53 protein-coding genes (1 of these 53 only partly in view) are annotated in these 57,671 nt (G+C 57.0%); 20 read left to right on the top strand and 33 right to left on the bottom strand.

The genetic code is table 11. The annotated features are described in order from the left end of the window. The 3 genes from ACR0CG_RS13165 to xylF form a co-directional block, all read right to left on the bottom strand. Positions 1-196: the start of an ATP-binding cassette domain-containing protein gene (locus tag ACR0CG_RS13165; RefSeq protein ID WP_480525431.1), read on the bottom strand. The gene continues 608 nt to the left of window position 1, outside the view; 196 of the gene's 804 nt are visible here — the first part of the coding sequence; it begins with the start codon at positions 194-196; its stop codon lies off the left edge, out of view. Then, positions 196-1,494, bottom strand: coding sequence for a sugar ABC transporter permease (locus ACR0CG_RS13160; protein ID WP_480525429.1), 1,299 nt, complete (start codon positions 1,492-1,494; stop codon positions 196-198). The genes ACR0CG_RS13165 and ACR0CG_RS13160 overlap by 1 nt, the downstream gene beginning before the upstream one ends. 62 nt (positions 1,495-1,556) lie before the next feature. Continuing rightward, positions 1,557-2,540, bottom strand: coding sequence for a D-xylose ABC transporter substrate-binding protein (xylF, locus tag ACR0CG_RS13155; protein ID WP_480525504.1), 984 nt, complete (start codon positions 2,538-2,540; stop codon positions 1,557-1,559). Between the two features lie 187 nt (positions 2,541-2,727). Here xylF and ACR0CG_RS13150 point away from each other — a divergent pair, with 187 nt between their 5' ends. Both ACR0CG_RS13150 and ACR0CG_RS13145 read left to right on the top strand, forming a co-directional pair. After that, entirely contained in the window at positions 2,728-3,945 is a 1,218-nt protein-coding gene (locus ACR0CG_RS13150) for an ROK family protein (protein WP_480525428.1), read from the top strand. Next, positions 3,935-5,446: a CRTAC1 family protein gene (locus tag ACR0CG_RS13145; protein WP_480525426.1), complete on the top strand. Its 1,512-nt coding sequence runs from the start codon at positions 3,935-3,937 to the stop codon at positions 5,444-5,446. Before ACR0CG_RS13150 ends, ACR0CG_RS13145 begins: the two co-directional genes overlap by 11 nt. On the opposite strand, the gene ACR0CG_RS13140 is transcribed toward ACR0CG_RS13145, so the two are convergent. The 14 genes from ACR0CG_RS13140 to ACR0CG_RS13075 form a co-directional block, all read right to left on the bottom strand. Further along, positions 5,447-6,748: a cytochrome-c peroxidase gene (locus ACR0CG_RS13140; protein WP_480525425.1), complete on the bottom strand. Its 1,302-nt coding sequence runs from the start codon at positions 6,746-6,748 to the stop codon at positions 5,447-5,449. After that, entirely contained in the window at positions 6,738-7,697 is a 960-nt protein-coding gene (locus tag ACR0CG_RS13135; RefSeq protein WP_480525423.1) for an aldose epimerase family protein, read from the bottom strand. Before ACR0CG_RS13135 ends, ACR0CG_RS13140 begins: the two co-directional genes overlap by 11 nt. Then, positions 7,694-9,151 (bottom strand): xylulokinase, encoded by a 1,458-nt coding sequence (xylB, locus tag ACR0CG_RS13130; protein ID WP_480525421.1) that lies wholly within the window; start codon positions 9,149-9,151, stop codon positions 7,694-7,696. Before xylB ends, ACR0CG_RS13135 begins: the two co-directional genes overlap by 4 nt. A 264-nt stretch (positions 9,152-9,415) precedes the next feature. Then, complete coding sequence (locus tag ACR0CG_RS13125; RefSeq protein WP_480525419.1) at positions 9,416-10,510, bottom strand: alpha-hydroxy acid oxidase; 1,095 nt, start codon at positions 10,508-10,510, stop codon at positions 9,416-9,418. Further along, complete coding sequence (comE, locus tag ACR0CG_RS13120; RefSeq protein ID WP_170680415.1) at positions 10,510-11,064, bottom strand: sulfopyruvate decarboxylase subunit beta; 555 nt, start codon at positions 11,062-11,064, stop codon at positions 10,510-10,512. Before comE ends, ACR0CG_RS13125 begins: the two co-directional genes overlap by 1 nt. Continuing rightward, positions 11,061-11,567 carry a sulfopyruvate decarboxylase subunit alpha gene (gene comD, locus ACR0CG_RS13115; RefSeq protein ID WP_170614597.1) on the bottom strand — a complete coding sequence of 169 codons (507 nt, stop codon included), beginning with the start codon at positions 11,565-11,567 and terminating at the stop codon, positions 11,061-11,063. Before comD ends, comE begins: the two co-directional genes overlap by 4 nt. A gap of 62 nt (positions 11,568-11,629) precedes the next feature. Beyond that, positions 11,630-12,040, bottom strand: coding sequence for a universal stress protein (locus tag ACR0CG_RS13110; RefSeq protein WP_170806438.1), 411 nt, complete (start codon positions 12,038-12,040; stop codon positions 11,630-11,632). 27 nt (positions 12,041-12,067) lie between these two features. Beyond that, positions 12,068-13,048: an alcohol dehydrogenase catalytic domain-containing protein gene (locus tag ACR0CG_RS13105; RefSeq protein ID WP_480525417.1), complete on the bottom strand. Its 981-nt coding sequence runs from the start codon at positions 13,046-13,048 to the stop codon at positions 12,068-12,070. Then, a complete protein-coding gene (locus ACR0CG_RS13100; protein ID WP_480525415.1) occupies positions 13,045-13,806 on the bottom strand; it encodes an SDR family NAD(P)-dependent oxidoreductase in 762 nt (253 codons plus the stop codon). The genes ACR0CG_RS13105 and ACR0CG_RS13100 overlap by 4 nt, the downstream gene beginning before the upstream one ends. Beyond that, positions 13,799-15,106: a histidinol dehydrogenase gene (hisD, locus tag ACR0CG_RS13095; protein ID WP_321253872.1), complete on the bottom strand. Its 1,308-nt coding sequence runs from the start codon at positions 15,104-15,106 to the stop codon at positions 13,799-13,801. Before hisD ends, ACR0CG_RS13100 begins: the two co-directional genes overlap by 8 nt. Positions 15,107-15,118: 12 nt before the next feature. Beyond that, positions 15,119-16,447 carry a TRAP transporter large permease gene (locus tag ACR0CG_RS13090; RefSeq protein ID WP_170680424.1) on the bottom strand — a complete coding sequence of 443 codons (1,329 nt, stop codon included), beginning with the start codon at positions 16,445-16,447 and terminating at the stop codon, positions 15,119-15,121. 11 nt (positions 16,448-16,458) lie between these two features. Beyond that, positions 16,459-16,971, bottom strand: coding sequence for a TRAP transporter small permease (locus tag ACR0CG_RS13085; protein ID WP_170614591.1), 513 nt, complete (start codon positions 16,969-16,971; stop codon positions 16,459-16,461). A 113-nt stretch (positions 16,972-17,084) separates the two neighbouring features. Next, entirely contained in the window at positions 17,085-18,230 is a 1,146-nt protein-coding gene (locus ACR0CG_RS13080; RefSeq protein ID WP_170614590.1) for a TRAP transporter substrate-binding protein, read from the bottom strand. Positions 18,231-18,252: 22 nt separating this feature from the next. Next, entirely contained in the window at positions 18,253-18,438 is a 186-nt protein-coding gene (locus tag ACR0CG_RS13075; RefSeq protein ID WP_170614589.1) for a hypothetical protein, read from the bottom strand. 130 nt (positions 18,439-18,568) lie between these two features. On the opposite strand from ACR0CG_RS13075, the gene ACR0CG_RS13070 reads away from it, so the two are divergent. Next, entirely contained in the window at positions 18,569-19,603 is a 1,035-nt protein-coding gene (locus ACR0CG_RS13070) for a LacI family DNA-binding transcriptional regulator (RefSeq protein WP_480525412.1), read from the top strand. 506 nt (positions 19,604-20,109) lie between these two features. Here the strand turns inward: ACR0CG_RS13070 and ACR0CG_RS13065 are convergent. The 4 genes from ACR0CG_RS13065 to ACR0CG_RS13050 all read right to left on the bottom strand — a co-directional run bounded on the left by ACR0CG_RS13065 (position 20,110) and on the right by ACR0CG_RS13050 (position 23,760). Then, complete coding sequence (locus tag ACR0CG_RS13065) at positions 20,110-21,177, bottom strand: hypothetical protein (RefSeq protein ID WP_480525410.1); 1,068 nt, start codon at positions 21,175-21,177, stop codon at positions 20,110-20,112. 4 nt (positions 21,178-21,181) lie between these two features. Further along, complete coding sequence (locus ACR0CG_RS13060) at positions 21,182-21,493, bottom strand: MocE family 2Fe-2S type ferredoxin (protein WP_480525409.1); 312 nt, start codon at positions 21,491-21,493, stop codon at positions 21,182-21,184. Beyond that, positions 21,493-22,653, bottom strand: a complete 1,161-nt coding sequence (locus ACR0CG_RS13055; RefSeq protein ID WP_480525408.1) for a fatty acid desaturase family protein — start codon at positions 22,651-22,653, stop codon at positions 21,493-21,495. The genes ACR0CG_RS13060 and ACR0CG_RS13055 overlap by 1 nt, the downstream gene beginning before the upstream one ends. Before the next feature lie 78 nt (positions 22,654-22,731). Further along, positions 22,732-23,760 carry a LacI family DNA-binding transcriptional regulator gene (locus ACR0CG_RS13050; protein ID WP_480525407.1) on the bottom strand — a complete coding sequence of 343 codons (1,029 nt, stop codon included), beginning with the start codon at positions 23,758-23,760 and terminating at the stop codon, positions 22,732-22,734. Positions 23,761-23,935: 175 nt separating this feature from the next. On the opposite strand from ACR0CG_RS13050, the gene ACR0CG_RS13045 reads away from it, so the two are divergent. The 13 genes from ACR0CG_RS13045 (at position 23,936) to ACR0CG_RS12985 (ending at position 39,232) form a co-directional block, all read left to right on the top strand. After that, positions 23,936-24,664, top strand: a complete 729-nt coding sequence (locus tag ACR0CG_RS13045; protein WP_480525405.1) for an SDR family NAD(P)-dependent oxidoreductase — start codon at positions 23,936-23,938, stop codon at positions 24,662-24,664. 12 nt (positions 24,665-24,676) lie between these two features. Then, positions 24,677-25,831 (top strand): Gfo/Idh/MocA family protein, encoded by a 1,155-nt coding sequence (locus ACR0CG_RS13040; RefSeq protein ID WP_480525404.1) that lies wholly within the window; start codon positions 24,677-24,679, stop codon positions 25,829-25,831. Between the two features lie 10 nt (positions 25,832-25,841). Next, positions 25,842-26,756 carry a sugar phosphate isomerase/epimerase family protein gene (locus tag ACR0CG_RS13035; RefSeq protein WP_480525402.1) on the top strand — a complete coding sequence of 305 codons (915 nt, stop codon included), beginning with the start codon at positions 25,842-25,844 and terminating at the stop codon, positions 26,754-26,756. 45 nt (positions 26,757-26,801) lie between these two features. Next, positions 26,802-27,839 (top strand): ABC transporter substrate-binding protein, encoded by a 1,038-nt coding sequence (locus ACR0CG_RS13030; RefSeq protein WP_170806450.1) that lies wholly within the window; start codon positions 26,802-26,804, stop codon positions 27,837-27,839. A 75-nt stretch (positions 27,840-27,914) separates the two neighbouring features. Next, on the top strand, positions 27,915-29,399 hold the full coding sequence (locus ACR0CG_RS13025; RefSeq protein WP_480525400.1) for a sugar ABC transporter ATP-binding protein: 1,485 nt from the start codon (positions 27,915-27,917) through the stop codon (positions 29,397-29,399). Then, complete coding sequence (locus ACR0CG_RS13020) at positions 29,396-30,337, top strand: ABC transporter permease (RefSeq protein WP_480525398.1); 942 nt, start codon at positions 29,396-29,398, stop codon at positions 30,335-30,337. The genes ACR0CG_RS13025 and ACR0CG_RS13020 overlap by 4 nt, the downstream gene beginning before the upstream one ends. Beyond that, positions 30,334-31,341: an ABC transporter permease gene (locus ACR0CG_RS13015; protein WP_480525397.1), complete on the top strand. Its 1,008-nt coding sequence runs from the start codon at positions 30,334-30,336 to the stop codon at positions 31,339-31,341. Before ACR0CG_RS13020 ends, ACR0CG_RS13015 begins: the two co-directional genes overlap by 4 nt. A 12-nt stretch (positions 31,342-31,353) precedes the next feature. Beyond that, complete coding sequence (locus tag ACR0CG_RS13010) at positions 31,354-32,430, top strand: Gfo/Idh/MocA family protein (protein ID WP_480525395.1); 1,077 nt, start codon at positions 31,354-31,356, stop codon at positions 32,428-32,430. Further along, on the top strand, positions 32,427-33,542 hold the full coding sequence (locus ACR0CG_RS13005; protein ID WP_480525394.1) for a Gfo/Idh/MocA family protein: 1,116 nt from the start codon (positions 32,427-32,429) through the stop codon (positions 33,540-33,542). The genes ACR0CG_RS13010 and ACR0CG_RS13005 overlap by 4 nt, the downstream gene beginning before the upstream one ends. A gap of 231 nt (positions 33,543-33,773) precedes the next feature. Next, positions 33,774-35,306, top strand: a complete 1,533-nt coding sequence (locus ACR0CG_RS13000) for a phospholipase D family protein (protein ID WP_480525392.1) — start codon at positions 33,774-33,776, stop codon at positions 35,304-35,306. A gap of 57 nt (positions 35,307-35,363) precedes the next feature. Further along, complete coding sequence (locus ACR0CG_RS12995; RefSeq protein ID WP_480525390.1) at positions 35,364-35,729, top strand: cupin domain-containing protein; 366 nt, start codon at positions 35,364-35,366, stop codon at positions 35,727-35,729. A gap of 142 nt (positions 35,730-35,871) precedes the next feature. Beyond that, positions 35,872-37,266, top strand: a complete 1,395-nt coding sequence (locus ACR0CG_RS12990) for an alpha/beta fold hydrolase (RefSeq protein ID WP_480525388.1) — start codon at positions 35,872-35,874, stop codon at positions 37,264-37,266. Positions 37,267-37,342: 76 nt separating this feature from the next. After that, positions 37,343-39,232 carry an amidohydrolase gene (locus ACR0CG_RS12985; RefSeq protein WP_480525387.1) on the top strand — a complete coding sequence of 630 codons (1,890 nt, stop codon included), beginning with the start codon at positions 37,343-37,345 and terminating at the stop codon, positions 39,230-39,232. A gap of 146 nt (positions 39,233-39,378) precedes the next feature. On the opposite strand, the gene ACR0CG_RS12980 is transcribed toward ACR0CG_RS12985, so the two are convergent. From ACR0CG_RS12980 to ACR0CG_RS12945, 8 genes are all read right to left on the bottom strand, one after another. Continuing rightward, positions 39,379-39,831 (bottom strand): SRPBCC family protein, encoded by a 453-nt coding sequence (locus ACR0CG_RS12980; RefSeq protein WP_170680458.1) that lies wholly within the window; start codon positions 39,829-39,831, stop codon positions 39,379-39,381. Positions 39,832-39,937: 106 nt separating this feature from the next. Then, the gene (locus ACR0CG_RS12975) at positions 39,938-40,750 is read right to left on the bottom strand and encodes an XdhC family protein (protein WP_480525385.1); all 813 of its coding nucleotides are present in this window, start codon (positions 40,748-40,750) and stop codon (positions 39,938-39,940) included. A gap of 12 nt (positions 40,751-40,762) precedes the next feature. Further along, entirely contained in the window at positions 40,763-41,950 is a 1,188-nt protein-coding gene (locus ACR0CG_RS12970; protein WP_480525502.1) for a vWA domain-containing protein, read from the bottom strand. Further along, positions 41,950-42,816, bottom strand: coding sequence for an AAA family ATPase (locus ACR0CG_RS12965; RefSeq protein WP_480525383.1), 867 nt, complete (start codon positions 42,814-42,816; stop codon positions 41,950-41,952). The genes ACR0CG_RS12970 and ACR0CG_RS12965 overlap by 1 nt, the downstream gene beginning before the upstream one ends. Positions 42,817-42,869: 53 nt before the next feature. Further along, a complete protein-coding gene (locus tag ACR0CG_RS12960) occupies positions 42,870-45,287 on the bottom strand; it encodes an aerobic carbon-monoxide dehydrogenase large subunit (RefSeq protein ID WP_480525382.1) in 2,418 nt (805 codons plus the stop codon). Continuing rightward, positions 45,284-45,778 carry a (2Fe-2S)-binding protein gene (locus ACR0CG_RS12955; RefSeq protein WP_093963851.1) on the bottom strand — a complete coding sequence of 165 codons (495 nt, stop codon included), beginning with the start codon at positions 45,776-45,778 and terminating at the stop codon, positions 45,284-45,286. Before ACR0CG_RS12955 ends, ACR0CG_RS12960 begins: the two co-directional genes overlap by 4 nt. 13 nt (positions 45,779-45,791) lie before the next feature. Next, on the bottom strand, positions 45,792-46,625 hold the full coding sequence (locus tag ACR0CG_RS12950) for an FAD binding domain-containing protein (RefSeq protein WP_480525380.1): 834 nt from the start codon (positions 46,623-46,625) through the stop codon (positions 45,792-45,794). 139 nt (positions 46,626-46,764) lie between these two features. Further along, positions 46,765-47,871 carry an MHYT domain-containing protein gene (locus ACR0CG_RS12945; RefSeq protein ID WP_480525378.1) on the bottom strand — a complete coding sequence of 369 codons (1,107 nt, stop codon included), beginning with the start codon at positions 47,869-47,871 and terminating at the stop codon, positions 46,765-46,767. A 607-nt stretch (positions 47,872-48,478) separates the two neighbouring features. Between ACR0CG_RS12945 and ACR0CG_RS12940 the strand changes: the two genes are divergently transcribed. Beyond that, positions 48,479-49,699: an APC family permease gene (locus ACR0CG_RS12940; RefSeq protein ID WP_480525376.1), complete on the top strand. Its 1,221-nt coding sequence runs from the start codon at positions 48,479-48,481 to the stop codon at positions 49,697-49,699. 45 nt (positions 49,700-49,744) lie between these two features. Then, positions 49,745-51,361, top strand: coding sequence for an MFS transporter (locus ACR0CG_RS12935; RefSeq protein ID WP_480525374.1), 1,617 nt, complete (start codon positions 49,745-49,747; stop codon positions 51,359-51,361). Here ACR0CG_RS12935 and ACR0CG_RS12930 read toward each other — a convergent pair whose 3' ends face one another. Beyond that, on the bottom strand, positions 51,362-52,897 hold the full coding sequence (locus ACR0CG_RS12930) for a trypsin-like peptidase domain-containing protein (protein WP_480525372.1): 1,536 nt from the start codon (positions 52,895-52,897) through the stop codon (positions 51,362-51,364). A gap of 276 nt (positions 52,898-53,173) precedes the next feature. Beyond that, positions 53,174-53,677 carry an Hsp20/alpha crystallin family protein gene (locus tag ACR0CG_RS12925; protein ID WP_480525370.1) on the bottom strand — a complete coding sequence of 168 codons (504 nt, stop codon included), beginning with the start codon at positions 53,675-53,677 and terminating at the stop codon, positions 53,174-53,176. A gap of 292 nt (positions 53,678-53,969) precedes the next feature. Between ACR0CG_RS12925 and ACR0CG_RS12920 the strand changes: the two genes are divergently transcribed. Together ACR0CG_RS12920 and ACR0CG_RS12915 are read left to right on the top strand one after the other, a co-directional pair. Further along, the gene (locus ACR0CG_RS12920) at positions 53,970-55,274 is read left to right on the top strand and encodes a ferredoxin reductase family protein (RefSeq protein WP_480525368.1); all 1,305 of its coding nucleotides are present in this window, start codon (positions 53,970-53,972) and stop codon (positions 55,272-55,274) included. A 310-nt stretch (positions 55,275-55,584) separates the two neighbouring features. Next, on the top strand, positions 55,585-56,136 hold the full coding sequence (locus tag ACR0CG_RS12915) for a flavodoxin domain-containing protein (RefSeq protein WP_480525366.1): 552 nt from the start codon (positions 55,585-55,587) through the stop codon (positions 56,134-56,136). A gap of 83 nt (positions 56,137-56,219) precedes the next feature. On the opposite strand, the gene ACR0CG_RS12910 is transcribed toward ACR0CG_RS12915, so the two are convergent. Together ACR0CG_RS12910 and ACR0CG_RS12905 are read right to left on the bottom strand one after the other, a co-directional pair. Beyond that, positions 56,220-57,065 carry a universal stress protein gene (locus ACR0CG_RS12910; RefSeq protein WP_480525364.1) on the bottom strand — a complete coding sequence of 282 codons (846 nt, stop codon included), beginning with the start codon at positions 57,063-57,065 and terminating at the stop codon, positions 56,220-56,222. 93 nt (positions 57,066-57,158) lie between these two features. Further along, on the bottom strand, positions 57,159-57,536 hold the full coding sequence (locus ACR0CG_RS12905; RefSeq protein ID WP_480525362.1) for a SnoaL-like domain-containing protein: 378 nt from the start codon (positions 57,534-57,536) through the stop codon (positions 57,159-57,161). Between the last annotated feature and the right edge of the window lie 135 nt (positions 57,537-57,671).

Raw genomic sequence — 57,671 nt, 5'->3', positions numbered from 1 at the left:
TGATCAAAGTGGATTTCCCGGCCCCGTTATGTCCGAGCAAACCAACCACCTCACCGGGGTAGAGATCGACTGACACATGGTCGACGGCCTTGATCCCGCCGAAGGAGATCGAGATATCGCGCATCTCGACCAATGGGGGCGCGCCAGATCCGCGGCCAGCATTGGTTGGTGTTTTCTGCGTGTCCTGAGCTTGCATCACTTTGCCCCCAGTCGCTTGCGGTAGACGATGTCGATATAGACGGCCAGTACAAGAACGCTGCCGACCACGATGTTCTGAAACGGTGCATCGACGCCAACCATGGCCATGCCAGATTGCAGCGCTTGCATGATCAATGCGCCAAGGATCGCGCCGTATATGGTGCCGATGCCACCGGACAACGCGGTCCCACCGATGACGGCAGCGGCGATGACCCTCAGTTCATCCAACGTGCCAATGTCGTTGGAATGGTTTGCAAGGCGGGCCGAGGCGACCACGGCCGAAACAGCGCACAAAAAGCCCATCAGTGCAAAAATCTTCACGGTCAGCAGGCGTGTATTGATGCCCGAAAGTTCTGCCGCATCCGGGTTGCCACCAGTGGCAAAAATATAGCGCCCGAACCGGGTTTTTCGCGCCACGACCGTAAGTGTCACCGCCACGATGATCAGGATGAGGACAGAAATCGGTATGCCGTATCCGACGACCAGCCCTTCGGGCATCGTCTCTCCGCGCGCTTCGAACATGCGCTGCAATCGGCGCGTCGGAATGGCGTAGCTGTTGACGATGTAGACGTAGCCAAGGATGGCAATTGCGATGATCCCGGCCAAGGTGGCCTCGGCCCAAACAGGCTTAACGGGGAAGCCATGCGCGGCTTTTGCGCGACGGCCGCTCCACAAGGCCCAGATGGCGATCCCGGTGGCAAACAAGCCAAACAGCCAGCTTGTCGTTGCCCCCAAGGTTCCGTTGGTTCCGCCAAACATCAGGAACGTACTGTCCAGAGGACCAATGGTCTGGCCGCTGGTCAAGTACCATGCCACGTTCCTCCAGACCAGAAACCCGCCTAGAGTGACGATGAAGGCCGGTATCGTCAGGTACCCGACCATCCAGCCGTGAAAAGCACCGATCAATGTGCCGACAAACAACCCGACGACAATGGTAATCGCCCAGGTTGCCGGGTTGTTCAAACCCATCCCGAGGACCTGTGGCAAAAGATCGGTTTGCGTCATTGCCATCACGGCCGAAGTCGTTGCCAGCAACGCGCCGACCGACAGATCAATGTGACGCGTGACGATGATGAACACCATCCCGCAGGCCATGATTGCCACCGAAACCGTCTGAATTGACAGGTTGAACAGGTTGCGAGGTGTCAGGAACCGCCCATCGGTGACGATGTTGAACCCGATGCACAGGATGACAAACGCGCCGATCATTCCCAAAAGCCGCATGTCCAGTTCCAATTGCTGAAACAGGCTGGGTTTCGCTTTTTCAGGTACCGGCTGAGACGAAGTTTCGGTCATTTCCGATCTTTCATAGTCAGCAATAGTCCCCGGCCCCCAAAAAGGGCCAGGGACTTTAGGTTTTAGTTACAGGGGGCCGGGCCGTTTTCGACGCCCTGGCACAAGTCTTCCAGCGGAATCCATCCGGCATCCACCACAACAGTCAGGTTGTCTTTGGTGATCGGTACCGGCGCCAGGAAGACCGAGTTCATCGCAGTGCCACCTGGCGAAGTCCAGCTGACCGCGCCTTCAACATCTGCAGGACTTGTGCCACCGCTCAGCGCCAATGCGATTTCACCAGCCGCTTTGCCCAATTCACGGGCATCTTTCCAAACCGAAACGGTTTGAGTGCCCAGTGCAACCCGGTTCAGCGCTGCGTGGTCGCCATCCTGACCCGACACCGGAATGCCTTCCATGCCCTGTGCCGTCAGGGCCGCAACAACACCGCCTGCAGTTCCGTCATTCGAAGCGACAACAGCGTCCACCTTGTTTTCATTTGCGGTCAGGATCTGCTCCATGTTCCGCTGTGCGTTCGCAGGAAGCCAGCCATCCGTATAGGCTTCGCCGACAATTACGATGTCACCACTGTCGACGGCCGCTCCGATGATTTCTTGTTGGCCGCCCCGCAGGAAGTCAGCGTTTGGATCGGTCGGCGAACCTTTGATCATGACGTAGTGGCCCTTGGGCATGGCCGCAAAAACGGCCCGGGCCTGCATTCTGCCAACCTCGACATTGTCAAAGGTCAGGTAAAACGCACGGTCGTCCTCGATAAGGCGGTCATAAGCAATGACCGGGATGCCTTCGTCAGCTGCCGCCTGAACCGCCGGTCCGATAGCCTGTGCGTCCTGCGCCAGAATGATAAGGGCGTCCACACCCTGGGCGATCAGGCTTTCGATGTCCGAAAGCTGCTTTGCGGAAGACGATTGCGCATCTGCCGAAATGTATTCGGCACCCCCTGCTTCCAGCGCCGATTTGATCGCCGCTTCGTCCGTCTTCCAGCGTTCTTCCTGAAAGTTGGACCAGCTTACACCGACCACCGGCTCTGCGAATGCAACCGTGGCCAGCATAGTGGCCGCAGCTGAAAAGCTGAGAATTCGTTTCATGATTTCCTCCCATATGCCGAGCCATCGCTTCTCGATTCGCGGCTCTCACGATTTTGAATAGCACATTTATTTCAGCCGGTAAAATATTTACTCTATTAGAGGAACTGAAATTCAAATAAGTTGAGCCAGCGGTGAGATTCGCGAGGACAAGATGCTGAAAAGCAAAGCCTCTCCGGTTTCTTTGGAACAAAGAAATGCAACCCGGCTACGGGTGTTGGAGCACATCAGAACAAAAGGATCCGTCTCGCGGATCGATATCGCTTCGGCCCTGCAAACCAGCCCTGCTACGGTAACGGCGGCGACGGCAGATCTCATCTCGGCCGGATTGATCAAAGAAACCCAAAGCGAAGCGCAGCTCAAATCCGGGAAAAGAGGCAGACCAAGAGTTTTGCTGCAATTGGACGGTCAGTCTTACCTTGTCGCAGGGCTCAAGGTCGCGCGTCAGGTAATCTCGGTCATTCTGGTCGACTTCCAAGGCAATGAGGTGGCTTCACACAAGTATGCGCTGGAATCCGCCAGAATGTCGTCGACGGATTTTGTGCTGGCGATCCGCGAGGCACTCGAGGAGACCTGCGGAAAGATTGATGCATCTGTTGACGACCTTGCTGGCGTCTCAATCGGGGTGGCTGGTCTCGTTGATGCCAGGGGAAACTTCGTGCACTGGTCATCTTCGATTGCCGAAAGAAACATCGATTTCAATCGCCTGCTGTCAAAAGAACTGTCCTGCCCTGCTTTCGTGGATAACGACGCGAACCTTGTTGCAAAGGCCGAACAGTTGTTTGGACTTGGCAAGGGGCTGAGCAACTTCCTTGTTGTCACGATCGAACATGGGGTCGGTCTGGGTATCGTTCTGGACGGAAAGCTATATCGAGGAGAGCGCGGCTGCGGAGCTGAGTTTGGGCACACCAAGGTACAGCTTGACGGCGCATTGTGCCAATGCGGTCAACGCGGATGTCTGGAAGCCTATATCGGAGATTATGCGCTGATCCGTGAAATGACGGTCACAGGTCATTCCAATGAAATGCAGGCTGTTTCCGACATTCATGATCTGGCCGACTCTGGAGATGAAAGAGCGTCTTCCGTGTTGGCCCGTGCTGGTCAAATGTTTGGACTTGGGGTTTCCAATCTGATCAACCTTTTTGACCCCGAGTGCATTATCGTCTCGGGCACGCAAAAAAGCTTTGAGCATCTATGTTCCAGCGAGGTTATGACCCGCATCCGAAGCGGTGTCGTGAACGTCGATGCGCCGTTGCCGGATATCAAAGTTCACCATTGGGGCGACTTGATGTGGGCCAAAGGCGCCGCAGCATACGGAATCGAACAGATTTCGATCCTAAAGGTCAAGGAACTCTCGGCGAATGCGTCCTAAGTTTGCTGCCCTTGTGGTTCTTGCCACCACTGCAAATGCCGGGCCGAACGCCCCCGAGTTCGTTGGCATCGAGGTGCCGGAACATATTTACGATGGCGGCTGGGAGCATTTTGTCGGCGGCGGTGTCGCCGTGTTCGATTGCAACGGAGATTCTTTGCCCGAACTGTTCGTGGCCGGCGGATCGAACCGGTCGCAACTGTTCCACAACACTTCGCAGGGCACGATTTCTTTTAAGGTCGAGACGCCCGATGAATTGTCTCTGACCGGCGTAACCGGCGCGTATCCGCTGGATATCGACAGCGACGGTCTGATGGATCTGGCGGTTTTGCGTGTTGGTCCGGACCTTCTTCTCAAAGGCCACCAAAATTGTCGGTTCGGCCCTTTTGATAGCCTTGGCTTCTTGTCAGAAGATCACTGGACCACAGGTTTTTCAGCCACTTGGGAAGATGGGCAGTCCTTACCGACGCTGGCATTCGGGACTTATGTTAATCGGTTCGATCCCGACGGCCCTTTTGAAACTTGCGGACCCACTCTCCTCTACCGCCCCCATGGCAGCGGCTACCAGCAGCCGCTGCACCTTGAACCCGGCCACTGTTCGCTTTCAATTATGTTTTCCGACTGGGCCCGGACCGGACGCGCGGACCTTCGCGTCAGCAATGACCGCCATTACTACGTCAGGGGTGGACAAGAGCAATTGTGGGCCATGGAAGCCGAACCGCGGTTGTATGATCTGGATGAAGGCTGGTTACCCTATTCGATCTGGGGAATGGGGATCGCATCAAGGGATCTGACCGGCGACGGCTTTCCCGAAGTTTATCTGACCTCCATGGGCGATCAGAAGCTTCAGGTTTTTGACCCAAGCGCCAACGGCCCGACTTGGCGCGATGCGACCTACGAAAAGGGAACAACAGCCCACAGACCGCATAGTGGCGGTGACGGAAGACCGTCGACCGGCTGGCACGCTCAATTTGGCGACGTCAACAACGATGGTAAGGACGACATCTTCGTTGCGAAAGGCAATGTCGAGCAAATGCCCGACGCCGCCCTGAACGATCCCAACAACCTGCTCATGCAAACCCCGGAAGGTCAGTTCGTCGAAGCCTCAGTCGATGCCGGAGTGGCGTCGATGGCAAAGTCTCGCGGTGCGGCCCTGGCAGATTTGAACAATGATGGAAGATTGGATCTGGTGGTCGTCAACCGTGGTTCGGCACTCGAAGTCAGCCAGAACATCTCGCAGGGTGGCAATTGGCTGTTGGTTGATCTTACTCAGGATCAATTAAATCGAGCAGCGATAGGAGGGTTTGTCGAACTCAGAACTTCGCAAGGTGTTCAGACCCGCGAAATAACAGTTGGCGGCGGTCATGCCGGGGGCATAGCCGGGTTCCATCATTTTGGCCTGGGGAATGAGGACCGCGTGCAGGTTCGTGTGATCTGGCCGGATGGAAAGACAAGCGAGTGGCTGGAAACCCACGCCAACCAGATCTTCCGAATTCGGCGTTAGTTACTTGTCAATGGGCAGGCCGCTGGGAACCTGATCGGGCACACCGAGCCGCTCCGCCGGATGTTCAAGGCTTGCCAGAAAGCTCAGCAGCGCCTTAATCTCTTGATCTGTCAGGGTGATTTTAGACAAGCCGTTACTTTCGGCAATCGCATCCACATTTTGCTGGTCCAGCATTGGATTTTGATCTTCGGAACCCGGGAAGTCTGGCAACCAGGCCATTTCAATCGAGTAGTTTTTCAATGACGTCACCGGATCCAGATGGTGGCGCACCATGTCCTCAAGACGGGCAAAAGCTCCGTTATGTCCATACGGAGCAGTCAGCGTCACGTTACGCAGTGAGGGTGTTCGAAAAGCAAATGTATCCTCTGCGCGACCAGTCACGCGGAGACGCCCGTCGTCCCGATTGTGGCTCTCAAACCGCGCCGCTTTTCCGGGGCCGATTTGGGGCATCGCGATTGAATGAAACTGGTGATCCGTCTGGAACCAGCCCGAATGGCAACTGCTGCACTCAGCCTTGCCGTAGAAAAGGCTCATGCCGAATGTGGCCTTTTCCGACAACTCACCTTCACCTCTCATCGCGCGGTCGAACGGGCTGTTATCCGCGCGCCACTCGAACGCGATGAAATCCGCGATTGCGTTGGCAATATCCGTGAATGTGATCTCTTTGCCCGGCGTGATCTCATCGAACCTTTGCCGGTACTCCGGAACAGCCGCGACACGGGCTGCAATCAGATCCCATGCGCCGCCTGGTTGTGTCAAAAACCCAAGTCGCACCGCTTTGCTGACGTCATTCTCGGAATAATGACCACCCATTTCGTCCGCCGACAAAACTGGAAACATGGCTTGTGCCGCCAGTGCCGACTGGAAGCCGGGCCTCATATGCGTTCCCAGCGGCGTCCTGATGCCATTGACTTGGCTCGGGTCCGTCTCAAGCCGCCCGTCATGAAAGAACGTCGTGAACTCAATGGCTCCGAGGTTCCAAAGACCTGGCGAGTTTCGCGGAATTCGTTGTTCGGGCGTGTTCAGGGGATCCAGCGTGCGATCCGTACCCAGCCCTATTCCCCCTTCCCCGATGCCAAGGGAAAGACCATCTGACGTACCCAGCCTGGGATGATGACAGGTCGCGCAACTGATGTTCTTGTTGCCCGACAAGATCGGGTCGTAGAACAGAAACCGCCCCAACTCGACGCTGTCGAAATCAGGATCAAGGAACTCCGGCCTCGGCCCAAGCTCTTGAGCACTTATGCCACCGGCGCCCCAAATGGACAGGCTGAAAACTGTGATTAACGACTTAGCCCTCATGCCAACCCTCAGAGATCTCTAAGGCAAGCACCTGACGGTACGGGTTCTCAGGTGTACAGATAATCGACGGAAACGACGGGATATTTGGGGCGTTGGGGTATCCCGATGGCTCAATACAGAGACCGGACGAACCACGAAACGGTTTTGCCATCTTCGCCCCTGAATACACCTGCGCTCCAGGCTGGTCAGAATAGACTGTCAAAGCAAGACCAGAAGGTGCCGAAAATACCGCTACCGGAGCCTTTGGATCACGGTTTTGGTCGAAGCAAAAGTAGTGATCGATCCCTGCAGAAATACTTCCAATCGATTTTGACTCTTCAAAGTCCAACTCGTTTTCCGTGGTTGAACAGACCCGACCGGAAGGAATTCCTTGATGGTCGATTTCCAGATACCGGTTTGAGGCAAGTTTCAACCTGTGCGCGTCGACCCCGTATGAGCTTCCCAAGGTGTAGTAGTTGTGTTGCGTCAGACTGATGGGCGTAGGCCGGTCCGGATTGGCTGTGAACGAATAAATCAATCGCGGAAGCTGTAGCGAGATCCGGACTTCGAACCTAACCTCCCCCGGAAAGCCGCTTTCCCCGTCGCGTGAAAGATAGCTCAGCAAGACCTCGTTTGGCGCCATCTTCTTGAGATCCCAGAATTGACTGGAAAGTCCCTTCTCTCCACCATGAAGGGTGTTTTCACTTTCATTGGCGCTCAGTTCGAAACCAGTGCCTTCCAGATCAAAGCGCGCACCGCCAATCCGGTTCGCGACGCGTCCGACAATTGCACCCGTATAACTTGTATCTTTGAAGTACGCGGACAGGTCATTGAACCCCAGAATGAGCGGCCTGTCCTTGTACAACCACTCTTGCGTGATTGCGCCGTAATTCAGGACCGAGGCCCGCATTTCCCCATCCGTCAACACAGCTGTTTCGACCCGAGAGAGCTTTTCCGTGTCCGGTGTCATCTTGCCGCCAACGGCGCGAGCGCCTTGTAGTATTGCCGGTATCGCCCGTATTCGCTTTCATAAAGGTCGATCAGGTCACTACGCGGCTCTATAGTTTCCTCGATCTCCGGCGGCGTCATGACATCTGCCGGATTTGTGTTGTTGGCAGCACAGATGGCAAGGCGCGCGGCGCCCATGGCCGCTCCGAATTCGCTGCCTTTGGGCACGTCCAGCGGCACCTGCAAAACGGTTGCGAGTGTTTCCAACCAAAACCTCGACCGCGCGCCCCCTCCTACGGCCATCAGGCTGTTTGGTTCTGTTCCCGTACTTTTCAGGGCTTCAAGGCAATCTCTCATCGCAAATGCAACACCCTCCATCACCGCTCGGGTCAGATCGACAGGTTCGGATGCCACGTCCACGCCCAGAAATGCGCCCCGGATCTTGCTGTCGTTGTGCGGGGTTCGTTCGCCGGACAGGAAGGGAAGGAACGTAACCGACGAAGGCCCAGTCACCCCGTCAGGCAACGCCGCAACCAGTTCTTCCACTGGTTTACCGAGGTTCCGTGACAGCCAGTTCATGCTGTTTGTGGCCGACAGGATAACCCCCATTTGTATCCACTTGTCCGGGATAGCATGGCAAAAGCAGTGCACAGCAGTTTCAGGTGCGGGCGCATAGGTATCCCTGGCAACAAGCAAAACGCCGGAGGTTCCCAGTGAGACAAAGCCTGCACCGTCCCGAATGCTGCCGATACCGCAGGCTGATGCGGCGTTGTCCCCTGCTCCTCCGGCTACGACAACACGCCCGGAAAGCCCCCACTCTTGCCGCAACTCGGCTTTCAACTCTCCACCAGGCTCACTGCCTTCAACCAAGCAAGGCATTTGGTCCGTGCGCATGTGGCAAGCGGCCAGCGCGGTTTCCGACCATTGCCGAGCGCCAACATCCAACCAGGAGGTCCCCGCACTGTCTGACACATCCGAGACATATTCGCCCGTCAGCCAGAATCGCAAATAGTCTTTTGGCAGCAGAACTTTAGCGGTCTTTGCGAATACCTCCGGCTCATGTGAGCGCACCCATTCCAATTTTGGCGCTGTGAACCCCGGGAACACGATATTCCCTGATATGGCGCGCATCTGCGGTGTCTGATCCAACATCCTCGCCTCATCAGCGGACCGTGTGTCGTTCCAAAGAATACATGGTCGCAAAACATTGCCGGCTTTATCCAGAAGGGTGGCACCGTGCATATGTCCGCTAAGACCGATACCCAGCAGTTTTGCGAAGGCACTTTCGTTGCTGACGCGGATTTGCCTGACAACTTCTTGGCACGCATCAATCCAATCTGATGGGTTCTGTTCGGACCATCCAGACTTTGGCGTCGAAGTTGAAACGCTGACCTCGGCGCTGCTTACGACCAAACCGTTTTCATCTACCAAAATCCCTCTGAGACCAGATGTTCCCAAATCCAACCCAAGGTACATTCGACGCAAATCCCCATTTTTATTTTAGTTGATAAAATTAATTGAACCCGAGATCTTGTCAAGGCGCTGATCAAACCACTCCGTGTGGGGCGCGACATGAAGTCCCTTCTATCCCGCAGTTCCGCAAAAGAGGTGGTGCAGTACTGGCCCGAGCTGAACTCAACGGCCTACCCCAAGCGTCGCAGTTCCGCAAAATAGGTCAAGCCGTAAGCGACCGCTATTTCAGCCGGATTGTCGGGTGTTTTACGCGCGCAGTGCTCGCAGTCAGGGGCCGGTCAGAGAGGTCTTCCCGGTCTGCGCCATGGCAATGCTCAGTTCTTCGCTAAGCGCGTCCCACAATTGCTCCAAACCGGATTCACCCGCGGCCGCAATGGCATACTGCAGGATCCTTCCGACAAATACGTAGTCCGCCCCGACCGACAATGCCTTGAGAACATCTTCGCCTGACCGGATGCCGCTGTCGTAGAACACGGGAAAGTCTGGCCCAAGATCGGCACGGATCTTTGCCAGCATGTCAATCGGCGCAGGCGCAGAATCCAACTGCCGCGCGCCATGGCTTGAAACCTGGATGGCATCCACGCCTGCCGACATCAGGTTGCGGGCATCTTCGACGTCCAGCACGCCCTTGACGACCAGTTTTCCAGGCCAAAGGTCGCGCAATTGCACCAAAGTGTCCCATGTGGCACGCGCCCGGCTTTCGGTACGATCGAAGTCATAGCCTTCCATCTCGAAATTGGCCATCACAGGCTTGCCCTTCAGAAGGGTGTTCAATGACCAGTACGGGTGCAGTGCGAAGTCGATGAACTGGCGCGGGCCGATGCGGAACGGCATCTTGAACCCATGGCGCAATTCGCGCGGGCGACGGCCGACCTCGGGGACATCGACGGTCAGGACAAGGATGTCATACCCGGCCTGTTTCGCACGCTCGGCCAGTTTGAAAGATCCCGTCCCGTCTCCGCTGAAATACAACTGAAACCAGGCATTACCTTCGGCCTCGGTAATGATCTCTTCCATCGGCGTCGAGGCCACGGTCGATACGACATGTGGCACGCTGTAGCGCGCCGCAAGCCTCGCAAGCATCAAATCAGCGCCCGGGGCGGCAAGGTTGCACATCCCCATGGGGGCGATACCGAAGGGCCTGTCTGCCTCGACATCAAAGACCCGAGACGCCATCGACCGTTGACTGACATCGCGCAGGATACGGGGTCGCAAGGTTATGGCGTCCAATGCGGCACGGTTGCGCGCCGCGCCGGTTTCGGCCCCGGCGGAGCCGTCGATATAATCGAACACCATCCACGGCAGACGCCGCCTAGCCAGACGGCGGGCGTCTTCGGCGCTATGGATGGTGCCTGCGGCCATCAGGCCTGTACGGCCTTCATGAAGCGGTCGCGGATGACGACCGGGTCCATCGTGATCGGCGGCATCTTGGCATTTCCGCTTTCGCATTTGCTGACGATGATGGTCATCTGTTTGGCATCCAGTGCCTCTTGCAGCACACGGCCCGTGTCCTGGGCGGCACATTCGATCACCCGCTCGCACCCGGCGGCCTCGGCCATTTTCGTCAGGGACGTTTTCTGCCCGGCATAGGTCGGCTGATCCCCGGTCGACCCGTATGAGCCATTGTCCACGATCAGCAGGATATAGTTGTCGGCCACGTTGTTGGCGATGGTCGGCAAAGTACCAAGATTGGTCAGGATCGAGCCGTCACCATCGATGACGATCACCGGCTTCGGCTGCGACAGGGCGAGCCCCAGACCGATGCTCGAGGCCAGTCCCATGGTGCCCAGCATGTAGAAGTTGGTCGGCTGATCGTCGATGGCGTGCAGTTCCTGGCTGGGGATGCCGATATTGCAGACAACCAGCTGATCACGCAGGATCGGGGCGATTTCCTTCAGGATTTCAGAGCGGATCATTGGTCGCCGTAGCCTCCCCAGAAGTTGGCGTCGGTCAGGATGGCGACCGGCTTGTTGCACATGAAGGTGTATTTCAGGATCGCGTCCAGTTCCTCGACATCCGACTGATGGTGGAAATGATATGTCGGGATATTGAGCTGGGCCAGCAGTGCCTTGGTGTGCACCGCCATCTCGACCTGGCAGGCGATGGGTTCGCGCAGCTCACCGCGATACGAAATCAGCATGGGCAGTGGCATCCGGTAGTACTGGATCAGGGTGGCCAACGTGTTGATCGTAACGCCGATGGCGGTGTTCTGCATGATAATCGCAGGGCGCTTGCCGCCCATCCATGCCCCTGCGCACAGGCCCATGCCTTCGTCTTCCTTGTTCGAAGGTATGTGATAGATGCCGTCGCGCTGGTCGATTTCTTCGATCACGCCCGCCAATTGCTTGCAAGGGACGGTGGTTACGAACGAAACATCGTTCGCAACCAGGTCGTCTGTTATCTTTTTGTCTATGTCCATATCCGGGATATCAGTCCTGTCTGTGGCGCATAACGCGCGGTTGGATGTGTCAGTATCGGGGTTCAGGCGGTGCGGCAGACATGCACCGCGCACGGAGCATGGCGAACAACGCGGGCTGCCGTTGTGCCCAGAAAATAGTCGCTGAGGCCGGGCTTGTGAGAACCAACGACAATGCAGTCCACGCCGTGTTTTTCCGCGTATTCGACGATGCCGCGATACGAACGGCCCTTCACGATCTCGGCTGTTACGTTGTCATGGTCTGACGTTTTCTGGGCCAGCTGGCGGCGGGCCGTTTCGAACCCTTCGCGCACGACGTCTTCGTCCAAATAAGTGCCGACTGAGCCATGCGGCGCTTCGTAGACGTGCAGAGCGATGATCTGCCCACCCGGATTGCATAATGTCGTGGCGGCCCTGAGGGTGGTGCCGGAAACTCCGTGATCCAGGGCCATAGGAACCAGGACTTTGTCATACATGGGTTCTCTCCGTTTTATCGCAGGCGTTCAGGCCCACGGGTCGAGGATAATCTTGGGCGCGGCCACCGAACCGGACCGCAAGTCGTGAAAAGCGGCAGCGCCGTCAGACAACGGGCGCAGTTCGGGCCAGTCGAGCGGGCCCAAGCGACCTTCAAAAATTGCCTGTGCGGTGTCACGGAAATCCTGCGCGGTATAGGTATAAGTGCCGATGAATGTGATTTCCTGCAAGGTCATGCGGCGGATATCCAGACCGCCTGCATCCTCACCCAGACCGACATGCGCAATTACTCCGCCCGGCATTGCAATCGCCGAGGCTGCGGCACGGGTGGCAGCATACCCCACCGCATCCAACACCAGCGGCACCATGCCCTGAAACGCGTCGATTGTCTGTTGGCCGCAGCGCTCTGTCAGAAAGGCACGGCGGGCGGCGTTGGGTTCCTGTATCGTCACATCATCCACACCCATGGCGCGAAACGCCAAGGCAGCCGCCAGCCCGATCGCGCCGCCGCCGATGACAAGCGCGCGGCGTTCCATCTGTGGATTCAGCGCTTCGAGTGCAAGTCGGGCGGCATGCCAGCTTACGGCCAGCGGTTCACTCAGCGTCGCCTTTTCCAGCGGCACGTCATCCGGCACCGTTACCAGATTGCGCTCGGGGATTGCCACGAACTGCGCAAAGGCCCCCTCGCGCGGGGGCATTGAAATGATCTCGCGGCGGGCGCAGAGGTTTTCGCGCCCGGACACACAGGCTGCACACTCTTCACAGGTGACCAACGGATTGATCGTTACCCTTTGACCATCACGCGGCCCGCCCACGATTACTCCAGCCGCCTCGTGCCCCAATATGAGCGGCGCAGGACGCCGGGCGTCATGACCCATATAGGCATGCATGTCGGACCCGCAGATGCCCGAGGCATGGATGCGGATCAGGTGTTCGCCTGCCTGGGCCGCAGCCATCGGCACATCGCGAAAGCCAAGCTTCTCAACCCCTTCATAGACAAGCGCTTTCATTTTGCCGTGAACCCTCCGTCAACCATCAGGACTTGCCCGGTGACATAACCCGACGCTTCGGAACACAGAAACAACAGCGGTCCGTCGATATCCTCAAGCCGGCCATTGCGGCCGATACAGGTTTGCGCCGCATTGCCCGCAGCACGCGCCTTGTCGCTGAACACGGCCTGTGTCAGCTCGGTCGGGAAGAACCCGGGCCCGATCGCGTTGGCGGTGATGCCGTGGGGCGACCAGGCTTCAGCCATGGCGCGGGTCATCTGACCGACCCCGCCCTTGCTGGCTCCGTATGCGATGCCACCGGGAAAAGCCCGAAAGGTCTGGAGCGACGCGAAATTGACGATCCGCCCCCACCCCCGTTCCTTCATCGCAGGCACAAATGCCTGGCTGATAAAGAACGGCGCTGAAAGGTTCAAAGCCAGCGTCTGGTCCCAATCCGCAATCGTCACTTCGTCCGCTGGCTGCCGTGTATTGATCCCGGCCGCATGTACCAGAATATCCGGCATTCCGAAGGGGGCCGAAATCGCTTCTGCCAGCGCCTTCAGCCCGCTGCGGTCCGCCACATCCGCCACCACATGGGCAGCGCCAGCCCCGATTTCCGCACACAGACCTTCCAATGCCTCGGCACGCCGTGCGACCGCCACAACCTGCGCTCCGGCGGCAGCGAGCGTCACTGCCGCTTGCCGTCCCAAACCGGAACTGGCACCGGTTACGCAGGCAGTTCGGCCTGTCAGATCGAACAGGGCTCGCGGGTCAGCCATTTGCGGTCAGATCAAAGACTTCGTCCGGGAAGTACTTGGCCAACCGGACGTCGGCGGCACGCGCGTGCCCCTCCATCCCTTCCAGCCGGGCAATCCGCGCGGTGGCCTCGGCCACTGGTTTCGAACCCTCGCGGGTTGCGCGCTGCCAGGTGACGATCTTCATGTATTTGTGAACCGACAGCCCGCCAGTATAGCTTGCCGCGCGCGAAGTCGGCAGCACATGGTTGGTCCCTGCGGCCTTGTCGCCGTAGGAAACTGTAGTCTCTTCACCCAGGAACAATGAGCCGTAGCAGGTCAGCCGCTCAAGCCACCAATCCAGATCCGCGGCCTGCACTGTCAGATGCTCGGGCGCGTATTCGTCGGAACAGGCGGCCATTTCTTCTCGATCCGCACAAAGGATCACCTCGGCATAATCACGCCAGGCCGCTGCGGCGTTCTCGCGGTTCACCTCGGGCAGGTCGTTGATGTAATCCGGTACCAGCCGCATCACGTCTTCCGCCAGGGCGCGGTTGTCGGTAACCAGCCAGACCGGAGAGTTGTAGCCATGCTCTGCCTGGCTCACCAGATCGGTGGCAACGATGTGGGCGTCCGCTGTGCCGTCAGCCAGGATCAGGCTGTCAGTCGGGCCTGCTATCATGTCGATGCCGACGCGGCCAAACAGGATGCGCTTCGCCTCGGCGACAAACTGGTTTCCGGGGCCCACCAGGATGTTTGCCTTGGGCAAGCCAAACAGACCGAATGTCATTGCCGCAACACCCTGAACACCACCCATTGCCATGATTTTATCCGCGCCACAGATATGGGCAGCATAGATGATGGCCGGGGCCACACCGACGCCGGGGCGCGGCGGCGAACAGGCGGTGATATGCTTGCACCCTGCCACCTTGGCGGTGGTCACGGTCATGATGGCGCTGGCAATATGGCTGTAGCGCCCGCCCGGAACGTAGCATCCGGCCGCATCCACCGGGATCGCCTTTTGCCCGGTCACGAAACCGGGGGAGATTTCCATTTCCACGTCATGCACCGTGCCTTTTTGCAGTTGGGCAAAGCGGCGAACATTGTCGTGGGAAAACCGAATATCCGCCTTCAGTTTCTCCGGGACCAGTGCACAAGCGGCCTCGATCTCTTCCGGCGTCAGCAGCACGTTGCCCTCGTACTGGTCAAACTTTGCGGCATATTCCAGAGCCTTGGCATCGCCTCCAGTCTCAATGTCGTCGAGGATGCCCTGCACGATCTTATGAGTTTCAGACGCGTCCGACTTGGGAGTCAGGGTGGCCTTTTTCAGATATTCACGGGTCATTTCCAGGGGGTCCTACTTGTAGATATCAGGAAGCAAAGTGGTCGAGATCGGCGGGAAATAGGCGATCAGCAGCACGACGATCAGCATTGTCAGAACAAAGGGAACGGCACGGGCTGCGATTTTCAGGATCGACTCGCCGGTAATGCCGGAGACAACAAAGAGGTTCAGCCCCAGGGGCGGCGTGATGAAGCCAACGCCCAGCGCGGTGATCATCATGATGCAGAACTGGATTTCGTTCATGCCGATGTTGTCGGCCAGGGGTTTCAGGATTGGCGCCAGGATCACGATGTTGGGCGTCGTCTCCATAACGCAGCCCGCTGCGATCAGGATGCAGATCATCAACAGGATCAGCATGGCCGGATCATCGGTCAGCCCGGTCACGGCGGTCACAAAGCCCTGCGGCACACCCATGATTGCCAGCGCCTCGGCCAGCGGGGCTGAAAATGCGATGATCGGCAGGATCACCCCGTTCACTTTGGCAGAGCTGACAAGCATCGCCGGAAAGTCCGACAGCTTCAGGGTGCCCAGTATGAAACCCATCACGATGGTTACGACCACCGCCGTTGCACCGGCTTCGGTCGGGGTCAGACGGCCCGAGAAGATGCCGTAGAAAATGATTCCCGGCACGATGAAGGCATACCAGCCGGATTTCAACGATTGACCCAGATTGCCCATCCACTCGCCCAGCCCCATATTGCCGCCGGTCTCATAGGTATAAAGGCGGTTCATGATGATGTTGGTGATCAGGATCGACACCAGGATCGCAAGACCCGGGATAAGCGCCGCCAGAAACAGTGTTGACGCTGAGATGCCCAGTACAAGACCGATAATGATATACGCGATTGAAGGTGGGATAAGGATGCCGGTACAGGCGCCAGCCGCCACCAGGGCGCAGGCATAGGGTCGGGGGTAACCGCTTTCGACAAGCCGCGCGATTGTCATCCGCCCCACGGCAGCGGCACCCGCCGCGTCCGAGCCCGAGATCGCCGCAAACATCCCGCAGACCAGAACGGTCGCTGATCCGAAACCGCCGCGCGTCCAGCAGGTCAGCGCCTCGGCCACATCCAGAAATTTCTTACTGAGGCCGGTTCGCACAAGCACATCGCCGGTCAGGATGAACAGCGGCACAGCTGTCAGTGCAAATGCGTCGATACCGGTGAACAGGCTTTCACCGATGGCGCTCAGCGGCAGGTCGCCCGACATGATCAGCATGACAATCGCGGCGGTACCAATGGCGGCCCAGACCGGCACCGCCAAGGCGATCAGGCCCACGAACAGGATCACCGGCAGGTAAAAATCCCATCCCAGCTCAACGGTTTGATTGAGGGAGTTCCAGAGCATTCGAGTTCTCCTCAATCAAACAGCTTGTCGCCTTCGAAGACGGGCGTGCCGTCGCGAAGGGATTTCAGGTCGCGCAAAAGGGATTGGATCAGGCGCCATATCATCAGCGCAAATCCGGTCGGCACAGCCATCAGGAACCAGACCTTGGAGACCCGCAACCCGTCCGTGACCGAACCGAACTTGGCCGAGACATGAACCGCCTCATATGACCAGTAAAGCGCGATAACGGCCACCACGAACATCACCAAATCGCCGAAGATGTACAAAGCCGCCTTGGGGCGTGGCCCGAGATAATGCATGATCACGTCGATGCGGATATGGGCGCGTTCCTTGACGGCCGCCGCCGCGCCGATCCAGGCGAGATATATGAAGGAATAGCGGACGATCTCTTCGCCCCAGATCGAGGAGAATGCGAACACTTCACGCCGCAACACCTCGATCGCCATGGTGATGACAAGCATCACGTAGAACACCAGTAGCAGCCAGCGCTCGGCGTCTCGGTCGATTTTTTGCAATATGGTCATTTCCGGCCCCGGTCCCTGGCAACACTAGACCTGCCGGTCCGCTGGGACCGCCGCCATCTGGTTGCACGTGGTAAAACGGGCGAGAGAGGTCAGCCCCCCTCGCCCGTCGGATCTTATGCGTCGTGGACGTAGTACTTGCCCTGCGTTCCAGCCGCCTCGACCAGTTTTTCGAAATTGTCCATCGAGCCTGCAAGTTCGGTCTTGAACGGATCCCATTCCGAACGCTGGTAGCCACCGGCATCCTTCCACTCGGCCAGTTGATCATCGGACAGCGAATGGAATTGTACGCCTGCCTTGTTCAGTTCCGCCATGGCATAGGCTCGTGCCGACGGTACTTTGGACAGGTTCTGGTGGCTGGTCATTTCCGACCCCCACATGATGCCCTCTTGCACATCGGATGGCAGTGAATTGAACCATTCCAGATTACAGGAATAGACCTGACTGTCCGGCACGGCCTGCGTGAAGGTGACGTTGCTGAGAATGTCCTTGAAGCCAAAGACATACAACGCACCGACCGACGGATCCAGCGCATCGGCCACACCCTGCTTGATCGCCGATGGCGTCTCGCCCCATGCGACAGGTGTCGGGTTGGCACCGACCATCCGATAGTATTGCTGCAGCATCTTCGAGCCGGGCACGCGGAATTTCACACCGCTCATGTCCGACGGGGTAAGAATGGCGTTTCCGCCCTGACGCACCGCGACAACCCTTGGATCAATCACAACGTAGAACAGGGCCTTGAATCCGGCGGCTTCGACCTTGGGATGCACTTCGTTCTTCCAAGTGTCGGAATGCACCAGATTGGTGAACCGCTGGTTCGAGCCGCACAGATACGGCATGTTGATCAGATCGACGGTCGAGGCAAAAGGCGCAAAGTTCGACAGCGAATGCTGTGCTGCCTGAATTGTGCCGCCCTGAACCTTTTGAACCAGCGCGCCGCCCGCACCCAACTGCCCACCGGGAGCCAGCTTGACGTAGATCTTGCCGTTGGTCGCGTTCTGGATATTTTCCTTTAAATCCAACTGCATGATCGGATAACTACGCGACGCGCCCAGCACGTAAGCCGTGGCGACGGTCATCACATGCTCGGCTGCATTCTCGCGTTCTTTCTCTTCTTTGGCGGTTTGCGCTGCGGCCTCCGAAGACCACAATACGCCGCCAGCTCCGGCCACCACCGCCGCTGTGAACGAGCCGGTTGAAGCCAGCTTCAGAAAATTCCGGCGCTCAGCAGATTTGAGGCCATCCTTGCCATTCGTCATTTTCTTCCTCCCATTGAATCTGTCAGCTGCCATTGTTGTTTTCTTGGTCAGCCTCTCGCTTGAGAATGGCCGCCACGAACAGGATCGAGGCAGCAAACAGAACCAGCATCTCACCGACATCCCCCAGGAATCCGCCGCCTCCAAATGCGCCCAGCGCCACATTTGTGAAAAATACGGCAAAGACGACAGCAGCAGCCCAAAGGAACATCGCAAAACCCCGGATTGTTTTCTCAACCCTATTTGTAAGCGCTTACATCAATAATGCAAGCGCTTACATCAACAGATGGCAAGACCGGTTTTTTGTGGTATGACGGTGCCAAAGCAACAGCAGGCTCCGCATGGGAAAAACCCGTTCAGCTCCGACACTTAACGACGTTGCAAAGGCGGCAGGCGTTTCGACCGCCACTGTGTCGCGATGCCTGAATTCGCCGGAACGGGTAATCGAGCAAACCCGACATCGGGTCATGCAAGCGGTCGAATCGTTGGGCTATACGCCGAATTTTGCAGCTCGTGTAATGGCAGCGAATCGCAGCTTCACCATCGGCGCGATTATTCCCACAATGGACAACGCAATCTTCGCCCGCGGATTGCAGGAGTTTCAGGACCAGCTTCGTGAAAGCGGATATACCCTTCTGGTATCCAGTTCCGCTTACGACCCCGAAGTGGAGAGAGAGCAGATCCGCACGCTTGTCGCCCGCGGTGCGGACGGGTTGCTTCTTATCGGACATGAGCGTGACGCAGACATTTATGAGTATCTGGAGCGCCACCAGATTCCATCACTTGTTGCCTGGTCCTACGACCCGGACGTCAAGCGGCCGTCCGTCGGTTTCAGCAACAAGGATGCTATGGGGGAACTGGCGCGAACCGTGATTGCGGCAGGCCACCGGCGGATCGCCATGATTTCGGGCAAGACAAAAGGAAACGATCGGGCGCAAAACCGCGTCGAAGGTGTCAGGCAGGCTATGTCACAGAGCAACCTCGACGCCGATGCCTTGACCTTGATCGAAACTACTTACGAAATTGACAAGGGCGCTGAAGCCTTTCGGCAACTGATGGCCCTCACCCCAAGGCCAACAGTGGTCATGTGCGGCAACGATGTTCTGGCCGCAGGTGCACTGTGCGAGGCCCGAAGACTTGGAATAAAGGTGCCGGAACAAGTTTCGGTAACGGGTTTCGATGACATAGAATTGGCCGAGATCGTCAGCCCGGCCTTGACGACCGTACATGTTCCCCACCGGGAAATGGGTCGCAAGGCCGCGCTTGAATTGACTGCAATGGTTGAGGGCAAATCGGAAGGCCATTCAATCTGCATCAATACAAGGCTGGTCAGCCGACATTCGCTGGCAGAACCCGACTGCCACACATCGCAATAGACGCGTGGGGTTTGCATCCTCCGTTTTCGCCCCAGTGAAGTCAGACATTTGCGGATAGCCAACTGCCCGACCAAAGCGCACTGTACCCAAAGCACGGTCGGCAACCTTCCCAGCAACGTCAACTTGACCGGCAGTGATGGGCGCAGTCTGTCGCCGCTGTTCGATCTTGGTCTGCATTCAGAGAGCTTTGCCTGCGCCGGCTTTGACGCGTCACCCTAACACCCTAAAATAGATAAGAAATAATCGCTATCATCTTGGTGCCGTATTCTGGAAATCGTGGTCCACCGCCTTGCCATCTATACCGCCCGAACTCTGGCGAGTTTCTGGGTGGTGGAGCGCAAAGCCTCATGCCGGACCAGAGCAAGGCCTTTAGAGATCATTGCGGACGCTCGGTCGAAAAGGCCGGCTCGCCGCATTGTCCGGATGAAGCAGACTTCGAGAGAGAAGCATTGAATGGCACCCTTGATGCCGGGCATCAACAGTGTGGATGCGCAGCTTCCATCCACTCAAATGCGGAGTGCTTGCAGGTCAAACGGCAAAAGGACCTCCTCGTTCTTCGTATTTCGGATCAGGAGTTGATCTTTCCCGGTCTCAATGGCGCTCACCCCACCCCCATCACGCCAACGAAACGCGCCGACGACATGACTAATCTCAACTTGGCCATCGGGAACCAGTTGAATGACTCCACGACCATTGGGAAAACTGTTTTCATCAGTGCCCAGAACGGTCGACGCGGCCCCTTCCTCGACCCCAAGGCAGGCGAAGTGCCTGCCCGACCACGGAGCATAGTAACGACCTCCGTTGGAATGCCACAACATTGTCATCGGCAAAGCCTGTGCCGATTTGAGTGACAGGAAAACGTCACCCTCCACCGGGCGAATAACCGCAGTCCACCCCAGTTTCACTTCAGGGGGTTCCAGCCCAACGACAAAATCTTCGCTTTTCGAAGACCATGGATAGTGTGACAGGTCCAATTCGTCTCCCATACCAGGGAAAGACGTCAAAGTATCACTTTCAGCCGGGTATTTTAGCGCTGAATGGCCCAATGACGGATCAACTTCCAGCGGGGTCTGAGGTGTTCTCCAACACTGCTTTCGAGAGGTTTGAATGATCCCGCCATTTGGCAAAGATACGTTCGCGTGATTGGCTACCGGCACCAACCCATCGCCACCAATGAACGTATGACGCTGATAGACAAATGGATGCCCCGGGCGCAGTGTGATCTCTTTCTGCAGCCTTGCCCCATAGACCGTTATTTCGAGCTCGGCTCGTAAGTAGTTTTCGGTCTTTTCCTTCAATACCCAGCGTGAATTGGGCGGCCATCCATGCAGCGGCGACGCGCCCTCGGTTGCCCCGAAAGGCGCGCAGAAAAAATCACCACCGAGCTTTTCCAGATGAGACGCAATACCCTCGGGCATGGCTTCGCCCGTTCCGACCCAAGGTGCGCGATGCAGCGGCGAGATCTCGGTACCGCCGTCATTTACGCAAAAGCTCTCGATCAACCCCAACTGCAAATCGAAGGAAAGCCGGATACCAGTAGCGGACAGGTTGATCACAATTGATACCTCACCCAAACCATCATTCCACCAGAACCATCACACGACCATGTTCCACTTTGGTTTCGTGGGTGCGAAGGTCTTCACATGCAGGCGCTCGTAGAGCTTTGCCCGAGCGGTAGTCGAATAGCCCGTTGTGCTTGGGGCACTCGATCTCATAATCCATCACCAGGCCGTCCGATAAGTGCACATGTTCGTGTGTACAGAGACCATCAGTGCAGTAGAACTCATTATCCTGACTACGGAAAATTGCGTATGTACGGCCCTCGTGATCCCAACGAATGACGTCCTCTTCGTCAACATCGTCTACGGCGCAAGCGTCGAACCAAGGCATTACACTCCCTCCCGGTCGCCGCTTACAGTTTCCGTTTTTCGCTCGGGAACAGCCATGTGCAAATGCTCTCGATAAGGTCGCGCCGTCGTTGGAAGTGTTTTTCGAATTGCATAGTTCGGATCAATGCGTTGCTTCATGACGGAACCCATCATTTCTTTGTAGCCATCCCAAATTGAAGTGTTCGGCGGCGGCAGGTCATCCTTGATCAACTCATGAAGCGCTGGAAGTGAGTAATATGGCACCATCGGGAACATATGATGCTCGATGTGGTAATTCATGTTCCAGTAAACCCAACGGCTGATCGGGTTCATGTAGAGCGTTCGGGAATTCAACCTGTGATCAAGAACGTTCTCGGCCAATCCTCCATGCTGAAGCAGCCCCGTCATTACAAAATGCCAGCATCCATAGACCCGGGGGCCGCCGATCAGGAGTATCGGGATCAGGGACTTCCAAGCTGCCCCAGAGACAAACAATACCAATGAAACCAATAAAACAGCGGCGTAGATTGCGACGTGAACCCGTGCCCAGAATACTGCTTTCGACCACTGGCTTTCCGGAATGTAGTCCCGCTCTTCCTGCGACAGGTTCCCCATGGCATTTCGCATCAGAACTTCGAGCGAAGTCCAGGTCTCAACAATCCCTACAAATGCAAGCGTCTTAAGGATCAGGTTGATCGGATGCATCCACGCAATTTCCGGATCGCGGCCAACAATAAGTGTATCGGTGTGATGCCGCGCGTGGCTCCAGCGCCAATTGACCGGGTTTCGCATGATCTGGAAGGACGCGATGTGGTACACGACATCGTTCATCCAGCGGGTTCGAAACGCTGTTCCGTGACCACATTCGTGCCAACGACTGTCGCAAGCAGAACCGTACACAACCCCGTAAGCAAACCAGAAAGGCACGCAAAGCCAACTGCCCCAAAAGTAAAGCCCGCCAGCCGCAAACACAAAATGCAAGGCGATCCAGATCACTGTGTCACGAATGGCAGGCGCATCCCGACGCTTCATTAGAGACTTCAGCTTCTTTCGGGGAACCTCGCTATGATACCACTCGGCGGCCGACAGACCGGCCTCTATCGCCTGGCGCGTACTCGTACCGGTCAGGGAATAGTCCCGAACAGCGAAATCCGAGCCAGTGGATGCGGTCGACTTACTCATATCCCCTCTCTTCATCGCTCATGGCAGTTCTTACGCAGCTTCCTTGACCATAGCAAAGTCGCCTCGAATTTTGGCCTGTCAACTGGGCGGCGCAGTGCTCGCCCGCGTGACAAGTTCCACGGAAACTGCCGTTTTTGTCGGAGGGTTCCGGCTTGTATTCGCCAACTGGCCCAGCAACACCTCGGCTGCACGGCGTCCCAGTTGATGCCGGTCTTGTCGGATTGTTGTCAGCGCGGGAACGTAAGAACCTGACATTTCGATATCGTCAAAACCGACAACCGAAATGTCTTCGGGCACCTTCAGCCCGCCTGCGACCAGCCCAGAGATCAACCCAAAGGCAACCATGTCCGCCGCGCAGAATACAGCCGTTGGGCGGTCATCCATCGCGAGTATTCTTCTGGCGGCCTCATGTCCGGATTCCAGCGAGAAATCGCCCCTGATGATCCACTCCGGCTGCGCTGGAAGCCCCAGCCGCGTCCGTTCTTCGACCATGCCCTCACGCCGGGCCGTTGTCAGAACATTCCCGTCGGGGCCGGTCACATGCGCGATTTTCTTGTGGCCCAAATCATGCAGATGCCTGATCGCCAATCGCGCACCTTCGGCGTTATCACTGGAAATCACCGGAAAGGACGCGCCCTCGACCCATTCACACAAAAAGACAATGCGGTCACCCGCCCCGTACCTGACGCATTGCTGCAACGCGGCCGACGATATCCCGCCGTCCAACGAAATTGCACCGTCGATCCGGCCGTCCCGAAAGTACCCGGCAAGAGTTTCATCCTTCAATGGGTTGCTTTCTGTATCTGCAATCAGAACTGCATAGTCCGATCCGGCAAACCCCTCGCTGATACCAGCCAAGATGCCCGAGTAGAAAGGCTTGCCTAGATTGGGGACCAGGATCAGTACAGCACCGGCCCTTTGCATGCGCAGGTTTCTGGCGGCCTGGTTGACCCGGTAGCCTGTCTCATGAATGGCTTCCTGTACTGCCAAACGCGTTGCTTCCGACACCAGACCAGGATTGGACAAAACACGACTGACCGTGGCCGTAGACACCATCGCGGAACGGGCAACATCCTGTATCGTGGCGGGTTTGGGCTTCTTGTTCATGACCAGTCAGAAAATTTCCAGCTTGACTCGAATCTATTGTGATGCCGATTATGTAATCGATTACAGTTTTTGAAAAGCAGGTTTTTTCGAAAATGTAATCGATTGCAGAGGAAACTCGCGGATTGAGGGAAGTGATGACATCCGAATTCAAAAGCAGCGGAATCCGGGCTCTTTGATGACTTCGAAGACCTCCTTCGACTTTACTGGGGCAAAGGTCCTGGTGATTGGCGCCAGCCGGGGCGGTATTGGCGCAGCTGTTGCCAGAGCATTTCAGGACGCGGGCGCCGAAGTGGAAATTACCGGCGTGGAACCGGATTGCATCGAAGAGGACGCAACCCGGTTTGGCTACAGTCAACTGGATGTAACCAACACGGTCGAAGTCTACAAATTCGCTGGAGCACGGAACCATATTGATGTGCTGATCAATTGTGCCGCGATCACACGACGCGGCGAGGAGATGGAGCCCGACTTCTTCTCACACGTGCTGGACGTCAATCTGACCGGGTCGTTTCGTTGCGCCGAGGCGTTGCACCCTGCCCTTTCGGCCGCAAAAGGACGCGTCATCAATGTGGCCTCGATGTATGCGCGATTTGGTTCACCGCAAAACCCGGCCTACGGCGCCTCGAAAGCCGGTGTGGAACAACTGACAAAATCGCTGGCAATCGCCTGGGCCAAGGACGGTATTCGGGTGAATGCAATCGCACCCGGGTTCATCGTGACCGAACAATCGGCCCGGGCGAGGGAAGATGCAAATTTCACAAAAGCGGTCGAAGCCCGCACACCGTTGGCGCGCTGGGGTCAACCGGAAGATATCGCAGGATCAGCCATGTTTCTTGCATCAGATGCCTCGGCTTTTGTGACGGGTACATGCCTGACCGTGGACGGAGGGTATTCGGTTGTTTGACAGGAGCACACGATGAGTGACTTCGCAAAAATTGGCGCGGCAGTGATCGGGACCGGATTCATTGGAACGGTGCACGTTCAGGCCCTTCGGCGTCTGGGCGTGGACGTAAGAGGCGTTCTTGGATCATCGCCAGAGCGCGGCCGGGATCGGGCCCAAGCGATGAGCGTGACGCACGCCTACACATCTCTGGACGACCTGCTGGCGGATGAAAGCGTCGATGTGGTGCACGTAACGACCCCGAACCACGCACATTATCCGCAGGTGAAGTCGATTCTGGCGGCAGGCAAACACGTCATCTGTGAAAAGCCCCTTGCCATGACGTCCGCCGAAAGCGCTGAAATGGTGGACCTGGCCGATGCGTCAGGAAAGGTAGCGGCGGTTTGTTACAACATCCGGTTTTACCCGCTGAACCAGCAGGCTCATGGCATGGTTCAAACAGGCGATCTTGGTGATATTCGTTTCATAACAGGGCATTACCACCAGGACTGGCTGGCAAAATCAGATGACTGGAACTGGCGGCTGGAAAGCGAAATGGGCGGAGCGCTGCGTTCAGTCGGTGACATTGGAACGCACTGGGTTGATCTGACTAGTTTCGTCACCGGGTTGACAGCTGCTTCTGTCTTTGCAGAGCTGACAACCTTCATTCCGGAACGCCAGAAACCTCTCGGCTCGGTCGAGACGTTTTCCAGCGGAACCGGTGAAACCGAAACTGTGCCTATCGATACCGACGACGCGGCGATGATCCTAATCCGTTATGAAAACGGAGCACGGGGCTTGATGAGCACATCTCAGGTGAACATGGGTCGAAAGAACTCATTGCAATGGGATATCGCCGGGGCGAAGGCCAGTGCCGCCTGGGACAGTGAAACCCCTGACCATCTGTTCATTGGGCACCGCGACGCGCCGAACCAGACCCTGATGCGCGACTTTACATTGATGAACGGCCCCGGGGTTGCCGCCGCCACATTGCCACCCGGACATGTCGAGGGCTTCGCGGATTCCTTCTTCAACTTTTTTCGGGCCGTCTATGCCGATGTCATCGCAGGCGGGCGTCAGAAAGGCAGCACATGGGCCACATTCGAGGACGGCCATTACGAGATGCGGTTCTGCGATGCTGTCGTGAAATCGGCGAAAGAAAGCCGCTGGGTGGATTTGAGCGAGATTTGAGGGCGATGACATGAAACTGGGCTTACTGACTGCACCATTCGAAGACTCTCAACTGGCCGATGTGGCGGCCTGGGCCGGTGCCAATGGGTTTTCAGCGATGGAGGTCGCCTGCTGGCCTGCATCAGGCGGCGAGCAACGGCGCTATGCGGGAACCAGCCACATCAACGTGGACGGCCTTTCTGCAGATCAGGGAAATGAGATTATCGCGGAACTTGGCGGTCATGGGGTCGAGATTTCCGGTCTGGGATACTACCCCAACCCACTCCATGCCGATGCGGATCATCGGGCAGAAGTTATCGGGCACCTCATGAAGGTCATCACCGCTGCTGGGGTGATGGGCATCAACGTCGTCAACACATTCGTGGGCGGTGTCCGGACGCTGAACCTCGACGCGAACTGGGAACGCGCGACGGAAATTTTCGATCCGATCGTCAAGCACGCACAAAACTCTGGCGTGCGCCTGTGTTTTGAGAACTGCCCGATGATCTTCAGCTATGACGAATGGCCCGGGGGTCACAACATCGCCTATTCGCCCAAGATTTGGCGACGGATATTCGAGCAGTGGGGCGATGCGGTTGGCATGAATTTCGACCCTTCGCATCTAATTTGGCAATTCATCGATCAGACGCGCTTTATCAAGGAGTTCGGCCCTCACATGGCCCATGTCCACGCCAAGGATGTGATGGTTGATCAGGACGGGCTGTATGAGAACGGGGTGATGTCAACCGGCATGGGGTGGCAAGTCCCCCGGCTTTGCGGGCTGGGTGACGTGGACTGGTCTGGCTTCTTTTCCGGACTTTACCGCGTCGGATACGACGGTCCCATCATCATCGAGCATGAAGACAGGCTGTTCGAAGGCACGGACGAAAAGGTCAAGCGGGGGTTCCTGCTGGCCCGGGATGTCCTGTCGCCATTCATCAAATGAAACAACATCAAACGTGAACCGATTGAAAACTGGGAGGAAAACGAAATGAAAAACCTACTATACGGAGTTGCTGCGATAGCAGTATCTGCTTCTCTTGCAACTGTGGCGATAGCGGACGGGCACAAGCAATACACAATCGGCGTGTCCAACACCGTTCAAGGTAACGGTTGGCGCGAACAGATGATCTGCGCCATGCGCGCGCAGGCTTTGGTTGAAGCCGATGTCACAAACCTGATCGTTGCGCATCGCAACACGGATTCTGCCGGGCAACTGGAAGACATCAACAACCTGATCGAAGCAGGTGTCGACGCGATTGTTCTGAACCCATCCAATCCCGACGCCTTGAACTCGGCGCTAGAAAAGGCGATGGCGCAAGACATCGTCGTTGTGGCCGTGGATGCAGGCGTTTCGGCCGAAGGCGCGTACATTCTGTCGAACAATCAGGAAGAATACGCCTACCTTGGTGCCAAGTGGCTGTTCGAGCAGCTCGGCGGGAAAGGTGACGTCGTTTACATGCGCGGTATCGCCGGGGTTTCGGCGGATACGGACCGCGACAACGGCTTTAAGCGCGCACTGGCTGAACATCCCGAGATCAACGTGGTGCACGAGGTTTTCACCGGATGGCAGCAGGACCAGGGCAAGCAACAGATCTTTGATTTCCTTGCCACAGGCATCCCGTTTGACGGTGTCTGGACCAGCGGCATCGACAATGTAATCGTCGACGCGTTCACGGAATCCGGTGCGCCTTTGGTACCCATCGTTGGAGCGGACAATGCGGGCTTTGTTCAATACCTGACCGAGGTTGAGGGATTGAATGGCGCAGCGGTGACAAACCCCGGCTCGGTTGGCGGCGCGGGCATCGCTTTGGCCGTCGACATCCTGAACGGTGAGGCCCCTGACAGTAACACTGTCCTTGTCGACCCCGTGCTTTGGGAAAACGCAACAGATGCTGGCCGCGAAACGATCAAGGCCGCTCAGAATCCTAATCTGGATCCTGAATGGCCCGTTTCCGTGACGGTTCCCGGATGGACTGACTACACGATGGAACAGATCATCGACTGCAAGGGACCCGGCGAAGGCTGATCCCAATTGACTGGCCTTCCGCCCCCGGCGGGGCGGAGGGCACACACAGAGCATCTCCAGCATTCAAGGAACTCCATGAGCCGCACAGCACTACTCGACGCGTCTGACGTGGCCAAAAGTTTTGGCGCCGTACATGCCCTGACCAAAGCCCAGCTTACGGTCGCCGAAGGCGAGATTGTTGCCTTGATGGGGGCAAATGGTGCCGGGAAGTCGACTTTTGTCAAAATCATAACGGGTGCCCTGAAACCTGATGCTGGCCAGGTGCTGATCCGGGGGAAACCGGCGCATGTCGGAAACCCGGCCGAGGCGCGCCGTTCCGGTCTGGTGCCTGTTTACCAGGAACCGTCACTTATTCCTGATCTCGACGTGTCCGACAATCTCAGGCTGACCGACACACCGGTCGATCAGTTCCGTGACTGGGTTTCGGAACTTGGGATCAATGACCTGAAGTTGTCAGCGATGATTGGCGACCTGCCGCTCGCCACGCTTCGCATTCTCGATCTGGCCCGCGCATTGGCAGTTGAACCTGACGTTCTCCTGCTGGACGAAATGACCGCTGCGCTGCCCACAGATTTGGTTGAACGTGTTCTGAAAACCGTTCGACGCAAGGCAAATGACGGGATGGGGGTGATCTATGTTTCCCACCGCTTCACCGAGATTTCTGAACTATGCGATCGGGCGACGGTGTTGCGGGATGGCATGTCTGTCGGGGATCTGGACATTGAACCCGGCGTCGAAGAACGCGTTGTCGAGTTGATGCTGGGTCAAAAGATAGACATCGGACAGCGCCAGATACTTAAAGCAAACGGACCACAAACACAGACACCCCGATTGCACGTTCAGTCGCTTGCGTTCGAGCCCAGTTTCTCGGACGTCTCGTTCGACTTGTACCCCGGCGAAGTACTGGGGGTAGTCGCGCTTGAAGGTCAGGGACAGGATGAGCTTTTCGAGGTGCTCGCGGGTTTTGACCGACCAACGTCAGGGTCAATGGAAGTGGACGGAAAGCCTGTTCATTTCGCCCACCCCGCCGACGCCATTGCGGCCGGGCTGACCTTCGTGCCGGGCGACCGTTCTGATGCTTTGATGGCGCAAAGGTCCGTCAGGGAAAACATTGCGCTACCATTCTCGGCACGTCTTAGAAACTGGGGGCCGATAAAACTCCGTCACGAGCGGGACCGGGTCGCTTATGCGGTCGAAAAGCTGCAGATCGACACACGCGCGCAGGGCGAAGTGCAACGACTTTCAGGTGGCAACCAGCAGAAAGTCACCATTGGTCGCTGGCTGGCGACCGGTGTCGAAACCTTGCTTTTGTTCGACCCGACCCGTGGCATTGATGTCCGCACGAAACGCCAGATTTATCCACTGGTTCGCGAGTTGGCCGATCAGGGCGCGGCGGTTTTGTTCTACACATCCGAGTTGGAAGAAATCCCGCTTGCCTGCGATCGTGCGGTCGTAATCTTCAACGGGCGGGTGGTTGACGTGATTGACGCTGCCAACGCCGATGAACAAACACTGATGCGCGCGGCTTATGGCCTGACCGAAGCGGAGGGCGCAGCGTGAGCGGGACCATCCGAAAACACTCCTGGGTCATGGGGCTCGTTTTACTTCTTGTGGTTCTTCTGACCATCACAAAGGTGATACAACCCACTTTCGGCGCGTCCGGGCTTGAGAGTATCGCCCGTGCCGCCCTGCCCTTTGCTTTTGCAACCGCCGGTATGGCCATCGTCGTGATCGTCGGCGGCATCGATTTGTCCGTCGCATCGATGATGGCGGTATGCGCCGTGACGGCTGCCGTTTTGATGGAACGCATGGCCGGTGTGCCCGCCCTGCTAATAGTTCTGGGTGTCGGGCTTTTGATGGGGCTGATCAACGGGCTACTGATTGTTGTGACGCGCGTACCCGACATCGTCGTTACACTCGCAATGCTTTTTGTTTGGGAAGGCGTTGCGTTGCTGATCCTTGAAACACCCGGTGGCGCGACGGCGGACTGGCTGGAACAAGCGATCCGAGGGCATTTTCTGTTCGACGGGCTGCCAAAGGCGCTTGTCGTCATCGCTGTCGGCATCGCGGTGGTCTGGCTGCCGATCCGGCGCTCTAAACTTGGGCTGTCGATCTATGCAACTGGGTCGGACGAACTGGCTGCCTTCCGTTCAGGCGTTGCGGTCGGAAGAACGAAAGTTATCGCCTACGCCCTATGCGGTCTGTTTTGCGCCATGGGCGGATTAAGCCTGGCCGCCCTGACCGGAATAGGAGAGCCGGTGCCAGGTCCGTATCTTATGGCCTCTGTCGCGGCGGTGGTTCTTGGCGGTGTCGTTCTGGGTGGTGGCAAAGGCGGCCTTCTTGGCCCGATCATCGCCGTTTTCATTCTGCGGATCATCCGAACGATCCTGACTTTGCTGGCCGTCGATCCAAACGTGACAACAATTATCGAAGGAACAATCATGGTCCTTGTTGTCATGCTGGGCACTGCGGCGTCACTAAGGGGGGCCCGCCGATGAGCATGGACACCACTGACCTGCCAATGGTCCGCTTTGGGCGGTATCTTCGTGACAACCCGATCATACCGCTGTTGGTTTTCCTGTTCCTGATGATCGCTGTGCTCGAGGTCTTGCGGCCGGGTATCGTCACCCCGTTTCGGGCCGGTCGGGACGGGCTGATTTCGACCTTTTGGGTCGGCAACCTGATCAAGTTCGCAATTCCGCTGGCGATGCTTGCCGCTTGTCAGGTACTGACGATGCTGACGGCAGGAATTGACCTGTCGGTCGGAGTGGTCGCTACTGTGTCAGCCTTCGTCTGCGCGACACTCAGCGCAATATGGGGCGTAACGCCTGCAGTCCTGATTGCTTTGTCCGCAGGCCTTATTGTTGGCGTTGTAAATGGCATCGGGGTTGGACTGGTGCGTGTCCATCCTTTGATCATGACGCTTGGAACGGGATTGATCGCCACCGGATGCCTGCAGGTCTACCAACGCCTCGTCATCAATGCGGGCACCGAGATTCCCGCTTTCCTTTCATGGCTCGGGACCGGTCGAACCGCAGGAATGCCGAACGGACTTTTTGTATTCGTTCCGTTCGCGCTCTTTATCCTGTGGCTGATGCGCTATACCGGGTTTGGCCGGTTGCTGTTTGCACTTGGCTCCAACGAACAGGCCGCCAAATTATCCGGTGTACGGGCCTGGCAGGTCTATCTGGCGCTCTACGTGCTATCCAGCTTTATCGCCGCACTGGCTGGTTTGCTCTATCTCGGCATGATCCGTCAAACCTCACTGAGCCTTGCAAATCCGTTGTTGTTGCCATCGGTCGCCGCGGCGGTGATCGGCGGCACATCAATCTTTGGGGGGCGTGGCAGCTTCGCGGGTGCAATTGTGGGCGCACTTATTCTGCGTGTGCTGGATACCATGCTAACATTGATGCAGATGCCGGAAGGCGCACGCACGGCCCTGTTTGGGCTGATCATCCTCGCGGTTACTGCGCTCTACGTCAGGATCACCGGCACACGCTAAAGGAGGTTCCCAATGGCAAAATTCCGGATCGTCGGCGTCAGTTTCGATCACATGCATATGGGTGATTTGCTTCGGATGGTGCACGAGCATCCTGACGCCGAAATCGCCGCGATCTTCGATCCGGATCAGGACAAAATGCAGGCGGCAGTGAAGGCATTCGATATTCCGGAAGATCGGGTATTTACGGAATTCGACGCATGTATGACGGCGGGTCCTTACGATATGGCCATTCTTTGCGTGGCGACAGCGCAACATGCGGACTACGCGGAACGGCTGGCTCTTCATGACATGCATGTTTTTGTCGAAAAACCCTTTGCCGCATCTGTTGACGATGCCCGCCGGATGATGACGGCGATGAGCGAAACCGGAAATCAGCTGGTCATCAACTGGCCCTTGCGATGGGTCGAAAGCCACGTGACGGCCAAGCGGTTGATCGACGAAGGCATGATCGGTGACCTGCGTGAGGTCCATTTCTATGACGGAAATCGCGGACCGTTGTACCACTTGGCCGATAAGGTCGAAGTAACCCCCGAGGAAGTCGAGCGTCAAAAGCCGGACTCCTGGTGGTACAAACGGTCATCCGGTGGCGGTTCGCTGCTTGATTACCTGGGATACGGCGCGACGCTTGGAACCTGGTTCATGGGCGGCCGTGCACCGATCGAGGTCACATGCACCGTTGACGAAACACCAGGTATCGAGGTCGATCAGCATGCAATTGCCGTGTGCCGTTACGAAACCGGGCTGTCAAAGATGGAAACGCGCTGGGGTACGTTCACCGATCCTTGGACAACGCAGCCGCAACCCACTTGCGGGTTTGTTTTTGTCGGCACCGACGGCACCATTTCGTCGCCCGACTATGCCAGCCACATAACGGTTCAGACCCGCGCAAAACCCGAACGGCACGAGATACCGGTGACCCCGTTGGCTGCTGGCGAACGAAACGCCATCGAATACGTCCTTGGCTGCCTGTCCAATGGAACCCGGGTCGAAGGGCCGCTTGATCCGGCCCTGTGTCTGACAGCACAGCGGATCGTCGATACCGCGCTCCGTTCAGCCCGCGAAAAACAAACTCTCAGGTTGCTGTCATGAGCGAGGACAGTGCTAAAACCGACCAGTATGCCTTAAAGTCAGCCCAGTTGCCCGAAGTCCCTGCCCCGGACCTGCCGTATTCTCCACCGGCGCCTCAAAAATACAGGCCCAGGATCGGAATAATTGGTACGGGCGGAATTTCCGTAAGCCATCTGGATGCCTACCGAACGGCCGGCTGGGACATTGCCGCAATCTGGAACCGGACGCGCGCGAAAGCCGAAGAAAAGGCCGCCGAATACTGCCCGTCGGCGCGCATCGAAGATGATTGGCAGGCGCTTCTTTCCGACAATGAAATCGACGTTGTCGACGTCACGCTTCATCCGGAACACCGCGTGCCAATCCTCAAGGCTGCTTTGCAGGCGGGCAAACACGTGCTCAGCCAGAAGCCGTTTGTTACCGACCTCGATCTTGGCAATGACCTTGTGAAGCTGGCAGATGATCAGGGTGTGAAACTCGCGGTAAACCAAAATGGCCGCTGGGCTCCGCACCTGTCCTGGATGCGCGAGGCGGTTTCAGTTGGATTGATCGGCGACGTTCTGTCTGCACATGTTTCAATTCACTGGGATCACGGCTGGACCGCAGGTACGCCGTTTGACGAAATGGAGCACCTGATCCTTTACGATTTTGGTGTGCATTGGTTCGATTTTCTTGCGTCTCTTGTTGGCGACAGGGCAGAAAGCGTCTTTGCAACCGCGACACCGGCACGTGGCCAGGCCAACAAGGTCCCTTTGATGTCACAGTCGCTGGTGCGTTTGGACCAAGGCCAGGCAAGCCTGATTTTTGACGGGGGCGTTCCTTTTGGCCCGCGTGACACAACATATGTGGCTGGCACAACCGGAAGCCTTACATCAAGGGGACCGGATCTTTCGTCGCAATCTGTGACGATTGAGACAGCACAGGGCATCGCGCGCCCAGCGCTCAAGGGACAATGGTTCAACGACGGGTTTCGCGGAACCATGGGCGAGCTTCTTTGTGCGATAGAAGAGGACCGAGAGCCCTCGGTATCCGCAAAGAACAACCTAAAGTCATTGGCCATCGTTTTTGCGGCAATTGCCTCGTCCAAACAAAACCGAGAAATCGAGATCGGAAGCATCAGAACAGTCGACGCCTAGACGGGTGTTTGCAGGCAAAACCGGTACGAATTCAGGCTTTGCCACCATACTTCGACCTATCTCGCCCCCCCATCCAACCCGCAAATAGGTGGCTTTTAATGGTCGCCATACTGCGATCCCTACCACACACCGCCCGGGGACAGATGCGAAACAACCAGACGCTGCAAAGAAGAAACTTGCATTCGCGCCCTGATGCGTAGTCACTTGGTAACGGATGGTTGGAGGAAGACTATGAAACCATGGGCTATCGTGGTTTGTGTCGTTTGCGCGTTGGGCCTTGTCGCTTGCTCTCCCCGAGTTCGTACATATGAAAAGACGGTATCAAGTGCTGTTCCTGCAAGCTCGGGCAGCAATCTTGCGCAGACCGTCAACCGCCTCGGAGACCCAAAAGACGGTCGTTCGGGTGTAAAGCTGATCAGCGACGGCGAAGAAGCTCTGGTCTCAAGGCTATTGATGGCCGCAGCGGCAGAGCAAACGATCAACGCCCAATACTATCTTTTGCACAACGATCCGACCGGGCATCTCTTTGCGGCCAGTCTTTTACAAGCGGCAGATCGGGGGGTGCGTGTCCGGTTGCTGTTGGATGACATGGATACATCCGGCTACGACGCGATGACCGCTGCGCTTGATTACCACGAAAACATCGAAATCCGGCTGTTTAACCCCTTTTGGCGCGATCAAAGCCTGCTGGTTGCGGGGCTGACTGATTTCAAACGCATCAATCGACGAATGCACAACAAGTCCATGACGGCGGACAACGTGTTCACGATTGTCGGTGGGCGAAACATCGGTGCCGAGTACTTTCTGGCCCGTAAAGAAATGAACTATGCCGATCTGGACGTTCTGGCCGCAGGTCCTGTTGTAAAAGAGGTCTCCAAAAGCTTTGACGCATACTGGAACAGCGAATTTGCCGTCCCTGCCCGCGTGGTTGTCGGTGAACCGGAGGCCTTCAGCCTGAGCGATGCGCGAGGCAGGCTCAACGCGCTGGTGGAAGAGGCGAAGCAAACGCAATACGGTGCCGCCCTACGACGATCCGCCGAAGAGAATTTTGCAGACGGCGCGCTGTCACTGGATTGGCTTCCTGCCCGATTGTATGCGGACCCGCCGTCCAAGGCCGCGGGCCTGGAAAACTCGGATCCAATTCTCGCATCCCAACTTCTGCCCTACTTCGAAAATGCCAAAAGCGAAGTAAACATCATCTCGGCCTATTTTGTACCCCGCAACAATGGCGTGAGGTGGATGACCGAACTGGAAAACCGCGGAGTCGAGGTCAAAGTTGTCACCAACTCATTGGCCTCGAACGACGTCGCACCGGTCTACGCCCACTATGCCAAGAAACGTCGGGCAATGCTGCGCGGCGGGGTCGACCTGTATGAACTGAGGCCCGATGCCTACCAAGTCCAACGTCGCGGCATCAATTGGGCGCAATCCCGATCCGGCCTCCATTCCAAGGCTTTCGCGGTGGATGACCGATATCTGTTCGTCGGGTCGTTCAACTGGGACCCGCGTTCGGTCCACATCAATACCGAAATGGGGATTCTGATGGATTCGCCCGCTTTGGCCAGTCAAACCATGGCTGCCCTGGACCAAGCGCTGCCAGCCTACACCTATCACGTGACATTGGAGCGTGCAGGCCAACTTAAGTGGCGGACCCGGAACGAGGATGGCACGATCCTGGAATATGACTCCGAGCCGACAGGTACGGCATGGGATCACATCGTCGCCGGCTTTTTGAGCATCTTACCAATTGGTTCACAGCTTTAGGGTTGATGATTTTGACCATCAGCCTGGCTTTGTCAAATCTCCGGAAGGGTTTTGATCGTGAAGTACTACAACCTGTATGCCGACGCCGCAGGCGAAAGCCGTTGGTCCGAGATCGAAGTTCCGCTGGCAGAGCGAAGCTTTGCGCCACCAGCAAAGGCAATTGAGTTCTCCGAGCCGGAGCATGTTAAACAGACCATGTTCCTGAGGCTTCGATCAGGTTGGAACGAACCGATCCACCCGACGCCAGTGACGCAAAGGCTGGTGTGCCTTGCCGGAACGATCCGCGTTACCGCAAGCGATGGCAAATTTCGGGATATAGGACCGGGGGACGTTTGGCACATGGCAGACAAGTTCGGACGCGGTCATCACACCAAGGTCACAAGCTTCGAGGATTTTGAGACGGTCATTATTCAGTTCGAGTGAAGTCGGAAAATTCCACGATCTCTTCAAACCTTCACCAGCGCCGTTACGGTCTGAAGATTTCCGGCTATACTGGGGTCATTGTTTCGCGCCGGCACCTGATTGACAGCGATCAAACCACCGCTGGCGCAGAGGGGGGATTGCCATGGAACAACGCCTCTCAGCCATTATGGCGGCCGATATGGTCGGGTACTCGCGCTTGATGGAAGTGGACGAGTTGGGTGTTCTGTCACGTCAAAAGAAACATCGGCGCGAATTGATCGATCCGGAAATAACCCGGCGCGGAGGAAGCATCATCAAAACGACCGGAGACGGCATGCTGGCCTCATTTGAATCCGTTCAGGACGCGGTTCAATGCGCCGTCAGCATTCAGCAAGCGATGAGCCTTCGGGAAACCGAACTGGAGGACGACAAGAGAATCCGATTTCGCGTCGGCATCAATCTGGGCGATGTCATTTTCGACGACGGTGACATCTTCGGAGATGGGGTGAACGTCGCCGCGCGGCTTGAAGGATTGGCAGAACCCGGCGGCGTGTGCGTTTCGGATATCGTGCATCAGGCAATTCAGGACCGGGTCGACGCTCCATTTCGCGACATGGGCGGCCAACGCGTCAAGAACATCACTCGACCCATTCGTGTCTGGCAATGGTCCCCTCAGGCGGCGCCCGTGCGTGCGGCTCCTGAGATTTCACTGCAACAGCGCGTGAAGTTCTGCAAATCGGCAGATGGCGTAAATCTTGCCTGGGCCTCGACCGGAGAAGGTATACCTGTGCTGAAAGCCCCGAATTGGCTTAATCACATCGAGTATGAGTGGACCAGCCCGGTCTGGGGGGATTTCCTGTCCGAGATGTCCAAACTCTGTCGATTGGTCCGGTTCGACCAACGGGGAAACGGGCTTTCAGACTGGGAAGTTGAGGACATTTCAGAAGATCGTATGATCGACGACATGATTGCCGTGGCCGATGCGGCCGGGCTGGATCGTTTTGGCCTGTTCGGCATCAGTCAGGGGTCTGCATTTTCAATTCGATTTGCGGCAAGACACCCCAAGCGCGTGAAATTTCTTATCCTGCTGGGGGGCTATTTGCGCGGGCGCATGAAGCGCGGGGACGCCGAAGCCGAACAGTTTTATCAGGCATCTCGCGCCATGGTATCGGCCGGCTGGGGCTCCCCCAACCCGGTGTACCGCCATTTCTTCACGTCTTGTTACATGCCGGATGCCACGCCGGAAGAAGGGGCAAGTTTCGACGAAATGCAACGCATCTCCGCCAGCCCGGAAACGGCCTTGCGGATCATGGAAATGAACAGCTACATGGACGTACGCGCGGATGCGCAGCGCGTGAATGTTCCGACTTTGGTGTTGCATGCCCAAGGCGACATGGCGGCACCCATCAATGAAGGCCGTGAGACAGCCCGGGAAATCCCGACGGCAGAGTTCGTTGAACTGCCCGGGGCCAATCATTGCATGATACGCGGCCATCCGGGGTTCGATGAGTTCTTTCAGGAAATCGGACCGTATCTGAAAGAACATGGTGATTTTTGAGTACCTTACGCTTAAATGGGTGCTGACGTTATTTGTACCCGCTGTTTCCTCAACAACGTGATTTCCGGAGAACGTAATGACTGATATTTCCAGAAGGCGTTTCCTAAAATTCGCCCTGATCAACTCAACTGCCCTGGCTTTGGCCGGACAGGCAATGGCTCAAGCGACCTCTCTTTCGGACGTTGGCGCTGCGATGTTGGGTTTGGAGACCGCCACGATTTTCACTGCGCGCGAGATCGTGACGCTCGACCCGGATCAACCGTCAGCTCAGGCCGTTGCGGTGATAAAAGATCGGATCCTTGCAACCGGAACGCTGGACGATGTCAAGGGCATCCTTGGAGATAAACCGTACGATCTGGACACAACATTCGACGACCACGTTATCGTTCCCGGTTTCATTGCGCAGCACGACCATCCGATCCTGGCAGGATTGACAATGTCATCCCTGATCCTGTCCATCGAGGATTGGGAACTGCCCGACGGCACCGCGATTGCCCTCAAGGACAAGGATGACTTCATGACGCGCCTTGCGGCAGCCGAGGCCGAGCTGGATGATCCGGCTGAACCGCTGCTCACTTGGGGGTATCATGCCGCGTTCTATGGCCCTCTGACCCGTGCCGACCTCGACGCGATCAGCGCCGAGCGGCCGGTATTCGCGTGGGCCAGATCCTGTCATGAGTTCATCCTGAATACAGCCGCGATGAACGCCGCGGGCGTCACCGAAGACCTGATCGCCAGCTGGTCAGAGACAGAAAAATCACAATCCAGTTTCGAAGATGGTCACTTCTGGGAACAGGGTTTGTTTGCCGTTTTGCCGAATATCGCACCGATGGTCGCAAACCCTGACAAGTTCCGTTCCGGCCTGCTGACCATGCGCGACTACATGCACGCCAAGGGTGTGACCTTCGGAAACGAACCGGGCGGTATTCTTGCAAAGCCCATTCAGGATGCTGTCAATGCGGTGATGTCGGCGCCATCGATGCCCTTCCGATGGACGTTCATTCCCGATGGCAAAAGCCTGGTTGCTACTTACGATCAGGATACCGACGTGATCCGCAAAACCGAGGCTTTGGTCGACTGGTACGGCGGCATGACCAGCATGGCAACTGGCAGCGTAAAACTGTTCTCTGACGGCGCCATATATTCCCTCGCAATCCAACTTCGCGACCCCGCCATCGGTGACTATCACGGTGAATGGATGATGGATCAGGATGCTTTCGAACGTGCTTTCCGGATCTATTGGGACGCCGGTTATCAGGTCCATGTGCATGTCAACGGCGATGCCGGTCTCGACCGTGTTCTGAACACGCTGGAAGATAATCTATTACGCAACCCGCGTTTTGATCATCGTACGGTGATTGTCCACTTCGCCGTCAGCGCGCCCGACCAGGTCGAGCGTATCAAACGCCTCGGCGCGATCGTCAGCGCCAATCCTTACTACGTCACCGCGCTATCAGATCGCTACAGCGAAACCGGCCTGGGACCCGAGCGCGCGGACCAGATGGTGCGGCTGGGCGATCTGGAGAAATCAGCTATCTCGTGGTCGCTGCACTCTGACATGCCCATGGCACCGGGCGACCCACTGTTCCTGATGTGGTGTGCGGTAAACCGGATCACGAGTTCCGGTCGCGTTGCCGGCAGCGACCAAAAGATCTCTGCCGAACAGGCCCTGCGTGGGGTCACGATCAATGCGGCGTATTCTCACCGCCTTGAAGAAGAACGGGGCAGCATCGAACCGGGCAAGCTCGCCAACTTCACGATTTTGGCAGAGAACCCCGTGACCGTCGACCCGATGAAGATCAAGGATATCGCGGTTTGGGGCACGATTGCGGAGGGACGCATTCAGAAAGGCGAAGAAAACTTGCAGGAAGACGCAAGCCGAAAGGGCAGCGACTTCACAGGCGATATAGATTTCGCCGAGAGGGCGTTAACCCACGCCCTTTCCGTCGTTCACGCGCATCTTTGAAGTTTGAATGGCACCGCAGAACAACTGGATTTGGCCGCATCAAGTTTGGTTACGTCCAGATGGGCACGCAAATGAGCTGGGTTTTGTCACCTCTGAACGATGATCAATTCCCAGCCACTCAATCCCAAGTTCTACTGATACTGGTTCTAAGAAACCGATTGCTCCGAGACGATCTCGCCAAAACGAGTAAAGAACTTGCCCGAGAGCTTTTTCGCGGTGCCAGCAATCAATCGACTACCCAATTGCGCAATCTTTCCGCCGACTTCAACTTTAGCGGTGTATGCAAGAATGGTCTCATCCCCATTTGAGGTAAGCGTTACGTCGGCACCACCTTTGGCAAACCCGGCCGCGCCGCCTTTGCCTTCCCCGGTCAGGGAAAAACCTTCAGGTGCATTTGAAGTATCCAGCGTCACCTCGCCAGAGAACCGCGCCTTGACTGGGCCGATCTTGAGGACAACCTTGGCCTCAAGGTGCTCGGGCGAGTGCTGGATCAGTTCCTCGCAGCCGGGAATGCACTCGCGCAGGACATCCGGATCGTTCAAAGCGCGGTAAACGACGTCGCGCGGGGTGGCAATGTGGATTTCGTCACTGAGTTCCATTCATGTTTCCTTTGTTCAACAACATCTTGGATAGACCAGAAGTGCGGTCTCGGTAGCCTCTTCCGGCGTTACGTCCGGGCGCACCAGCCACAAACGCCGCAGGCGATTAAGCACGTTTTTCATCATCAGATGCCTCTCTGGATTTGTTCGTGTTTCGCCACAGCACGATCTCGGCCAGGATCGACAGGGCGATTTCATGCGGATCGATCGCATGGATATCCAGCCCGGCCGGGGATTTGAGCTGCGCCGCGCGCTCCGGCGCCAAACCTTGAGCGATGAGTTTTGCCGTAAGCGCATCAGCCTTTCGGCGGCTGGCCACCATGGAGACATGGGCCGCCTCGGTTTGCAGCGCCGCTTTCAGGGCGTCAGCGTCTCCGCGACCCTGCGAGGCAACAACAACGAAATCCTGCGATTCGATGTCCAAATGGTCGATGGTTTCCAGCGTAAACCTATCGTAGTCGCCGTCTGTTTCTGCCTCGTCACCAAGGCAGATGCGAAAGCCGGCCAGCGCCCCATGCGCTGCCAGCGCTGTGGCAATCGGAGACGTCCCAAAGATCACCAGACGCGGGGTGTGTTGATACGGTTCGACCAACAGATCGACAGTGCCGCCCGAGGGGCAGCCGCTTTTGAAGGTCTGCACTCCGTCGGGGTCTGTCATGCTCACCACCTTATTCGAAGGTTTGACACGGATCATCTGCGGCTCACCGGTGATCAGCGCCGTCCGGGCCGAGGTTCGGACGGCGCGCTGCACGCAAGCCCCTCCGAGATGTCCAAGAAGGCGCCCGTCTTTGGTGATCGCAGCTTTTCCTCCGGCCTTTGCGGACGTTGCATCCGCCGTACGCAGGACCGTAGCCACACAAAAGGCCTCACCGGTTTGGCGCAGCTGTTCAATCGTGTCGAATATGTCGAAGTTAGCCATTTCAGATTCCTTTCACAGCTTACGAAACTGCGGTTCCAACGCCGCCAGCGCTTCCAGCGTGTTGGCTGGCAAATGTGCATCCAGATAGGGTTCCGCCGCCTGCATCGCGGCAGCAATCGGCTGGTAGTCCCGCCAGCCTTTCAGGGGGTTCAGCCATACGATCCGCCGCGCTTTACGTCGGATGCGCGCCAGCGCATCGCCCAGCGCCTGCGGGTCGGAACTGCAATACCCATCGGACAAGATCAGCACGATGGTCCGCCCGTTCAAAGACCGCGCGCCGTATCCATTCAGAAAATGCTCAAGACTGCCCGAGATATCCGTGCCGCCGCCAAACCCTTCGGCCATCAACGACAGCCGCCCGGCCGCGCGCAAGGAGTCGTGGTCGCGCAGCGCATCCGTGACGCGCATCAGACGGGTATGGAAGAGATAGGCGTCCGCCTCTGTGCCACTGCCGATCAGACCTTTGAGGAAGGCCAGAAAAACCCGCGAATAAACCGTCATCGAACCGCTTACGTCACACAAGGCCACAATCCGCATCGGGCGTGGTGGACGAGCGCGGCGATACAGGTCCATCGGTTCTCCGCCCCTTGCAAGGCTGGCGCGTTGGATCCGGCGCATATCAAGCGAGGGGCCACGCAGCGCTTGTTTCCGCCGGCGCGAGCGGCGGTCGCGGATTGCGCGCGCGATAGCAGTCGCGGCTTGTTCCGCCTGCCGCAGCGCGTCTTCGTCCATCAGCTCGCGCAAATCCTGACGCGACAGGTTGGCCGTACGGGTTGCAATCAGCTTCCCGTTCCTCCCCACGGCCTCCCCGTCGCCGGGATCAGGCGCAGTGGCCTGATCCGTGCCGGTTTCCGTTTCCTGAGCAGCCTGGCTTTCCTGCTGCCAGATCATCGGCTTGGCGGATTGAACCCGCACATGCGCCGTTTGGGCAGTTCCCGTGCGCTGCTTTCCGGTATTGAACCAATAGGCCTCGAACAGGTCATCGAAGCGCCGCCAATCGTCGGCGTCGCCGGCCAGTAACACGCAAAGCGCCCGCTGGGCCTGTCTGATATCCGTTGCCTCAACCGCCGCCAGCGCGGCCAATGCGTCCCCCGTTTCAGCCGGTCCAACACGCATTCCGTTCATACGCAGATGTGCGATGAAGCCGGACATGCGATCCGCCAAACCAGATGCGCGAGTGGGGAACCGGGTGACTTGCATCACGCCACCTTTCCTATCAGGCGATCCATCACTTCGGGCGGGGCAGCGTCATAGTCGGCGGCAGTTTTTAGAAGGCAGACAAGCGTCGCCTGAACCTCTTCGCGGGATTGCGCCATGTCGTTTACACCCAGCCCTGAAAGGGCGGCCGCCCAGTCCAGCATCTCGGCGATGCCAGGGGTCTTTTCCAAATCTTCTTTGCGCAATGCCTGCACAACGCCAATGATCTGGTGCGCCAACAGCCCTTCGACTTTGGGCATGCGAGATTTCAGGATTGCCATTTCCGTTTCACGCGATGGGTAGTCGAGGAAACTATAAAGGCAACGCCGCCGCAGCGCGTCTGAAAGGTCCCGCGTCCCGTTTGCCGTCAGGATCACGATGGGCCGCGAACGCGCCTTGATGGTGCCAAGCTCGGGGATGGTGATCTGAAAGTCCGACAAAATCTCGAGCAGATAGGCCTCAAACTCCTCATCCGCGCGGTCGATTTCATCGATCAGCAGAACAGGTGGCTCTTCTTCGCTGATTGCTTCCAGCAATGGTCGCTTCAGCAGATAGTCATCAGTAAATAGCTGGGCCTCGCTGGTTCCGCCCTGTGCCTCGCTTGCACGAATGGCCAGCAACTGGCGCTGGTAATTCCACTCATAAATCGCGTGGCTGGCATCCAGCCCTTCATAGCACTGCAACCGGATCAATCGCGCTACGCGCTGTGCTGCCAACGCCTTTGCAACCTCGGTTTTGCCAACCCCTGCGGGCCCTTCCAACAACAGCGGACGCCCAAGGGTCTGCGCCAGATGCAACGCCATAGCCAATCGGTCGTCGGCAACATAACCCACCTCGGCGAGGCCTTGCTGTATCTCCTGCAAGCTCATGCCATTCTCCCGGATTGCCGCCGCACTGAGATGCAGCGCGGCGGCTTTTCCTGTTAGCTGTGCATGCCCAGACCGTTGGCTATCTTCCAGATGCGCCAGTGGTCGTGCGGCATGTGGCTCTGAACAAGGCCAAATGGACGGAATGCATCATGCACCGCATTCGAAAACGCAGGCACGCCGCCGACATTGGGGCTCTCGCCCACGCCCTTGGCACCAATCGGGTGATGCGGAGATGGCGTCACCGTGTGATCAGTGGTGTAATTGGGTGTCTCCCATGCCGTGGGCAGGAAGAAGTCCATCAAAGTACCGGTCTTCACATTGCCCATCTCATCATAGGCGATTTCCTGACCCATCGCGATGGCCAGCGCCTCGGTCACGCCACCGTGGACCTGACCTTCTATGATCATCGGGTTGATCCGGGTGCCGCAATCGTCCAGCGCATAGAATTGCCGAACGTCCCATTCGCCTGTATCCACGTCGATCTCCATGACGCAGATATAAGCTCCGAACGGATAGGTCATGTTCGGCGGGTCATAGTAGCTGACCGCCTCCAGACCGGGTTCCAGCCCCGGGATCGCCTGATTGTAGGCGGCAAAGGCGATTTCCTTCATCGTCTTGAACCGCTCGGGCGCGCCTTTGACGGCAAAGCGATCCACATCCCATTCGACGTCGTTGTCATGGACTTCCAGCAGGTAGGCCGCGATCATCTGCGCCTTGGCGCGGATTTTGCGGGCGGCCATCGCCGTTGCCGCACCGGCCACAGGTGTCGACCGAGACCCATAGGTCCCAAGACCATAAGGCGCGGTGTCCGTGTCACCTTCCTCCAGCGTGATATCGTCGGCAGGCAAGCCGATCTCACTGGCGATGATCTGGGCAAAGGTCGTGGCATGGCCCTGACCCTGACTGATCGCCCCCAACCGCGCGATGGCCGACCCAGTCGGGTGGATTCGAATTTCGCAGGAATCGAACATGCCGAGCCCGAGAATATCGCAGTTCTTCACCGGTCCCGCGCCTACGATTTCAGTGAAGTGCGTCAGCCCAATACCCAACAACTTGCGGGTCTTGCCCGATTTGAAGTCCTCAATCCGCTGCGCCTGTTCGGCGCGCAAGTCTTCGTAGCCCACGGCCTTCAATGCCTTATCCCAAGCGGTGTGGTAATCGCCCGAGTCATACTCCCAGCCCAGCGCCGATTGATATGGGAACTGATCTTTGCGGATAAAGTTGATCCGGCGCAGTTCAGCCGCGTCCATGTTCAGCTTGATGGCCAGAACCTCTATCATCCGTTCGATGAAATAGGCGGCCTCGGTCACCCGGAACGAGCAACGATAGGCGACGCCGCCAGGTGCCTTGTTGGTGTAGACCCCGTCCACAGCCAGATAAGCGGTGGGGATGTCATACGACCCGGTGCAGATGTTCATGAAACCGGCCGGGAATTTGGTCGGGTCGGCGCATGCGTCGAACCCGCCATGATCCGCCGTGGTGTGACACCACAGGCCAGTGATCTTGCCATCCTTGGTCGCAGCGATCTTGCCCTGCATCCAATAATCGCGGGCAAAGGCGGTGGACATTAGATTTTCCATCCGGTTCTCGACCCATTTCACCGGCTGGCCGGTGACAATCGAGGCGACGACCGAGCAGACATAGCCCGCATAAGCGCCCACCTTGTTACCGAAACCACCACCGATATCAGGGCTGATTACCCGGATATTGTGCTCGGCGAGACCCGAGATCAGCGACACAACGGTTCGGATCGCGTGCGGGGCCTGGAAAGTACCATAAAGCGTCAGCTTGCCGGTCACCTTATCCATCGAAGCCACACAGCCACAGGTCTCAAGCGGACATGGGTGGGTCCTGTGGTAATAGACCATCTCTTCAGCGACGACATCAGCCTCGCCCAGAACGGCCTCGGTGGCGTCCTTGTCGCCCTGTTCCCAAGTGAAGATGTGGTTGTGATGCTTGCGCGGCCCGTGTGCGCCTTCGGTCTGACCCGCAAGGTCTTCACGCAGGACAACGTCCGATTTCAGTGCCTCGAACGGGTCGGTCAGGACGGGCAGTTCTTCGTAGTCAACCTCGACCAGCTCAGCCGCATCCGCCGCGATATAGCGGTTTTCGGCGACTACATAAGCGACTTCCTGGCCCTGGAACAGAACCTTGCCATCGGCCAACACCATCTGCTTGTCACCAGCCAGCGTCGGCATCCAATGCAAGCCTAGCGGAGCTAGATCCTCGGCTGTCAATACAGCAACAACACCGGGCACGGCCATCGCGGCGTCTTTGTTTACACTGACAACGCGGGCATGGGCATAAGGCGAGCGAACAAAGGCACCGAACAGCATCCCATCCAGTTTGATGTCATCAACATAGTTGCCCTTGCCTTGGGTAAAGCGCACATCCTCGACGCGTTTGCGCGAGCTGCCCATCCCTTTGAGATTGGCGGCGCGTTCTTCGGGGGTCATGGTTTGATCGTTCATTCCGCGGCCTCCTTCTGAGCGTTCAGCATGTCAGCCGAGGCCGAGATCGCCTTGACGATGTTCTGATAACCGGTGCAACGGCAGAGGTTCCCAGCCATACCAAAACGAATTTCTTCCTCAGTCGGGTTCGGGTTTTCCTGCAGCAAGCGATGCGCCCGGGTGATCATCCCCGGCGTGCAGAATCCACATTGCAGCCCGTGATGTTCCCGGAACATCTCTTGCAGGACACCAAGGCTGCCATCGTCATTGGTCAGGCCTTCGACAGTGGTGATATCGGCACCGTTCACCTGCGCCACGAATGTCGTGCAGGATTTGACGGACTTGCCATCGATATCCACGGTGCAGGCCCCGCAATGGCTGGTCTCGCAACCGATATGAGGGCCGGTGATTTTCAGATCTTCCCGCAGGAAGTGGATCAGCAGCGTGCGCGGCTCGGCCAGACCTTCGACCTGCTTGCCGTTCACGGTGAGTTTGACGTGCATTTTCGACATAAGTGTTCCTCCCTCAGACCGCGCGGCTTTGCGCACGGTCTATGGCGCGGCGCAGCATCACGGCCGCCACGTGTTTTTTGAATTCGACGGGGCCGCGATTGTCAGCCACTGGATCAATCGCTTCGAGCATTGCTGCGACGCAGCCGTCGACGTCGCCGCCGGCCAACGCTCTACTGGCCGCCTCAGACCAGATGGGCGTATCCGCCAGATTGGTCATAGCGACCGATGCCTGACCGTTGCCAACCATCACCGCGGCCGCAGCGGTCGCGTAGTCGCCGATCTTGCGCTTCTGCTTTTCATACGCCTGTCCGACGCCCACCCCCGGTACCGGGATCGAAATCCGGGTCAGGATTTCCTCATCCTCGCGCGCGGTGAAATAGGCAGCCTCATAGAAATCGCGGGCTGCCACGCTGCGGTTGCCATCAGGACCAGACAGTTCGAACGTCGCGTTCAGACACTGCATCAGGCCAGGCATGTCGTTGCCCGGATCACCGTTGGCGACGTTGCCGCCAACGGTACCCATATAACGCACCTGAGGATCAGCGATCTGCAACGCGGCCTCGCGGATCAACGGAACGGCCGATGCCAGACCGTCATGCGTGATCAACTCATGCTGAGTGACCATCGCGCCCAGCGAGACGGTTTCAGCCCCGATCTCGATGCCTTTCAGTTCATCAATGGCCTGCAGATCAACCAGATGGCCCATCTCGGCCATGCGAAGCTTCATCATCGGGATCAGGCTGTGGCCGCCTGCGATCACGCGCGCCTCATCTCCGTGTTCCTGCAGAATTCCAATGGCCGAGGCGATGTCGCCTGGCCGGTGATACTCAAAACCGGCTGGTATCATGTTTTTCCTCCCTGGGTCCGAGCGGTATGCCTTGGGGGACCTGAGGTAAGGAAAGAACACTGTGTTCAGCCATTCCAGCGGGTGGAAACGGGGCGCGCAGCTTGTTTCACGAAACGCGAATGAGCTGCACGAGTTGCGACTAAAGGCCCAGCGCCTCGCGAATGTCCGTCAGCCGGGATCGGCTGACCGGAACCTTGGTCAACGCCGCAACCCCGTCGAAGTAGCAGGTGCCGTTGTCCTTGTGCCTCTCAAAGCTTGAGACATGTTCGGGATTGACCAGATAGCTGCGATGCGCCCGCAGGAAACCATCTGGTTTTAGCCGGCTTTCGGCCTCGGTAATCGACCAGGGGCAGAAAAGCTTATCGGCATCCATATACAGCACGGTGTAATGCCCCTCGGCCCGGATTGCGGCTATTTTTCCGGGCTGGGCAAAGAAGGTTTGGCCGTCACGCTCGTACGGAACACCTGCACGCGGTACGATCGGCGCCGGTTCGGGTTCGGGTTCGGGTTCCACAGAAGGAGCAGCGCCGGTGGCCGTCTCGGGGCCGACAAACGAAATGCCGGTCAGCAGAAAGGCACCACAAATCAGAAACACCGAAACAGTCACACCCATCGCCAGGACCTGATTGTTCAAGGCCGGTCCGGCTCCGCCTGCGTTGTCCGTCGCGACAAAGTCGGTCAGGCCGGTTGCCACGAAGTGCATCGTGAATACAGCCAGGCCAAAACAGGCCGTGCCCAGCAGGATATTGCGCTGGGTTCGATTGTCGTACGCAACCCAAATGGCGGCAACGGAGAGCATAACCGACGCTAGCGTTGCAATTGCCACATCCCAGGCATTGTAGACCGGGCGGCAAAGCTGCATCCCTGACATACCCACGTAATGCATCACCACAATTCCTAGGCCGACGATGACACCGGCGCCGATCATTGTTTGCACCGTCCGGGGACGGAAATGCAAAAGCAGCAGGGCCAGACCGACCATCAGAATTGCCACCAAAGCTGAAATCAATGTGATCAGCGCGTCGTAATAAAACAGAATTGGCAGTTGCAAACCCAGCATTGCCACAAAGTGCATGGACCAGATGCCGCCACCCAGAATGATCGCAGCCAGAGCGACGATGAACTTGCGTCTTTGGTCGTTCAGCTTTGAGGCTCCATGCGTCAGATAGAGCCCGGTAAAACCGGCCATCAATGCCACGGCAAGCGATGCCGCCACAAGCCAGCCGTTATGCGAATAGTCCAACATGTAGGTACATGCGCCCTCCCTGGCGCGGGGACGACGTTAACAAACCTGTTTTATTGGCACAATCGGCTCGTATGATCCATCAGTTAAATCTTTTTGGACCCTGTGACTAAGACGGAATTCAACGAAAACGTTCTGTTTCGTGCTGGCCGGTTATTTCGACGTTTGGCGACCGCCACCAATGGCACCTCACATTTCCAGAACTTCACAACCAAAGCACCATATCAACTCTAAAGTCACTGGAGATCACTGTCTTTTCCAAAGCAACCAAACGAGGCCCGCAGAACGTACCGATTGACACAGATCAATGCACTTGCAACCTTCATATAGTGAAATACGAATATTAATCATGATCTACGTTCACTGACCTGTCCCCAAGCAAACATGACAGTGAGCGGAATTTGAATAGCGTGGACGTTCCACACGGGGGCTCGGCAGGAGTGGTGGCGAGCCCCCTCTTTGTTCACAAGCCGCCAAAGAGCCTGAACGTTGAGACGCAAGGAATACGGCGCGAATTGGATCGCAAGACCTGGCCGCACCGCCAAATGCGGACGGTGACAACAACGACACCGCTGGCGACGTGCCAGCAAGACATTCGGTATAAACCCTGATGAGCACCTTTGAACCGCCAGAACAGAAACTCAAGCGGGCCCTTACAGCACCGTTGCTGACGCTTTATGGCCTGGGCGTAACGGTCGGAGCAGGAATTTATGTGCTCGTCGGCGCGACGGCGGACATAGCCGGCCCGTATGCCGCGTTTTCGTTTGTCGTGGCTGCACTCGTCGTCTCACTGACCGCACTTTCATATGCGGAACTCGCAACGCGATTTCCGGTCAGCGCAGGAGAGGCAGCCTATGTCGAAGCGGGATTTCAGAAAAACTGGATGGCAATGCTGGTCGGTCTGGCGGTTGCGGCCTCGGGCGTTATCTCGGCCTCTGCCGTCGCGATAGGCGCAGCCTCCTATCTTCACGCATTAACGGGTCTGGCAATACCATTTCTGACTGTCAGCGTTGTGTTGATTATGGGGCTTATTGCCCTGTGGGGGATCACGGAATCGGTACTGGTTGCTGCGGCCATCACGATCATCGAGATTGCAGGGCTTCTATTTGTGATCGGCTGGGGCATGTCGGTTCAGGACCCGCAGGGATATAATGTCAGCTCCATGCTCCCTCCACTTGAGCTTGAAGCGTGGCGAGGCATCTTCGCTGCATCTCTTCTCGCTTTTTTTGCATTTGTCGGTTTTGAGGACATGGCAAATGTCGCCGAAGAAGTGATTGACCCTGTTCGTACCATCCCGAAAGCAATTTTGCTGACGCTCATACTGGCGACGATACTGTATCTTGGAACATCGCTGACGGTGCTGCTGGTTGTCCCGATTGATGTTCTATCAGCGTCTGCTGCGCCGCTTGCACTTGTTTTTGCAAATGCCCCCGAGGTGATCAAACAGGGTTTTTCCGCAGTTGCGATCGTGGCGACGGTCAATGGCGTCCTGATCCAGATGATCATGGCATCGCGGGTGATCTATGGGCTGGCTGACAGGGACCACCTGCCAAAAGCCCTGGCCATTGTGCCTAAAGCAACCCAGACGCCTGTGGTTGCCACACTGCTCGTTGTCGCAACAATCCTTCTTCTGACCCAAACCGTACCGATTGGGATCTTGGCGGAGCGCACATCACAGATTGTTCTAGGGGTCTTTGTCCTCGTCAATATCTCGCTGATCCTTCTGAAGGTGAAACCGAACGGGTCTGAAGAACACTTCCGGGTGCCTCTTTTCGTTCCGATCCTTGGCGTGATCACCAGTGCATTGCTTTTCGGAGCTGGATTTCTCTAACTAAATGCAAAGGCAAACGGGCCATCAGCAATTCCAGGTTGGCATATGACCACTGACCGATCTTCGACAGGAACGCAGCTCTCAGATTGGTGGCACAGAACCTTTGTGGATCTGGCTCAGCAATTGCAATGGTCCTATCTGCCGCCTTTGATGGTCTACTTCGCGGCTGGCGTCTCCGGTTTGACCTCGGTTGTCGGTGCTTTTTTTCTGAAGGATTACCTCGATTTATCAGCGTCTTTTGTCGCAGGTCTGGCATTTTGGGCCGGTCTTCCCTGGATTCTCAAAATGCCGCTGGGCCACATCGTGGATCTGTTCTGGCGCTGGAAATCCCTGTTGATCCTGTTTGGCGCGTCCCTGATTACCCTGTCCCTGCTCACAATGTACGGGCTTGTGACCGCGCCCGTTCGGATGGCCGGCGTCATGCCGCTGGAAGACTGGTATGTTGTCGCCCTGCTTCTGGCGCCTTCCGGCTATGCCATTCAGGATGTCGTCGCCGACGCCATGACGGTCGAGGCCGTTCCCAAGGTCGATCAGGACGGCCTTGCGTTTACGCCTGAAGAAACCCGCGCCCAGCACACGACAATGCAGACCTTGGGCAGAGTTTCGATCATCTCAGGGTTTGCAGCGGTTGCGGCCGTCAACATCTGGATATTCTCAGGAACGGAAGATCTGCAAAAGTCTGACCGGCTTGCTCTCTACGGCCAGGTTTACCTGATTGCGTTGATCATCCCTGTGCTGTCCGTCAGCGGTGTGGTGCTGCACTCACTGATACAACGTCAGCGGCTTCGTCAGGGTCACCCACTGCATACCCCGGATGAGGTGACCGAGGTCAAATGGTCAATATTGCTGGGTGGCTTCGCGTTTGTTGTGTTCAGCATTGTGTTGGGAACCGCGGAATTCGAGTTTGCGCAAGAGGTAGTCTTTGCCGTTTCTCTCACGGTGATCCTGTACCTCATGTCCCGTCTTCTGAAAGAACTGGAACCCGCCCAGGCGAAAGCCCTGGTCGGTACGGCAATAATCATTTTCGTGTTCCGTGCAGTTCCGCTGCCGGGGCCGGGACTGACGTGGTTTGAAATTGACGAATTGGGGTTCGACGAGCAGTTTTTGGCAATCCTGGCTCTGCTGACGTCCTTGCTGGCATTGCTTGGATTGATCGTCCTGCGGCCATTCATGGCCAAACGCTCAATCGCTCACGTGGTGGTGGTGCTTACGATCGCGGCTGGTCTGCTCTCTCTTCCAAACCTTGCCCTTTACTACGGCGTTCATGAATGGACGGCAGCGCATACAGGCGGAGTTGTCGACGCCAGGTTCATTGCCATTCTCGACACGGCTGTTGAATCGCCTCTTGGGCAAATTGCCATGGTCCCGTTGCTGGCCTGGATCGCGCGCAACGCCCCGGTCCAACTGAAAGCGACCTTTTTTGCGGTGATGGCATCGTTCACCAACATGGCGTTGTCGGCGGCCAGTCTCGGAACAAAATACCTGAACCAAACATTCGTCGTTACACGCGCGGTGACCAATCCGGAAACGGGTGTCGTTACCTCGGCTGCCGACTACAGCCAACTCGGGTATCTGCTGATTGCAGCCGCCCTGATCACTGTCACGGTCCCGCTGGCGGCGGTTTTCCTTGTACAGAAGTCCCGCTTCCGAACAAGCGACTGACTACAGGCCTTCTGCCTCGCTCAACAGTTCTTTGAGGTGCGCAACCGGAACGCCAATGTTGGAGCCGCCAAACTCAGGCAGGATCGCGGCGTTGATGGCGACTACCTCGCCTCGCCGGTTCAAGGCGGGTCCTCCGCTTCCGCCGGTTGTGGTTTCGGCGTCGTAAACGATGGAACCCGGGCTTGCTCTGGCAACGATCCCCCGGCTGGCCAGCGGATGAATCTTGCTTTGCTCGGACAATCGGGACGCTACGGACCAGAAATTGACCGAACCTTCCTTCTCCAGCGTTTGAAGAAAGCCCGGCCCCGCCTGCGCAATCAGCGCCTTCAGGCCTGTCGGGTATCCCAACAGGTAGACTTCTTCCCCTGCGTTTGGCGGTTCATCCGCCAACGGCACGCCCAGCCCCTGAACCCGATCAGGAGCTACTGACAAAAGAGCGACATCGGCCGATTCGCTGAACTTCTCCAACTTGGCCTCAATCGGATCCGGTTGACCTGGCAAATAGGCCAGCAGCCTCAGCATTTCCGCTTCCAACCCCGCACTTTTCAAAGCGTCCACCCGGTCGCGGGACGTCCACGGCAAGGCAACATGGCGATTGGTGGCCATAAGCGGAACACCTTCCAGCAGAAAACCGGTTCCCGTGAACTGGAATTCAGCTGGTTCGCCCGTGCCGTCCGGTTCGATCCAGGGCTGCCCAAACGGGGTTTTCAGGTTTTCTCCGTCCGGCCCCAACATGTGCCGCAAGAGCTTCCCGCTTTCCAGATGACGCAACCCGTAGGCACCCTGAATGAATGCGACAGACTTAGATGAGGCGGTAATTACCCGTGTCGACGCGCCTGCTCGCTGTTCAAGGGTTCCGAGACGCTGCTCGGTTGACGTGACTTGGTTTTCAAAGGCATCCCGCAGCGAGGCCAGATCATCCGGGGTCAGCGCATCTTCACGTGTCTGTGCAAGCATCACCGCAACCGCTTCGATCTTGCGGGATTCCTGTTGGATACTGTCCGCCAGCCTTTGATCGTTTTGATAAAGCAGAAACACAAGGCCCGCGATCAGCAGAAGTGCGGCGACGACCGTGATCCTGAACAGAACTGTCGTCTGAGACGCAAGCCGACGACCGCTGTCGCGCAGCGCGCCGGACATCCTTTTGGCAAACGGCCGCCGGCTGGTTCGGGCGTAAGCGTAGGCGTCACTTAGGATTTCTTCGACCGTATGACGCGCCGGGTAGGTTTTGCTACATAACCTGTACCGAGACATTGGGCCTTTCTCGCCGAACTCGATCATATCGCCGTGCCCGAGACTCGCGGACGATATTTTGCGCCCATTCACCCAGACATTACGCCCAGACGACGCAGTTATTGAATAGACACCGTCCGCCCACTGAAGAGCAGCGATATCGTTGTCGTGCGGAGGCATGTCGTCTTTGGGGCGAAGACTCAACGCCCGGCTTTCACCAACCGAAACAGTAAGGGCATTGTCGGCCAGCCAGCTCACGTTCCCGCGCGACGGTCCGGTCAAATTTTCAAGGAGGGCACGCACGCCCCCCTCGTCGGGGCACGGCGATGAGCTTGTGTCAGCCGCGTCTGAGTTCCGCATTTTAGCCCCCTTTTCAAAGGCCACGCAGAGGTACTTTAGCACACGGCTGTACAAAACCTATTGCTTCGTTTTGGGTGCTAGGAAGGATTGGATTTCTCTGTCAGTTTAGCATCAAATCCGTGCCAGCAGGTTCACCAAACCGCACACTCCTTGGATTGCAAATCACAGAAGGCCGACCGATGATCGGCCTTCAGTTTCAAGCACCAGCCGAAACGCCACCTACTTGGATGAAACCTTGATCTTGCGGCTGGGATCCCGAGGTTCGGTTTTCGGCATGTTGATGCTCAGAACACCCTTGTCGAAGGTGGCCGAGATATTCTCGACATCAACAGTGTCCGGCAGCGTCATTGCCCGTGAAAAGCTGCCATAGCTTCTTTCGCTGACACGCAGGTCGCCCGTCTCATCATGTGTGATCTTCTTCTGGCCTCGCAGGGTGAGGCGGCGATCCTTGATTTCGATTTCAACATCGTCCTCTTCCAGACCGGGCAATTCCGCCGTCAGAACGATTGCCGTATCCGTCTCCTGAACATCAATGGCCGGGGAAATTGCGCCGGACATATCAAGAGATGGCAGACCCGTGCGCTGCGCAGCCGTTTCCAGCGGTAAGAACGGAGATCCGCCTCCTAAGAACCGCGACATCAGGGTTTCCATTTCACGTCGAAAGTTGTCGGAGAGCGGATGCGTTCCGGTGAAAAGTTGCGGGGACTTTTTGTCTTCAAGCATTTCTGAACCTCCTCCTTTTGTCCGGCTATACGGACGCCGTATTATCGCAGAAACCCCGGTCAAGAACCTTGATCTTGCGCAAGAGAATGCTCGCATCTTTTTCCCGCCTGGCCGTTCGGACCGGCCAGTCTTCTGCCACCATTTCGGAACATGACAGCACTCCAACGGGCATAGCGTTCCGGACGGGAAAACACCCGATCACAGGAAGCTTGATCGCCAACCGGGGCTCGCCTAGCCTAGCCCCTTGAGACAGCGGGAATGGCCTAACTCTGGCGCAGTGGAGCAAAACCATATGAAATGGCCCTATCTGGCGCTGATCTATGTTCTGCTGATCTTGGCGCCGTTGGGCTTTTCCTGGTCACTTGGCTGGCCACCGCGATCTTTTCACCAAGAACTCGCATCCGGGCTGGGGATGATTGGATTTTCGATCATTCTGGTAGAGTTCCTGCTCTCCGGACGCTTCAGGTTCATTTCGTCCGGTGTGGGCATGGATGTGACCATGCGCATGCATCAGCTGATGGCGCGCGCGGCACTCGTTTTTGCGTTGATACACCCGCTACTTTACCAGGGCACACCTTCTGGCGGACACCGCCCGTGGGACGTATCGCGCCAACTGACGACTACGACAGACTTTCCAGTGCTGTCCTCGGGGATTGGGGCCTTTTTCCTGATCGTCGTTCTGGTCGCCTCGGCGGTCGCCCGAAAAAGCCTTGAATACAAATACGAAACATGGCGTCTTTTGCACGGTCTCGGTGCTCTGGCATTGGCCGGTTTGCTACTTCATCACACAATCTATGCAGGACGCTACGGTGGGCATCCGTCACTCACATTTCTGTGGCTCGCAATGACCGGCATTGCTGTTGGTACTCTGCTTTATGTCTATCTCGTCCGCCCCTTGTTTAAGATGCGAAAACCGTGGCGTGTTTCCTCGGTCACTCGGCTGACACCGAAGCAATGGGAATTGCGCCTCAAACCGGACGGTCACCCGGGCCTCAGCTTTGAAGCGGGCCAGTTTGCCTGGCTCAATGTGGGGCACAACGTCTTTTCACAGCGCGAGAACCCGTTTTCGATTAGCTCGGCACCGGGTGAAGGTCCTGAAGTTTCATTCGTGATAAAAGAGCTTGGGGATTTCACAGGCAGTCTCGGGCAAATCGCGCCGGATACGCTGGCCTATCTCGATGGCCCCCACGGGAACCTTTCGGTCGGCAAACGCGCTGAACAAGGCATTGTTCTGATCGCAGGTGGTGTCGGCATCGCCCCATTGCTCAGCATACTGCGCCAAGTTCGTCTGAGCGCAGAGCAACGCGATATCAAGCTCATCTATGGAAACCGGATCGAGGAGCAGATTGTTTATCGGGAAGAACTGACCAGGGAAGATACTGTATTTGTTCTATCCGAGCCCCCGAAGAACTGGAGCGGTGAAACAGGTTGGATCGACGGCGCCCTCTTGGACCGAACGCTTTCTTCAGAACATTATGACAACTGGCTTTTCGTACTCTGCGGCCCCACTGCCATGATGGACACTGTCGAAGATCACCTTGTTGCCCGGGGAACACCTTCGCATCGGGTTCTGTCTGAAAGGTTTGACTATGATTGATCCGTTTAGAAACCTGTCCGCGCGCCGACGGGTCAAACTGGCAGTGTGGTCCATCAATGTTACTGTTTGCGTCGCAATCTTTTTATTTGCCCTGAGATAGCGCGGACGTCCACTGGGTAGTGCAGAGAAGACCAGCCATCACAGCAGAAATTCTTCCCCGCGTAAGGCGTCGTCATGCAAATTTCAGAAACACGTTCAATGTATTGGAATCGCCAGCCTCAACTTGCGCCTTTGATTAAGATCAAAGGCGAACTCACGCCAATTCATAATACTTGAAACGCTTCTCAGACCGATTTGTGGGAGGATCGGAATGACAGTACTTATCGTCTTTGCCACTGTTGAGGGCCAGACGGCCAAAATTGCGCATTTTATCAGCAATGTCGCGAAGAAATCCGGCTTTGACACAAGATTGATCAATACCGATCGACTTCCCGGTCAGGTAAAACTGGACGATGTGGATCGGGTTGTTCTGTTGGCTCCTGTTCACGAACGTCGACACCCTGCCTCATTCGAAGCATTTATCGCGTCGTTCAAAGACGAGTTGGCGAAACGAAAATCGCTCGTGCTTTCTGTGGGACTAAAGGCGGCCTTTGCATCGGGGCGCGAGGAAGCCCGCGATTATCTCACCGAGATGTTGTTGCGAACGAGTTTCGAACCAGATGCGTCAGCATTGGTCGCAGGCGCGGTGAGACCCGACAGCTACGGATATTTTGAGAAAGAGATCGTTAAACACGTCGTCTTGTTGGGCCGGAAAATCGATCCGAGAGATGGCGCGCGGGAATTCACAGACTGGGACGAACTCACGTCGATTGTGAAGGGGTTTCTGGATGGGAACTACCGGACAATATCAGACAATTCCTAACTCAATACACTGAACCCATTATTTCATAATGTTAGGACCTGACCGTCGAACCCAGACAAACACTGGACGTCCACTTGCGTCAGTCAGTGCGCAAATAGAACCGGAAGACCGGTTTGTTCCAGCATGGCCCTTGTAGTTCCACCAAAAATCGACTCGCGCAAGTATGAGTGCCCGTAAGCGCCCATGACGATAAGGTCAGAGCCGGCCTCCTTAGCACGTTCCTGTATGCACTGTTCGATCGGCAGACCGCCGCTCGGGAATTGCGCTACGGTCACGCTACAGCCGTGGTGTCTGAGCCATGCAGCGATGTCCGTACCGGGGTCCTGACTTTCCGGATCATGTACTAACGGCTGATCGAAACAACCAATCACAACTTCCTTAGCTTCCAGAAAATAGGGTAAAGCCAAATGGGCCGCTCTGGATGCAGCAAGACTATCGTTCCACGCCAGAAAAATGCGCTCGCGTTGGGTATGTGGGTCTCCGTTGACCATCATGGCGACTGGCGAATGGAACAACACGCCATGGCTAACCTCGTGAAACACTTCGGGGTCATTGCGCAGTTTCGGGTCCAGGTATGCTACATCACAGCAGTACGATTGGCGTGCCGCCAGAGTCTTAAAGTCCGCACCGGAACCCATGAAAACCGTGACGCTTGCCGATACGCTCGAACGCGCAAGCAGTGCTTCAACTTCAGCGGCCCGGGCCTTTAAGGTCTCCTTTTTCTTTTCCAATTGATCCAACCAGTTCGCGGGCAGTCCAGCCTCGACAAATTTGCTGGATCCGTACTTCAAGTAAGGCAGGTTCGGTAGCGCCGCGATCAGAAGGCAAGTCAAATGGCCGCGCTGACGTTGGGCAGCATCGGCGCATTCAAGTAACGATACATCGCTAGTATCCGCGCCAATGAAATACGTCGAAGTTCTGCGTTGCATACCGGATCTCCCTCCAGGATGTCACTGCGGGCAGGAAACTCGCCGAGCGCACAAACCCAACAAAAGCAGCCACTTAGATGATGGTAGTTCTTCCTACTTCGGCAACATGAAGAACTCTTCCATTACGATCTTGCCTTCTGCCACCGAATAGACGGCGATCTCGCTCAGGGTCATACGTTTTCCTGTGGCCTTCTGGGTTACTTCGGCACTAAATCGCACTGCAAAGCGGTTGGGTGGATGCACATAGGGTCCGTCTACATCGAGTTCGTGGAATTCATGCGCTGCCAGCCAGTCCTCTCTCTTTCCCTTGATGGCGTCCCGACCTTTTGTGATACGAAACTGTCGAACCGGCGGCACAACCGCCTCAATTGACTGGGCGTTTTCGGCGTACATTTCGTCAACACTCACAAGCCCCCTGCGATCACGCATGGCCTGAACAAATGCTCTTCCAATTTGGACTAAGTCTTCCATGGGAACCCCCTTTGTTATCGCCGATTGTATCACTTCTGACCCTTGCCAATATTGACAAAGATCAATGAGGTCAGAGACCCGACTCGCCAGCATTTCCTGCGGTCCGCCTTGGTAAACGGGTCAAGGCACACCCAG

Source organism: Ruegeria sp. AB8, assembly GCF_056542605.1.
Note: the sequence above shows the minus strand (reverse complement) of the source record. Positions and strands in the feature narration are given on the sequence as shown.

Coding starts and splice junctions, on each gene's coding strand:
- ACR0CG_RS13160 (WP_480525429.1), bottom strand. CDS start 1,494: ATGACCGAAACTTCGTCTCAGCCGGTACCTGAAAAAGCGAAACCCAGC.
- xylF (WP_480525504.1), bottom strand. CDS start 2,540: ATGCTGGCCACGGTTGCATTCGCAGAGCCGGTGGTCGGTGTAAGCTGG.
- ACR0CG_RS13150 (WP_480525428.1), top strand. CDS start 2,728: ATGCTGAAAAGCAAAGCCTCTCCGGTTTCTTTGGAACAAAGAAATGCA.
- ACR0CG_RS13145 (WP_480525426.1), top strand. CDS start 3,935: ATGCGTCCTAAGTTTGCTGCCCTTGTGGTTCTTGCCACCACTGCAAAT.
- ACR0CG_RS13140 (WP_480525425.1), bottom strand. CDS start 6,748: ATGAGGGCTAAGTCGTTAATCACAGTTTTCAGCCTGTCCATTTGGGGC.
- ACR0CG_RS13135 (WP_480525423.1), bottom strand. CDS start 7,697: ATGACACCGGACACGGAAAAGCTCTCTCGGGTCGAAACAGCTGTGTTG.
- xylB (WP_480525421.1), bottom strand. CDS start 9,151: ATGTACCTTGGGTTGGATTTGGGAACATCTGGTCTCAGAGGGATTTTG.
- ACR0CG_RS13125 (WP_480525419.1), bottom strand. CDS start 10,510: ATGGCCGCAGGCACCATCCATAGCGCCGAAGACGCCCGCCGTCTGGCT.
- comE (WP_170680415.1), bottom strand. CDS start 11,064: ATGATCCGCTCTGAAATCCTGAAGGAAATCGCCCCGATCCTGCGTGAT.
- comD (WP_170614597.1), bottom strand. CDS start 11,567: ATGGACATAGACAAAAAGATAACAGACGACCTGGTTGCGAACGATGTT.
- ACR0CG_RS13110 (WP_170806438.1), bottom strand. CDS start 12,040: ATGTATGACAAAGTCCTGGTTCCTATGGCCCTGGATCACGGAGTTTCC.
- ACR0CG_RS13105 (WP_480525417.1), bottom strand. CDS start 13,048: ATGAAAGCGCTTGTCTATGAAGGGGTTGAGAAGCTTGGCTTTCGCGAT.
- ACR0CG_RS13100 (WP_480525415.1), bottom strand. CDS start 13,806: ATGGCTGACCCGCGAGCCCTGTTCGATCTGACAGGCCGAACTGCCTGC.
- hisD (WP_321253872.1), bottom strand. CDS start 15,106: ATGACCCGTGAATATCTGAAAAAGGCCACCCTGACTCCCAAGTCGGAC.
- ACR0CG_RS13090 (WP_170680424.1), bottom strand. CDS start 16,447: ATGCTCTGGAACTCCCTCAATCAAACCGTTGAGCTGGGATGGGATTTT.
- ACR0CG_RS13085 (WP_170614591.1), bottom strand. CDS start 16,971: ATGACCATATTGCAAAAAATCGACCGAGACGCCGAGCGCTGGCTGCTA.
- ACR0CG_RS13080 (WP_170614590.1), bottom strand. CDS start 18,230: ATGACGAATGGCAAGGATGGCCTCAAATCTGCTGAGCGCCGGAATTTT.
- ACR0CG_RS13075 (WP_170614589.1), bottom strand. CDS start 18,438: ATGTTCCTTTGGGCTGCTGCTGTCGTCTTTGCCGTATTTTTCACAAAT.
- ACR0CG_RS13070 (WP_480525412.1), top strand. CDS start 18,569: ATGGGAAAAACCCGTTCAGCTCCGACACTTAACGACGTTGCAAAGGCG.
- ACR0CG_RS13060 (WP_480525409.1), bottom strand. CDS start 21,493: ATGCCTTGGTTCGACGCTTGCGCCGTAGACGATGTTGACGAAGAGGAC.
- ACR0CG_RS13055 (WP_480525408.1), bottom strand. CDS start 22,653: ATGAGTAAGTCGACCGCATCCACTGGCTCGGATTTCGCTGTTCGGGAC.
- ACR0CG_RS13050 (WP_480525407.1), bottom strand. CDS start 23,760: ATGAACAAGAAGCCCAAACCCGCCACGATACAGGATGTTGCCCGTTCC.
- ACR0CG_RS13045 (WP_480525405.1), top strand. CDS start 23,936: ATGACTTCGAAGACCTCCTTCGACTTTACTGGGGCAAAGGTCCTGGTG.
- ACR0CG_RS13040 (WP_480525404.1), top strand. CDS start 24,677: ATGAGTGACTTCGCAAAAATTGGCGCGGCAGTGATCGGGACCGGATTC.
- ACR0CG_RS13035 (WP_480525402.1), top strand. CDS start 25,842: ATGAAACTGGGCTTACTGACTGCACCATTCGAAGACTCTCAACTGGCC.
- ACR0CG_RS13030 (WP_170806450.1), top strand. CDS start 26,802: ATGAAAAACCTACTATACGGAGTTGCTGCGATAGCAGTATCTGCTTCT.
- ACR0CG_RS13025 (WP_480525400.1), top strand. CDS start 27,915: ATGAGCCGCACAGCACTACTCGACGCGTCTGACGTGGCCAAAAGTTTT.
- ACR0CG_RS13015 (WP_480525397.1), top strand. CDS start 30,334: ATGAGCATGGACACCACTGACCTGCCAATGGTCCGCTTTGGGCGGTAT.
- ACR0CG_RS13010 (WP_480525395.1), top strand. CDS start 31,354: ATGGCAAAATTCCGGATCGTCGGCGTCAGTTTCGATCACATGCATATG.
- ACR0CG_RS13005 (WP_480525394.1), top strand. CDS start 32,427: ATGAGCGAGGACAGTGCTAAAACCGACCAGTATGCCTTAAAGTCAGCC.
- ACR0CG_RS13000 (WP_480525392.1), top strand. CDS start 33,774: ATGAAACCATGGGCTATCGTGGTTTGTGTCGTTTGCGCGTTGGGCCTT.
- ACR0CG_RS12990 (WP_480525388.1), top strand. CDS start 35,872: ATGGAACAACGCCTCTCAGCCATTATGGCGGCCGATATGGTCGGGTAC.
- ACR0CG_RS12985 (WP_480525387.1), top strand. CDS start 37,343: ATGACTGATATTTCCAGAAGGCGTTTCCTAAAATTCGCCCTGATCAAC.
- ACR0CG_RS12980 (WP_170680458.1), bottom strand. CDS start 39,831: ATGGAACTCAGTGACGAAATCCACATTGCCACCCCGCGCGACGTCGTT.
- ACR0CG_RS12975 (WP_480525385.1), bottom strand. CDS start 40,750: ATGGCTAACTTCGACATATTCGACACGATTGAACAGCTGCGCCAAACC.
- ACR0CG_RS12970 (WP_480525502.1), bottom strand. CDS start 41,950: ATGCAAGTCACCCGGTTCCCCACTCGCGCATCTGGTTTGGCGGATCGC.
- ACR0CG_RS12965 (WP_480525383.1), bottom strand. CDS start 42,816: ATGAGCTTGCAGGAGATACAGCAAGGCCTCGCCGAGGTGGGTTATGTT.
- ACR0CG_RS12960 (WP_480525382.1), bottom strand. CDS start 45,287: ATGAACGATCAAACCATGACCCCCGAAGAACGCGCCGCCAATCTCAAA.
- ACR0CG_RS12955 (WP_093963851.1), bottom strand. CDS start 45,778: ATGTCGAAAATGCACGTCAAACTCACCGTGAACGGCAAGCAGGTCGAA.
- ACR0CG_RS12950 (WP_480525380.1), bottom strand. CDS start 46,625: ATGATACCAGCCGGTTTTGAGTATCACCGGCCAGGCGACATCGCCTCG.
- ACR0CG_RS12945 (WP_480525378.1), bottom strand. CDS start 47,871: ATGTTGGACTATTCGCATAACGGCTGGCTTGTGGCGGCATCGCTTGCC.
- ACR0CG_RS12940 (WP_480525376.1), top strand. CDS start 48,479: ATGAGCACCTTTGAACCGCCAGAACAGAAACTCAAGCGGGCCCTTACA.
- ACR0CG_RS12935 (WP_480525374.1), top strand. CDS start 49,745: ATGACCACTGACCGATCTTCGACAGGAACGCAGCTCTCAGATTGGTGG.
- ACR0CG_RS12925 (WP_480525370.1), bottom strand. CDS start 53,677: ATGCTTGAAGACAAAAAGTCCCCGCAACTTTTCACCGGAACGCATCCG.
- ACR0CG_RS12920 (WP_480525368.1), top strand. CDS start 53,970: ATGAAATGGCCCTATCTGGCGCTGATCTATGTTCTGCTGATCTTGGCG.
- ACR0CG_RS12915 (WP_480525366.1), top strand. CDS start 55,585: ATGACAGTACTTATCGTCTTTGCCACTGTTGAGGGCCAGACGGCCAAA.
- ACR0CG_RS12910 (WP_480525364.1), bottom strand. CDS start 57,065: ATGCAACGCAGAACTTCGACGTATTTCATTGGCGCGGATACTAGCGAT.
- ACR0CG_RS12905 (WP_480525362.1), bottom strand. CDS start 57,536: ATGGAAGACTTAGTCCAAATTGGAAGAGCATTTGTTCAGGCCATGCGT.